Source organism: Rahnella contaminans (genome assembly GCF_011065485.1).
GTDB classification, from domain to species: domain Bacteria; phylum Pseudomonadota; class Gammaproteobacteria; order Enterobacterales; family Enterobacteriaceae; genus Rahnella; species Rahnella contaminans.
The window spans coordinates 1-57,671 of sequence record NZ_JAADJS010000007.1; the positions used below are offsets into that span (position 1 = coordinate 1).

Sequence of the window (57,671 nt, forward strand, 5' to 3'; positions counted from 1 at the left end):
CGTAATAATTCACTAAATGAATTACTGCTTGGTCACTCTAAGACTTGATATTTTTTGCCACCGAAGTGGCTGATATCGTCTTGTGAGTGCCCACACAGATTGTCTGATAAATTGTTAAAGAGCGTACGTTTCGAGAATTAACTCAGCAACGTGGGAGGCAGATAATACTCTTTCTCCCTGAAGAGTCAACCATTTTCTTTTACAAGATGCGGCGTTTTCACCGGGTTGATTCTTCCTGACTGGGCGACTTGCTTCTCGTTAGAGGAGTCGTTGTTCCCGGTCAGTGGAGGCGCATTATAGGGAGTTCTCAGAAGGCCGCAACCCTTAATTTCAAAAAACTTTCCGAATGCTTTCTTTTTGTCCTAAACGTCTATTAAGCCCGCATTAGTGCGATTTTTTAAACGATATCTGCCCAAAATCTTTAGCGAATTTAGCCACCTGTTGCCAGTCAGTGTATTCAACTTCTTTACTCGTATCCGTTTCGCCGCCTGTCATTCGCATAATCAGTTTGATCATCACCTTATCAAACCAGCGATAACGCGGATAACGTAATGCTCCGGCGAAGACACCGCAGATTGCCGGTTCCCACGGTGACGTCAGCAGGAACTTGCGCACATAGGCATTCGTCTGCGGCGTTCTCTTCTCCGGCTTACGGGCTGTCAGGTTCACGCCGAAAAATGCAGAAGGCATTTGATTCAGCGTTTTCGAATGCGTCTTAACGAACTTATCCAGCACAGCATTAAAATGACCGTAGCGAATGGACGCGCCGATCATGACCTGGTCGTAATGCTTTAAATCAACGTGGCCCGCGTGAGCCAGATCGACAACATCACAGTTGCACTTCTCTTTCAGCTCATTTGCTATAAAGGAAGCGATGGCATGAGTCTGGCCGTCACGGCTTGAGTAGAGGATCAACGCTTTCATTCTTATTCCCTTTCAAAAAACTCATTCGCGCCAGAATGTCGGCGTGAACAGCACTAATAATGTGAAGACCTCAAGGCGGCCAAAGAGCATCGTGACAATCAGGATCCATTTCGCCACGGAATTCATTGATGCGAAGTTATCTGCCACGACGCCCAGCCCCGGCCCCAGGTTATTGAGCGTGGCCGTGACTGCGGCAAAAGCAGAGAAGTTATCCACGCCCGTCGCCACTATTGCCAGCATGCTGACAATAAATACCAGCGCGTAAGCCGAGAAGAAACCCCATACTGCTTCAATAATACGTTCCGGTAATGCGCGGTTACCCAGCTTGATGGTGTAAACCGCATTCGGGTGAACCAGTCTTTTCAGTTCCCGCGTGCCTTGTAAATAGAGCAGCAGGATACGGATAACCTTCAGACCGCCGCCGGTCGAACCCGCACAGCCACCAATAAACGCAGAACACAATAATAGAAGAGGCAGGAACAGCGGCCACTTGGAAATGCTGTCGGTGGTATACCCTGCCGTCGTTGCCATCGACACCACCTGGAAGAATGCCTGATTCAGCGTTTCCAGTCCTGAGCCGTAGGTATTATGGATCCACAAAATAAACGTACAGATCACTACCAGCGTAAATTGCACGCCGATGAACATCCGGAATTCCGGGTCACGCCAGTAGACTTTCAGGTTGCGTCCGCTCAGCACAGCAAAGTGGAGGCCATAGTTACAACCGGAGATAAGCAGGAAAACGGCGACAATCGTATTAATGGTGCCACTGTGGAAATAACCGATACTGGCGTCGTGCGTCGAGAAACCACCGATAGCAATGGTTGAAAAGCTATGTCCGATGGCATCGAAAACCGACATCCCCGCGCCCCAGAGTGACAGCGCACAGGCAATCGTCAGCAGCACATAGATAAGCCACAGCGTTTTGGCCGTCTCAGCAATTCGCGGGCGCATTTTGTTATCTTTCAACGGCCCCGGCATTTCGGCACGATACAACTGCATCCCCCCGACGCCCAGTATCGGCAGAATCGCCACCGCCAGCACAATGATCCCCATGCCGCCAAACCATTGCAGCATCTGCCGGTAGAAAAGGATCGCTTTCGGCAGGGAATCCAGTCCGACCAGCGTTGTCGCGCCCGTCGTTGTCAGACCTGAAAAGGATTCGAAGAACGCATCCGTCAGGGAAAGATTGGGTCGCTCGGAGAACAGAAACGGCAATGCCCCGACGCTGCCCAGCACCGTCCAGAACAGCACGACAATCAGGAATCCTTCGCGCGGCTTCAGCTCGCTTTTTTGCTTACGGTTGGGCAGCCAGAGGAATAACCCAATGGCCAGAGCAACAAAGAAGGTCTGACTGAATGCACGCCCCGCACCATCACGGTAAATTAAAGCGACCAGTCCGGGAATAATCATCGTTCCGGAGAAAAGGATGACGAGCACCCCGACGATGCGTGTTATGGCACGAAAATGCATGCTGGTGCGTTCCTCAGCGAATTAACCATAGAAAAATTTAAGAAACCGGACGCAAGATGAGCGCGCCACGGCTGATATCGAAAAGCTGACTGATTGCGGCCTGCGCCTGTGCGGCAGGCAAAGCCAGAACGAGATCGACCGAAGCCCCGTATTCACTGCGTAAAATATGCCCGCCAACCTGCGAGAGCAGCGTTTCCACCAGCTGTAACTGGCTGTAATCACACTGCACCGCGTACTCCGCCAGAGGGACTTTTTGCTGCACCACCAGCAGCTTTAATGCCTGCTGGACGCCGCCACCGTAGGCTTTCACCAGCCCGCCGGTGCCCAGCATAATGCCGCCGTAATAACGCACAACGACGGCGGTTATTTCTCCCACCCCGCTTCCCATCAGCTGGCTGAGGATAGGTTTGCCCGCTGTGCCTGCAGGTTCACCATCATCGGAAAAGCCCAGTTGCTGAGAATCATCCGGCGCGCCAGCCACAAATGCCCAGCAGTGATGACGCGCTGCCGGATGTTGATTTCTGACGTCCTGAACAAAAGCTTTCGCCGCCTCAACGCCTTCCGTTCTTGCCAGCAAGGTGATGAAACGGCTCTTCTTTATTTCTTCGCTGTAACTGACCGGTTCAGCGGGGACGGAATACGGCTGCATCAGGCCAGCTTCAGATCACGGGTCATGTTCTCGATACGATTGTCATGAATGACAATATTGTCTTCGATACGGATCCCGCCAAATGGCTTCATTGCATTAATACGATCCCAGGCAAAGTGCTTACTGAATTGCCCTTCGCGCCACGGCATAAGCAGCGAATCAATGAAATAGAGGCCCGGTTCGATGGTCAGAACCATTCGTGGTTCAATCACACGCGTACAACGCAGATAGGGATATTGCGAAGGCGCGGCCAGATGCGTGCCCTGATCATCTTGCATAAAACCGGCAACATCATGAACCTGCAACCCCAGCGGATGCCCAAGACCATGCGGCAGGAAAGGCCCGGTCAGGTTCTGTTCAACCATCGAGTCTTCGCTGATATCGACCACCAGCTTGTGCGCTTTCAGCAGCTTGGCGATGCGATGGTGCATCTGAACATGATAGTCGGTATAGCGCACACCGGATTTAATCGAATCAATTAACGCCAGTTGTTCGGTGTTCAGATCTTTAACCAATGCGCCAAAATCGCTGTCAGGTTTTCCAGCATAGGTACGCGTCAGGTCAGCGGCATAACCGTTATATTCTGCGCCCGCATCAAGCAGGAAACTGCGCATTTCGGCCGGAGGCTGGTTATCAAGCGTGGTGTAATGCAGCACGGAAGCGTGTTCATTGAGCGCCACGATGTTGTCGTAAGGCACATCAGTGTCGCGGTGACCGGTCGCGGTGAGATACGCGAGATTGATATCAAACTCACTCATCCCCGACAGAAACGCTTCTTTCGCAGCACGGTGACCGCTTACGGCGACTTTCTGCGCTTCACGCATACAGGCCAGCTCGTAATCAGTTTTGTAGGCGCGATGATAATGCAGGTAGTCCAGCACCGTTTTCGGGTTCACGTTCGATGCCGGAACGCCCATGCTGATGGCGCGATCCTGGCTGGAGCCGATATAGCCCACGCGCTTCAGATCCACCGGCAACTGGCCTTTAATATCGTCCGCATTTGCCAGCGGCGTCAGCGAAATTTCTTTGGTCCAGAAACTCTCAGGCAATGGCTCATGGCTGTGCCAGTAATCCACCGGCGAATAGAACCACAGCTTCGGCGCATTAACGCCATCCACCCACAGCCAGCAGTTCGGCACTTTAGTGACCGGCACCCAGGCTTTGAATTGCGGGTTAACTTTGAAGGGATAACTGTGATCATCAAGGAAGGTCGTTATCAGTTCACCGGAGTGAATGAGTAACGCATCAAGCTGAGAACGTTGCAGAATTTCACGGGCACGCGCCTGCAGCGTGGCGATATGTTCTTTATAAAGCGTAGTAAGCGATTCCATCCAACTGTCCTTTTTTCACCGGAAAGACGATGCAGCATCTTACCACAGCCTCACCGTGACCATAGTCCTGGAAGGTTTGTGATCTTGCCTGCAAATAAAACACATCTAATTTGCAAATTATTAACATAAAAACCACACTCGAAAGCATCTGGTCATACCAGATCATCCCAGATGATTCAGGAGAGACACATGCTCTACCAAGGCGAAACATTACATCTGCACTGGCTCGATGGCGGTATTGCTGAGCTGGTGTTTGACGCTCCGGGCTCGGTGAACAAGCTCGATACCCAAACGGTCGCCAGCCTCGGCGAAGCCATTGCGGTACTGGAAAAACAGTCCGAGCTGAAAGGCTTGCTGCTCAGTTCAGCGAAATCCGCTTTCATTGTGGGTGCGGATATCACCGAGTTTTTATCTCTGTTTAACGCACCGGCGGAAAAACTGCACGAGTGGCTGGATTTCGCCAACAGCATTTTCAACCGCCTGGAAGATTTACCGGTCCCGACGCTTTCTGCCATCAGCGGGTATGCGCTGGGCGGAGGCTGCGAATGCGTACTGGCCACCGATTTCCGTATCATTACGGCTGACGCGCGCATCGGTTTGCCGGAAACCAGCTTAGGCATTATGCCGGGCTTTGGCGGCTCGGTGCGCCTTCCGCGCCTGATTGGTACAGACAGCGCGCTGGAAATTATCGCCGCAGGCAAAAATATCAGCGGCAAAGATGCTCTGAAAATCGGGCTGGTGGATGCGGTCGTTGATGCAGAAAAACTGCGCGATGCCGGTATCAGCGTGCTGCAACAGGCCATCGCGGGGAAACTGGAATGGCACAGCCGCCGCGAACCGAAACTTCAGCCTCTGAAACTCAGCAAGGTTGAAGCGGCGATGAGCTTCAGCGTGGCGAAAAGCATGGTCATGCAAAATGCCGGGAAGCATTACCCGGCACCGATGACCGCGGTGAAAACGATCGAAGCTGCTGCGCGCCTTGGCCGTGAAGAAGCACTTAAGCTGGAAACCGCCAGTTTTGTTCCTCTCGCGCAATCTAAAGAAGCACGCGCACTGGTCAGCATTTTCCTTAACGATCAGTTCGTGAAAGGCAAAGCCAAAAAACTGGCACAAGACTGTGAAAAACCTGCGCAGGCTGCCGTTCTCGGCGCGGGGATTATGGGCGGCGGTATCGCTTATCAGTCTGCGCTGAAAGGCGTGCCGGTTGTGATGAAAGATATCAGCGAACAGTCCCTGACGCTTGGCATGAGTGAAGCGGCTAAACTGCTGAATAAACAGCTGGAACGCGGCAAGCTGGACGGCATGAAGATGGCAAAAGTGCTGTCGACCATTCATCCGACGCTGGATTACAGCGGCATCGAACGCGCCAATGTGGTGGTCGAAGCTGTGGTAGAGAATCCAAAAGTGAAAGCGGCGGTACTGGCTGAAGCGGAATCTCTGCTGAGCGCCGACACCGTTCTGGCCTCGAATACCTCAACCATTCCTATCGATCAGCTGGCGTCCTCGCTGAAACGTCCGGAAAACTTCTGCGGTATGCACTTCTTCAATCCGGTTCACCGTATGCCGCTGGTTGAAATCGTACGTGGCGAGAAAACCTCGGACAAAACAATTTCGCGCATCGTCTCTTACGCGCTGGCGATGGGCAAAACACCGATCGTGGTCAACGACTGCCCGGGATTCTTTGTTAACCGCGTGCTGTTCCCGTATTTATCGGGCTTCAGCCTGCTGCTGCGCGACGGTGCCGATTTCCGCCAGATCGACAAAGTGATGGAAAAACAGTTCGGCTGGCCGATGGGCCCGGCTTATTTGCTGGATGTCGTGGGCATCGATACCGCGCACCACGCGCAGGCCGTTATGGCCGCCGGTTTCCCGCAGCGTATGGCACGCAATTACCGTGACGCCGTGGACGTCTTATTTGACAACCGCCGCTTTGGTCAGAAAAACCAACTGGGTTTTTACCGTTACAGCCAGGACAGCAAAGGCAAGCCGCGTAAAGACGTCGACGATCAGGCGATCAGCCTGTTAGCTGAAAACCTGAAACCTGCACATTCCGATTTCTCACCGCAGGACATCATTGCCCGCATGATGATACCGATGATTAACGAAGTCGTTCGATGCCTGGAAGAAGGCATTATCGCCAGCCCGGCAGAAGCCGATATGGCACTGGTTTACGGCCTCGGATTCCCTCCGTTCCACGGTGGCCCGTTCCGTTATCTCGATACCCTCGGCACCGCCGAATATCTGAAAATGACCGAACAGTACGCACATCTGGGGCCGATGTATCAGGCACCAGAAGGGTTACGCGCCAAAGCGCAAACCAATGAAAGTTACTATCCGGTTGCAGCTCCGCTGGAAAATCTCAGCACCGGCAATCAGGCATAAGGACCGAAATCATGGAAAACGTAGTCATTGTTGATGCAGTCCGCACGCCGATGGGTCGTTCGAAAGGCGGCGCATTCCGCCAGGTCAGGGCTGAAGACTTATCGGCACATCTGATGCGCGCCCTGCTGGTACGCAACCCGTCGGTCGATGCCAAATCGATTGATGATATTTACTGGGGCTGCGTACAGCAGACGCTGGAACAGGGCTTCAATATTGCCCGTAACGCGTCGCTGCTGGCGGAGATTCCACATAGCGTTCCTGCGACCACGGTCAACCGTCTGTGCGGTTCTTCCATGCAGGCTCTTCACGACGCGGCCCGCGCTATTATGGTCGGCGACGCACAAGTCAGTCTGATTGGCGGCGTGGAACATATGGGCCACGTCCCGATGAGTCACGGCGTGGATTTCCATCCGGGCCTGAGCAAAACCGTGGCGAAAGCGGCGGGGATGATGGGGCTGACCGCAGAAATGCTGGCGAAGATGCATCAGATCAGCCGTGAAATGCAGGATGAATTTGCCGCACGTTCTCATCAGCGTGCACATGCCGCCACGGTCGCCGGTCATTTCGCCAATGAAATTGTTCCGACCGAAGGCCATAACGCCGAAGGGGTGCTGACCCGTTATGATTTCGACGAGGTCATCCGCCCGGAAACCACGGTCGCCACGCTGGCAGCCCTTCGTCCGGCATTCGATCCGGTGAACGGCACCGTCACGGCGGGGACTTCTTCTGCCCTGTCCGATGGTGCTTCAGCGATGCTGCTGATGAGCGAATCCCATGCCAAATCTTTAGGACTGAAAGCCCGCGCCCGCATCCGTGCAATGGCGGTGGTCGGCTGCGACCCGTCGATTATGGGTTACGGTCCGGTTCCTGCAACGCGTCTGGCGTTGAAACGCGCCGGTTTGAGCGTGCAGGACATCGGCCTGTTCGAACTCAACGAAGCCTTTGCCGCGCAGGCGTTGCCGTGCGTAAAAGACTTGGGGTTGCTCGAAACGATGGAAGAACGCGTCAACCTGAACGGCGGCGCAATCGCGCTCGGACATCCGCTCGGTTGCTCCGGTTCGCGTATTTCCACGACTTTGCTGAACCTGATGGAACGTCGCGATGTGCAGTTTGGCGTCGCCACCATGTGTATCGGTTTAGGTCAGGGTATCGCCACCGTCTTCGAACGCATCTGACGTAAGTCTGTAAAAAAGAAAAAGCGGGCTAAATGCCCGCTTTTTAAATCTTGTTCTTCCCGTTTTAGTTGCCGTTTTCCCGCCTGTCAGGGGCGGGCTTTTTCATCTCTATCTCTAAATCTCAATCAGATGAAAGAGAAGGCATCGCCAAACAGACGGTCTTCCTGCGCACCGCGCTCCGCAACAAAACGTTCACGGGCAATTTTTGCCATTTCAAAACGACCGGCGATATAAATATCGTGCTCAGACAGTGATGAGAAATCTTCCATCACCGCACTCAGCACCGTTCCGCTTCTACCCTGCCAGCCCTCTTCCGGCTGTTCAACCACCGGGATTACTTTCAGGTTAGGATGGTTAATGCTCATCGCTTCCAGCTCGCCGAGATCATACAGATGCTTCAGCTCACGCCCGCCCCAGTAAATGGAGATATCACGGTGCGGTTGCTGCTCAAGTGCGGTAATAAGAATCGAACGGACGTAGGAGAATCCGGTCCCCCCGGCAATCAGCACCAGCGGACGCTCGCCATCTTCGCGCAACCAGGCGTCGCCGTGGGGAATATCCACAGTAATCGCCTGTTCTTTCAGAATGCGATCCATCACTGCCATCGCGTACAAATTCAGCTCAGACGCGCCGATGTGCAGCTCAATGACGTTGTTTTCAGCAGGCGTTGAGGCCAGAGAGAACGGACGCTTATCACGCTCGTCCATCACCACCATCAGATACTGGCCCGCGCGGAAAGTAAAAGGCGCTTCCGGAACCAGCCGGACACGGTAAACCGTATCCGTTATCGCCTCAACCGAGGTCACTTTACAGCTCAATATTGTCATGCGTTCCCTCTGTGGGTCATCAAAGCAAAGCGTAGGACAAAGATTCGATTATTTTTTCGCATCGTCTTTATCATTAAGAATAGCGAGTTCTTCCCAGATGGCGTCGATACGCGCGGTGACTTCCGGATCTTTCACAATCGGACGCCCCCATTCACGCTGCGTTTCACCCGGCCATTTGTTGGTCGCATCCATCCCCATTTTTGAGCCAAGTCCCGAAACCGGAGAGGCAAAATCGAGATAATCGATGGGCGTATTTTCCACCAGTACGGTATCGCGCGCAGGATCCATCCGGGTAGTTATCGCCCAAATCACGTCATTCCAGTCGCGGGCATTCACGTCGTCATCACACACAATCACAAACTTGGTGTACATGAACTGACGCAGGAAGGACCAGACTCCCATCATGACGCGTTTCGCATGACCGGCGTACTGCTTCTTCATGGTAACGACCGCCAGACGGTAGGAGCAACCCTCCGGTGGCAGATAAAAATCAACAATTTCCGGGAATTGTTTCTTCAAAATCGGCACAAACACTTCATTGAGTGCGACGCCCAGCACCGCAGGTTCATCCGGCGGACGGCCTGTGTAGGTGGAGTGATAAATGGCGTCTTTACGCTGCGTTATGTGCGTAATCGTGAAAACAGGGAAACTGTCCACTTCATTATAGTAGCCGGTATGGTCGCCATAAGGGCCTTCGGGCGCCATTTCACCCGGTTCGATATACCCTTCCAGCACGATTTCGGCGCTGGCCGGGACTTCCAGATCGTTGGAAATGCACTTCACAACTTCGGTTTTATTGCCGCGCAGCAAACCTGCGAAAGCATATTCAGACAGCGTGTCCGGCACCGGCGTCACCGCGCCAAGAATGGTGGCCGGATCCGCGCCGAGCGCGACACTCACCGGGAAGCGTTTTCCCGGATTCTGCTGGCACCATTCCTGATAATCCAGCGCGCCACCGCGATGCGATAACCAGCGCATAATCACTTTGTTTTTGCCCAGAACCTGCTGGCGATAAATGCCGAGATTCTGGCGCGGTTTGTTCGGGCCACGGGTTACGGTCAGGCCCCAGGTGATGAGTGGCGCCGCATCTTCCGGCCAACACTGCATCACCGGGATCTTCGTGATATCAACCGCGTCGCCTTCCCAAATCTGCTGCTGACAAGGTGCGGAATGCAGCACTTTGGTCGGCATATTCAGCACCTGTTTAAACTTGGGTGCCTTATCGTATAAATCACGGAAACCCCGCGGAGGCTCAGGCTCTTTCAGAAACGCCAGCAATTCACCCACTTCACGCAGCGCGCTGACGTCTTCTTTCCCCATGCCCATCGCCACACGCTGCGGCGTGCCGAACAAATTGCACAGCACGGGCATGTCATAACCTTTCGGATTTTCAAACAGCAACGCCGGACCACCTGCCCGCAAAGTGCGATCGGCAATTTCGGTCATTTCCAGATAAGGGTCAACAGACTGGCTGATGCGTTTCAGTTGGCCTCTCTTTTCAAGTAACGAGAGGAAGTCACGTAAATCACGGTATTTCATGCTGATTCTGAGTCGCCGGGTTGAAGGAGGGCATTATAGAGCCTCTCCGGTGTTGTTGCTGTCTTTTTGTTATCAGCAGGTAAACACTGATAACGAAAAAGCAGTATAACCGCCAGACTTAAACGCTGCAGGTCTGGCGATGCGGATGTGCCTGAGCAACAGCGTTACTGACAGTTAAAAGGCACCAGCGGCTGTATGGCCTGAGTATCCTGATATTCCTGCGTTTCCTGCCCGTGGCGGAATACTTTGAAACCCTGCCCTTTCGCGCTGAAATAGCTCAGAGTATTGCCGGAAATCTGCAACAGGCTGCCTTCACGCAATGCCAGCACGGACTCCGACGGATTAACCGCACAGAATTCGGCAATACGCTCATCGCGCGTTTCCCCCATATGACCGCTTAAATGCGCATCGATATAGTGCGGGTTAATCTGTACCGGGAAGAGACCCAGAGAAGGCAAAACCACAGAGTTGCGAACCGGCATATCATTGGTGGTGCGAATGCTTGGCGTGGCTACGTTACACCCCGCGCTCCAGCCGATGTAAGGCACATTGCGTTCACGCACTGCACGCTGGATCGGCACAATCAGGCCATTTTCATGCAGCAGCTGGTTGAGCATCCAGGTATTGCCGCCGCTGATCAAAATACATTCTGCGCTGGCAATGGCCTGGGCAGGGCTGGCGTCGTGATGAATGCTGTCTACTTTAATACCCAGCGCTTCCGAAAGCTCTTTCGCACGGGCGTCATAATCACTGCGGATCAGGGCGTAAGGAATCAAAACAGCAGAACAGATGTTTTTCGCCTGCAACATTGCCTGAATACGCTCTTTTGCATAACCCAGTAACTCGGATTCACCTGAGAGTTTACCGTTACTCAGCAAGAACAACTCCATGAGACTTCTCCTGATTAATTTAGGACGAATAGAGGGGATAAGACCGCGCTTTTCTTCGATAATAAAAGATAACGGGCCGACAATCAGCAAGCGTCTGCACTGACTTGCACTGTCTGTATCTCATGAGCGGCTTTTGGTATGCTGCCCCGCTCAACGTTTTAATGTGGGAAACTATGGAATCCTGGTACTTACTCTATTGCAAACGTGGTCAGCTGCTTCGCGCGAAAGAACATCTGGAGCGCCAGGAAGTTAACTGCCTGACACCGATGATCACATTGGAAAAAATGGTGCGCGGACGCCGTACGGCCGTCAGCGAACCTATGTTTCCGAATTATATGTTCATCGAGTTCGACCCTGAGCGGATCCATACCACGACGATCAACGCGACGCGTGGCGTCAGTCACTTCATCCGATTCGGTGCAAAACTGGCGACGGTTCAGCCGGACGTTATCAAACAGCTGATGGAACCGCCTTCGGTTGAATACCGCGACCCCGAGACGCCGTATGAAGGCGACCATGTCGTGATTACCGACGGGATTTTCACCGGTATCGAAGCCATATATACCGAACCCGATGGCGAAGCGCGTTCACTGCTGATGCTGAACCTGATAAACCAGCCGGTCCGTCAGAGCATCGAAAATACGCATTTTCAGAAAATCTGATTTGCGTTCTTTGACGTCCTGATAAAAAAGCACCGGTAGCCGGTGCTTTTTTATTTCAGGGGCATTATTTCAACGCATCAATTTCAACGTACGGGCAGCGAAAAAAGCTTACGCGCATTTTCATCCGTGATATCTGCCAGCCATTGCGGGTCTTCATCCCGCCACATCGCCACCTGATTCACAATATGCGGCAGGAAAGCCGGTTCGTTACGGCGATTCTTCGGCTTATTTTCCATATCACGCGGCAAGAGATAAGGTGCATCAGTTTCCAGCATCAGCCGGTCAGCAGGGATCAGTGGCAGCATTTCGCGCAGTTCCAGCCCGCGACGTTCATCGCACACCCAGCCGGTAATACCAATCGATAACCCGAGAGCCAGATAAAGTTCCAGCTCTTCGCGCGTACCGGTAAAACAGTGGACTACGCCGCCCGGCAAATCCGGTAGCCAGGGTTTGATCAACGCGGCAAACCGCTCTCCGGCATCACGGCAGTGCAAAAATACCGGCAACTGCAACTCTTTCGCCAGCGACAGTTGCGCGGTAAACGCCGCTTCCTGACTGTCTGCCGGAGAAAAGTTACGGTTGAAATCCAGCCCGCATTCGCCGATCGCGACAACCTGTGGCAATGCAGCCAGCTCACGAATACTGCGTTCAATGTCTTCGGTCCAGTCACTCGCCTGATGCGGATGCACGCCCGCCGTCGACCAGCAGAAATCCGGATATTCCATCGCCATCTTCTGCGCTTCAACGCTTTCCTGTGCGGACGTGCCGGTGATCAACATACCGCTCAGACCGGCCGTTCTGGCTCTTTCAACGACCTGCGGACGATCCTTATCAAACTGATTACTGGTGAGGTTAATACCGATTTCAAACATGAAGAGTCCCAAAACAGAAACCGCCCAACAGGGCGGTTTTTTTCATCAAAGAATGTATTACGCAGGCTGATCCGGATCAGCTTCGCTATCGACATCAGAACGACGACGGCCACCTACATAGAACCGGGCAAAGAACACGCCGATCTCAAACAGCAGGTACATCGGAATGGCCAGCAGCGTCTGAGAGAAAACGTCCGGCGGCGTTAACAACATACCGACGACGAAGGCGCCGACTAACACATAAGGGCGCTTTTTCTTCAGATCTTCCGGTGTGGTTACGCCACTCCAGCACAGCAACACGATCGCAATCGGTACTTCAAAGGACACGCCAAACGCCATAAACAGCGCCATCACGAAATCGAGATAGTTGTTGATGTCGGTGGCTATCTGAACGCCAGCGGGCGCGGTTTTGGCAAAGAACGCAAACGCCAACGGGAAGACGACAAAGTACGCAAAAGCCACGCCCAGATAGAATAACGCAGAGCTTGAGAACAGCAGCGGCATCATCAGACGACGTTCATGTTTGTACAGCGCAGGCGCTACAAACGCCCAGACCTGGTACAAAATAAACGGTGCAGAAAGGAATACCGAGACAATCATCGTCAGTTTGATTGGTGTGAAGAACGGCGATGCTACGTCAGTCGCAATCATGCTCGCGCCCATCGGCATCTGTTTGATCAGCGGAGAAGCGACCAACTGGTAGATATCATTGGCAAAATAAACCAGTGCCAGGAACACCACAATAATGCAGATAATGGCATTCAGCAGACGCTTACGCAGCTCAATCAGATGGCTGATAAGTGGTTGAGTATCTTCAACAGCCATGTTTAACGCTCACCTGTTGTTTGAGTTGATGAAACCGGTTTAACCGGTACTACGGGTTCAGCAACAGGGGCATCAGCGGCGACAGGTTTCATTACCGGCGCAGAGGCAACAGAAGGCTCGTCAGCGGTTGATTCCGTTACCGAAGGGTCCGCAGAAGCGGCCAGCGTTTCAGCATGTTCTGCTGCTGCATGCGCCGTCTTATTGGAGGCCAGCGCAGCATCAACGGCACTTTGCGGTGCGGCAACAGGCGCGGAGGCTACTTTCTCAGCCGTGGCCGGAGAAATACCTGCATCATGATGCGCTTCGGCTTCATCCAGAACCGGGTTGTGTATGGTGTTGCCTTCAGCTTTGGCGTTTTCGACAGCTTTCTCCGCAGGGTTCAGCCCTGAGTTGATCGACTGCTTCATAGACTCAGCCGCTTCTTTCAGCTCATCCATAGACGCTTTGATTTCTGGCGTTAAATTCTTCAGTCCAGCTTCTTCAGCTTTTTTCAAGCTGTCCTGCAATTCCTGAAGTTTCAGTTCTTGCGAAAGCTCACTCTGAACAGAAGCCGCCATGGCACGCAGTGTGCGGATCCAGCCTGCTACTGTTCTTACTGCTACAGGTAAACGCTCCGGCCCAAGGACTACCAGGCCAATCACCAATACCAGCAGCAGTTCACTAAATCCAATATCGAACACGGCTTATACCTGCTCTTTGTTTTGGCTCTTGGTTTCATCTGCCTTGGCTGCTGGCTTGCTTTCAACAGACTTAGCGATGAAATCAGCATCAGAAGCAGAAGTGTCAGCATCTTTGTTAGTTTTCTGGCCTTCATCATCGCTCATGGCTTTTTTAAAGCCTTTGATGGAAGCACCCAGATCAGAACCCAGACCGCGCAGTTTCTTAGTACCGAACAGCAGTACCACGAGTACAACGAGAATCAGGATTTTTGTAATACTAATACCACCCATTATTTTCACCTCAAACAGGAAGGAACGACGTTCATTGCCGTTCGCAAACGGCATTCAATTTAACGCAAAGTATTCAGCTGGCGCGCTTCCATCCAATCAACCAGGAAATTGCACCCGCAATCATCAGGCATGCCGGATAAACCTTAACATCGCCCAACAGTAAAAGAGTTCCGCTCAACAGCAGCGTCGCACCAATCCCCAGAAGATAACGAGACTGCCCCTGACGGGAACTCTGGTTATGGATCTGGGAGGAAAGCTTCTCAATGTTGTATTGCAACAACTTATGCTGATGCAGGCTCTGGTAAACCAGATCCGGCAACTCAGGCATTTTCTCCAGCCAGAACGGCGCACGCTCTTTCAATGCACGGATCATTGCCGGCAACCCGACCTGATCGCGCACCCAACTTTCGAGGAAAGGTTTCGCTGTGGTCCACAAATCGAGTTGAGGATAAAGCTGACGTCCGAGACCTTCTACGTACAGCAACGTTTTTTGCAGCAACACGAGCTGAGGCTGAACTTCCATATTAAAACGGCGGGCCGTATTAAACAGATTCAGCAGCACGTTACCAAAAGAAATTTCTGCCAGCGGTTTCTCAAAAATCGGTTCGCAAACCGTACGGATAGCGAATTCGAACTCTTCGACGTTGGTATCGCGGGGAACCCAGCCGGAATCGACATGTAATTCAGCCACTTTACGATAATCACGGTTAAAGAAAGCGATGAAATTCTCCGCAAGATACCGTTTGTCTTCCTTGTTGAGCGAACCCACTATGCCGCAATCGATCCCTATGTAGCAAGGGTCTTCGGGCGTTTCATAGCTCACGAAAATATTGCCCGGATGCATATCGGCATGGAAGAAACTGTCGCGGAAAACCTGAGTGAAGAAAACCTGCACGCCGCGTTCGGCCAGCAGTTTCATATTGGTGCCCTGTTTCTTCAGCGCTTCAATATCAGAAACCGGGATACCGTAAATACGCTCCATCACCATCAGACGTTCGCTACAGTAATCCGGGTAAACCTCAGGCACATACAACATCGGGCTGCCTTCGAAATTACGGCGCAGCTGAATAGCATTCGCCGCTTCACGCAGTAAATTCAGTTCATCGAGCAGCGTTTTTTCATATTCGCGTACCACCTCACGGGGGCGCAAACGGCGACCATCGGGCAACAGAATCGGTAACCAGCCAGCCAGACGTGACATAAGACGGATATCCGCCACGATAGTCGGCAAAATATCCGGACGGATCACTTTCAGAACCACCGGCTTACCGTTTTCTTTCAAAATGGCAGTATGAACCTGAGCAATCGAGGCAGAAGCCAGCGGCGTCTGGTCGAACTCATCAAACCAGGTTTCCACCGGACCACCGAGCGCCACTTCAATTTGCTGACGCGCTTTTGCGCCATCAAAAGGCGGAACGTGGTCCTGAAGCAAAGCAAGCTGATCGGCAATCTGAGGAGGGAAAAGGTCACGGCGCGTTGACATCATCTGCCCGAACTTGATCCATACCGGCCCCAGTTCTTCCAGCGCCATACGCATACGCTCGCCCAACGGCTTTTCTTTATGACGATTAGGCAACCAGAAAAAAAGATAACGACCAATGCGCAGCGGCAGCGTTAAGCGGATTTTAGGGATGAGTTCGTCAAGGCCATAGATCAGAAACATGCGGATGATCAGATATAAACGTCGCATTTCCCTAGGCGTCACGGTTTACCCTCCAGTTTTTCGATACGTCTATCCAGCGCATCCAGTTCCCGCACCAGTGCAGAGACTTCATCGCTAAACCAGACCACTTCCAGCGAACCGGGTGCCATTTTCCACTCTTCGGTCAGGGTTTGCGCTAAATAGCTTTGCTGGTGCTTAAGGCCTTTTTGCAGAAAACGGAAACCGCCCTGAACCGCCTGACTTAATCCCTGAGAGGCAATATCACCGATATAAGGGGCCAGGAATTCTGCGGGCTCGAATTCAGCCATATCCAGCAATGCAGAAAACTGCTGAACCACGGAAATATCACCATCGACCACCAGTTCGCCACTGCGCATCATTGGCGACAACAGCTGGCGATCGCGTAATTTTTGCAGCGATGAAATCCGTGAAGTAACGGTGCAATCGGCCACACCTTCCCATTGTCCGAGCACATCGATTTTTTGCTCGCTGAAAACAAACGTCAGCGGTGCACTCAGTTCCTGTAGTTCAACACGTAAAACTTTGCCTGCCAGACGCGTGCGCGCCGCCTTCATGCTGCGATCTTTGAAAAGCAGAAAATTAAGCGGCGTCTCGATAGCGGCAGTCAGCAACGGCGTTAACAACATCGGCATACTCATATCAGAATTTGAAACCCCGATGCAGCGCAACAATGCCACCGGTCAGATTGTGATACGTCACATTCTCAAAACCTGCATCCGCCATCATGCCTTTCAGGGTTTCCTGATCAGGGTGCATACGGATGGATTCGGCCAGATAGCGATAACTTTCAGCGTCTTGTGCAACCAGTTCGCCAATGCGCGGCAAAATATGAAAAGAGTAGGTGTCGTAAGCTTTGCTCAGCGGTTTCAAAACCGGTTTGGAGAATTCCAGAACCAGCAGACGGCCACCCGGCTTGAGCACGCGGAACATCGAACGCAGCGCTTTTTCTTTTTCAGTCACATTACGCAGACCGAAAGAAATGGTGATGCAGTCGAAATAATTATCAGGGAAAGGCAGAGCTTCAGCGTTGGCCTGAACATAATTAACGTTGCCCACAATGCCGAGATTACGCAGCTTTTCGCGGCCCATCTTCAGCATGGAGTCGTTAATATCTGCCAGCACAACTTCGCCTTTTTCGCCCACCAGACGGGAGAACTTCGCGGTCAGATCGCCGGTGCCACCGGCCAGATCCAGCACACGCTGGCCCTGACGCACACCGCTGCAATCAATGGTGAAACGTTTCCAGATGCGATGAATGCCGAAAGACATCAGGTCATTCATCAAATCATATTTTGCCGCAACGGAATGGAAGACTTCCGCCACCATTTCCTGCTTCTCATCTTTGGCTACTGTACGAAAACCGAAATGGGTGGTTTCCTGCGTCTGCTTTTCCATTATTTATGCCTGCTTTTTCAGTCAAACTCTTGGGGAGAAGTGTACCAGAACCCGTTAGAAAGCCCCATCACCGATGGTGATTCAACATATTGCAAAGATTCACTTATTGAATCAGTCCGACCCAGTGGAAACCTTTGCCAGCTTTAATTATTCACGCGGGTTCAGCGCCTGTTCTTCTTCCGCATCAGAGATATCGGGCAGAGATGCGGTATCTTCTGGTTCATTTTCCGCTTTCGCTATCTCAGCCAGAGAGGGGCTGATAGGCCGTTTAACTTCGACCCCCAGAGCACGGAAACTTTCAACCTGCCCGATAAGATTACCACGGCCTTGCGTGAGTTTATTCATCGCGGAGCGATAACTTCCCTGCGCTTTGTCGAGGCTTTGTCCCATCGACTCCATGTCATCCACGAACAACCGCAGCTTGTCATACAAACGGGCGGCGCGATCGGCAATGCGTTTGGCGTTCTGGCTCTGATGCTCATAGCGCCATAAATTACTGATTGTACGCAAAGCCACCAGCAGCGTTGTCGGGCTGACAAGCATAATATTGTGACGCAGTGCTTCGCTGATTAATTCTGGCTCCCGGTCGATAGCCAGTAAAAAAGCGGGTTCAACGGGGATAAACATCAGGACGTAATCAAGGCTGCGCAAACCGGGAAGCTGCTGATAATCCTTACGACCCAGCAAACGGATATGGCCGCGAACGGACGCGATATGCTCATTCAGCGCCGCTTCACGCTCGCTGTCATCTTCACTGTTGAAGTAACGCTCGTAGGCCACCAGCGTCATCTTCGCGTCGATCACCACGTCTTTATTCTGCGGCAGACGCACCACCACATCGGGCTGCATTCGGCTGTTCGTATCAACCTGAACGCTGACCTGCGTCTGATATTCGTAACCTTCGCGCAGGCCGGACGCTTCCAGCACGCGGCTGAGCACCACTTCGCCCCAGTTCCCCTGCGTTTTATTATCGCCTTTCAGCGCTTTGGTGAGGTTCACCGCTTCACGCGCCATCTCAACGTTCAGCTGTTGCAGGTTACGGATTTCGTGCGCCAGCGTGTGACGTTCACGGGCTTCCTGACCAAAACTGTCCTGCACCTGACGGCGGAAACCATCAAGTTGCTCGCGCAACGGCAGCAGAAGTTTGTCCAGGCTTTGCTTGTTCTGTTCGTCGGCCCGGCGACCATTTTGTTCAAAAATACGGTTGGCCAGATTTTCAAACTGGCTGCTCAGGCGCTGTTCGCTGTTAATCAGCAGGCGCTGTTTGTCTTCTGCCGCCATGCGCGTTTCGTCCAGCCGGGTCGAAACCTCGCGCAACTCGGCTTCCTGAGCGCTGTTAATTTCACGCTGGGCGCGTAATTCCTGGTTCAGCTGCTCGCATTCATTTTGCCAGTGAGCCAGCAATTGCAATTTCTCCTGGCTGGCTGCCGCCGCGCTGTGCAATTTGCGCAGCTCAAGTTCCGCTTCACGCATTTGCTGCTGAACGGCTTGTCGCTCATTTTTGTGCGCGTCATTTTCCGCCTTCATTTGCTCCAGCGAATGCTCCAGCAACCGGCGCTGTGTTTCGTACTCCGCCTGCTGCTGCTGTTGCCGCAAACTGGCGACCAGCCAGCCGACTAACAGGCCGATTAGCCCTGCGCCCAGGGCGTACAAAATACTGATATCCACGCGCATTCCTTCTTAAAATCACTTGCGGTCACGGTAATAGCAGGCTGTATGGATGTCCAGTCTATTTTCAGGGGCATGACGCCTTTGCGAGACGTCTTCCAAAAAGGAATTTCTCCCGCCCGCGCCGCTTGAAGACTTCAGCGATGCAGCGCAGGATTCAGAACCAGCGACTCAGCCATTGGATGCCAAAAGCGCCCGGCGCAAGAATGCCAAATGCCCAGATCAGTGCGGAGGTCACGTTGGCAATCTGGAAATATTTCTTTGGCATGCCACAGATCCCCGCTACCAGCGGCACTACGGCGCGCAACGGACCAAAAAAGCGGCCGATAAACGCGCCCGGCATGCCCCATTTTTCGAAGAATGCATGCCCGCGGATCAGCATTTGCGGATGGCGGGAGAACGGCCAGAAGTTGCCCACTCTGTCCTGAAAATGGTTGCCGACCCAATAAGAAAGCCAGTCGCCGAAGAAAGCACCCGCCGCGGCAGCGGCCCAGATGGGCCAGAAAGGAATACCGGTTTCGCCAATCAGCGCACCCAGCCCTAATAAGATAAACGTCGCAGGAAGCAACAGGGAAAGAAATGCCAGAGACTCACCAAAAGCCAGAAAGAAGACGATGGGCGCAGCCCACACCTGATGTGCGCGAATAAAGGTCGTTGTGTAATCCAGAATGTCGTGAACAGTCAAAAAGCAGTTCCTTTTGTCAGCGGTTTTGTGCCAGCGGCTTTTTATCAGCAGTTTTTTATCAGCAGATAAATAGCCGGATTGATAAATTATTCCAGACACTTTACTAACACGACCTTAACAGATCTGATTATCGGGACAAAAAAATGGGCCGCCAGAGGCAGCCCACAGATGTGATGTGTTTGTTTTAGTATTTTTTAGATCAGGCGACGGGCGGCTTCTACAACGATTTTCACCGCGTGGCTTTCGGTCTTTTTCATCGTTTCCGCGTCAGGAATTTCCTGCTGCGTGCGGTTTACGATAACACCGGCAACCATACCTGCGCGCAGGCCCTGGCTTGCACACATGGTCAGCAGTGTGGCGGATTCCATTTCATAGTTCATCACGCCCATTTCCTGCCATTCTTTCATCGATTCTTTGAAGCGACGAACAACGCGGCCAGAGAAGGTGTCGTAACGTTCCTGACCCGGATAGAAGGTGTCAGAAGACGCGGTTACGCCGATGTGCGTTGCAGCGCCAACAGATTCTGCCGCCGCGACCAGCGCCGTGGTACAGGCGAAATCGGCGACAGCCGGGAATTCCATCGGTGCAAAGTGCAGGCTCGCGCCATCAAGACGAACAGCAGCCGTTGTGACCAGAACATCGCCCACATTGATGTGCGGCTGAATAGCGCCGGTCGTACCTACGCGCAGGAAAGTCCGGATGCCCAGCTGTGCCAGCTCTTCCACCGCGATGGACGTAGACGGGCCGCCGATACCGGTTGAACAAACGATCACAGATTTGCCGTCAAGCTCAGCACGCCATGAGGTAAATTCGCGATGAGAAGCCAGACGCACCGGGTTCTCCATCAGTTTGGCAATTTTCTCCACGCGTTCCGGGTCGCCGGGAACAATCGCCAGCGTGGCACCGTTTAAATCTTTTTTGGCCAGGCCAAGATGGAAAACTTCAGGCTGAGACATAACAAACTCCTCTGTATGTAAGGTCATTTATTGGCAGGAGGAACACCCGGCAACTGTACTGAACATTGTGACGTTATTTCGTGACGGCAGTCACTATGATGTAACAACAAGAATCACGCATACATTTAATTTGTGACATAAATCACAAATTAAATGTATTACGCCGAAATTTTAACCAGACTGATACTTTGCAGGATGAAGTATTTTCCCGAACGGAAAAATAAAAGCAGGCGTTGCCATATCACTAATGAATGACGCCGCCTGCCAGTGAGGCTGATAAAAATTCAAGTCAGGCCGGAACCGCTCCGGCTGCCGCACTACGCGACCAGACGCGATGTTTAGCCATTTCTTTCAGGAACTCTTTCAGCAATTTTCCTTCCGCCTTTTCGCCCTCGATAATCCCGTCCTCCGGTACGTCATCCGTCAGCCCAAGCAGCGGTTTAAAGCGACGGGCGTCTCCGCTCAGCCCGATAACTTTCAAATGTTTATAGGCTTCAAGCACATAATGACGGGAATCGCCGTTCATCAGCAAAGCATCAATGTGGCCGTGAGGCACAATAACAGCGTCCACGGTAATCGACGGCGAACCGGCAAACGTGGCGTCTACTGGCAATGCCGAACCATCATCGGCAATTACATTTCCCAAATGGCTGGCCAGAAGTTTGGGATGAACACCGGCAGCCTGTAACGCCTGCAAGGTTTCCAGCACATCAGCCGCGTTGACGCCTTCGCCCAGCAGCACGGCCACCTGACGCCCTTTTATCGTCCCTTTTCCGCTGGCGTACAAACTCAGTGATGGATCGGCTTCCAGACCATTAACCGGTTTCGGAGGCTTAACCTTTCTTGTCTGCGCGGAAAGTGTGATGCCCAGATTTTTCGCGACGATGGCCGCCAGAGTCTGGTCAACGTGCGCCAGCAAATCCACCACGCGTTCGCGAATATACGGCCGAACCACTTTGGACAACTCAAAGGAGAATGCTCCGGCGATATGATCCTGCTCCACTGGCGTCTGACTCAGCCAGAACAGGCGCGGATGCGCATAGTATTCTGCGAAGGATTCACTTCGCTGCCGAATTTTTTCAGCATCAATACGCTCAGGGTAACTTTCAAATCCGCCTCCGGACGCAGCCGGTGGCGTTTCTCGCGGCCAGTTATTGTTGATGGAATTCGGCTCGTAATTCGCCGGATTGGTATCTACATCCTGCCGGTGCATCCCGTCACGCTGGAAGTTATGGTACGGACAGGTTGGCCGGTTAATCGGGATTTCATGGAAATTCGGCCCGCCCAGACGGCTGATTTGCGTATCGGTGTAAGAGAACAAACGCCCCTGCAACAGCGGATCATTTGTAAAATCAATGCCGGGCACAACATGTCCCGGATGGAAAGCGACCTGCTCGGTTTCCGCGAAATAGTTGTCCGGATTACGGTTGAGCACCATTTTCCCGACAAGCTCCACCGGCACCAGTTTTTCAGGGATCAGCTTGGTCGGGTCGAGCAAATCGAAATCAAACTTGAATTCGTCTTCTTCCGGGATCAGCTGAACGCCCAGTTCATATTCGGGATAATCGCCGGCTTCGATGGCCTCCCACAAATCGCGCCGGTGGAAATCGGCATCTTTCCCCGCCAGTTTCTGTGCCTCGTCCCACAACAGAGAAGCCTTACCCGCCAGCGGTTTCCAGTGAAAACGGACAAACGTCGCTTTCCCTTTGGCATTCACAAAGCGGAAAGTGTGGATCCCGAAACCTTCCATCGTGCGGTAACTGCGCGGAATGCCCCGGTCAGACATCGCCCAAAAAACGTTATGCAGCGTTTCGGGCTGGAGGGAAACATAGTCCCAGAAGGAGTCATGCGCGCTGGCACCTTGCGGAATTTCGTTGTGCGGCTCGGGTTTTACGGCGTGGACAAAATCAGGAAATTTATGGGCATCCTGAATGAAGAAGACCGGCGTGTTATTACCGACCAGATCATAAATCCCTTCATCGGTATAAAACTTGGTGGCCCAGCCGCGAATATCACGAACCGTATCTGCTGACCCTTTCGAGCCCTGCACCGTCGAGAAACGCACAAAGACCGGCGTTATCTTTTTCGGGTCGGAGAGGAAACTGGCTTTCGTTAGCGCTTTCAGGCTGCGGTAAGGCTGGAAATAACCGTGCGCGGCGGCACCGCGCGCATGAACGATACGTTCAGGTATCCGCTCATGGTCAAAATGGGTAATTTTCTCGCGGAGGATGAAATCTTCCAGCAGCGTCGGCCCACGGCTGCCTGCTTTCAGCGAGTTCTGGTCATCAGCAATTTTGGTACCCTGATTGGTTGTCAGCGGCTGCTTCTCGCCATTTTTTCGATGTCGCTCCAGCGCATCGAGTTTGGCGTTGGTGTTCTCCGGGCTTTTGGCACTGCCGGAGGCGGTCGGTTCTTTGCCGGGCGGCGTGGGTTGCGGTGAAGCCTGATAAGCGCTGTCGGATGGCGCGAGATTGCCCAGGCCCGGCTGAGAAGATTGACTGCCTGTGGCAGGGGCTCGGCTTACCGATTTTGACTCACTTTTCTTGGTCGTTTTAGACGGTGATTTCGACATTGAACATGACTCCTCATGAAAGATTCGGACGTTCTATGGTTCTTCCCTGACATATTTCCTGCATAACTTTTAACTATAGAACATCTGTTCTGCCTTGCTGTTCCAGCTTTCCGGCTATAGTTTTAATCCATAGAGCCAGATTTCCGTATGGACACTTGCATGGAGACCACGATGAAAAAAGAAGAAGAATTACTGACACTGAAACAGGCTCCGACCAGCTTTGCCCCTGCCGTGACACCGGTTGCCAGCACGACTATTCATACCGACACCGACGGGCTTCACGCGGGTCAGACGACCATTCCTTCGCAGGGTGAAGATCTTCCCGCCTATCTCGCCCGGCCGGAAAACTTCTCCGGAAAATTACCAATCATTCTCGTGGTCCAGGAGATTTTTGGCGTTCACGAACATATTCAGGATGTCTGCCGCCGGCTGGCAAAACAAGGATATCTGGCTATCGCGCCTGAGCTGTATTTCCGTCAGGGCGATCCACGCAATTACACCGAAATCAGCGAGCTGTTCGAAAAACTGGTCAGCAAAGTGCCGGATCAGCAGGTACTTTCCGATCTCGACCACACCGCGCATTGGGCATCGCAGCACGGCGGGGATATTTCCAAACTCGGGATTACCGGTTTCTGCTGGGGCGGCCGGATCGCCTGGCTGTATGCGGCGCACAACCCTCAACTGAAAGCGGGCGTGGCGTGGTACGGAAAACTGGTCGGCAACAAAACACTGACCAGCCCGACCAACCCGGTTGACCGTGCCGCCGCGCTTGATGCGCCGGTGTTAGGTTTGTACGGTGGTCAGGACACCGGCATTCCGCTGGATACAGTCGAAACTATGCGGCAGGCTATTCGCGCGGCCAATGCGACGGCGGAAATCGTAGTGTATCCGGATGCCGGCCATGCGTTTAATGCAGATTACCGCCCGAGTTATCATGCCGAAGCCGCCACCGATGGCTGGCAGCGTATGCTGGATTTCTTTGCACAGTATGGGGTGAAATAAAAAACACGGTGTGAAGTAGACAATCAAAAGTGAAACAAATAAAAAAACCCGGCCGGGTTCCCTGTCGGGTTTTTTGTTGGCTTTCAGAAGGTTATAACGACAACTTCCCGAAGGCGCCCTGCCAGTCCTGTTCAAATTTCTCGACGGCTGCCTGCACCGCAGGCGCGCTGATGAACTGCTCCGCCACGTCCACCGGCATGGTGACCGACTGACATCCCGCCAGCAAACAAGCCAGCACCTGGCGCGGCGTTTTAAAGCTGGCGGCCAGCACTTTGGCGTGCGGTGCATGAAGCGACAGCAATTGCTGAAGCTCAGTCACCATCGCAATGCCGTCGCCACCCTGCGCGTCCAGCCGGTTAACATACGGCGCGACATATTCTGCCCCGGCCAGTGCCGAAAGCAGCCCCTGACCTGCGCCATACACGGCGGTTCCCAGCGTTGGAATTTTTCGGGTACGCAGGATTTTAATGGCTGCCAGCCCTTCCGCCGTGACCGGAACTTTCACCACCAGCCCAGGAACGCGTGAATGAAGCAATTCGGCTTCTTCAACCATTTGTTCAGCCTGATTTGCCAGCACCTGCGCAAACAGTTTTCCTTCTCCGCCTAAAGCTTCACGCAGCGCGGGCAAAACTTCCCATAATGACGTCCGGGCTTTTGCCACAATGCTCGGATTCGTCGTCACGCCCTGCAACGGCAAAATACGGGATAAACGTTTTACTGCGCTGATATCAGCCGTATCCAGATAAAGTTCCATACCCTCTCCTGTCAGAGTTCAAGTTCTTGTTTGAGCAGTGCTTCTATCTGCGCTGCTGTCGTTGAATTCATCAGCGCGTCGCGAAAACTGTCGTGCATGATTCGTCGCGCCAGCTTTGAGAAAATCCGCATATGCTGGTCGCCCGAAGCATGTTTATTCAGCGTCAGCATGATGACAAACTGTGCTTCTTCCTCGCCCCACTGCACCGGTTCAGGCAACTTCGCGACGCTGATCGTCGATTGTTCGATATGTTCTGATTTGGTATGCGGGATAGCAAAACCGAAACCCAGTCCGGTCGAAAATACGGCTTCACGCGCCCAGACGTCTGCTGCCAGTTTTCGCGGATAGCGACAACGTCCGGCCAGCATCAGGTTATCGACCATGCCTTTAATCACTTCCTCTTTGCTGCGCCAGTCCGCATTGAGCGCTACGCATTCTGTGGTGATCAGCGGTGCATCGTTCACAGCCATACGGAACTGCGCCAGCAAATGTTCAACCTCAAGCGACGTGCGGCACTGCATCGCACGGTTGAGCAACTGACGGCATTCCCGGCTGTCGAGATTTGCCAGACGCGCTTTCGTCACCGGCACCGACGGCGCACTCATGCTGATTTCATCCAGCCCGAGGCCGACAAGCAGCGGCAGTACGGAACCTTTTGCACCCAGTTCGCCGCATAAGCCAATCCATTTCCCGTGGTGATGAACTTCGCGTACGACGTGGTCAAGACCACGCAGGAATGCCGGATTCAGGCTGTTGTAATGACGGGTAACCTTGGTGTTATCCCGGTCGACGGCAAGCAAGTATTGCGTCAGGTCATTGCTGCCGATGCTAAAGAAATCAATCTCTTCACAGCACTGATCGATGATGAACATTACCGACGGCACTTCCAGCATGATCCCCAGCTGAATTTTTTCATCGAACGGGATTTGCTCACTGCGCAGCGACTGTTTGGCTTCCGCCAGTTTCTCTTTCACCCATAAAATCTCTTCCATCGAAGAAATCATCGGGATCATAATTTTCAGCGATCCGTGCGCGGAAGCACGCAGAATTGAACGCATTTGCGTATGGAATAACGGCAGGAATTCCTGATAAATACGCACTGCGCGATAACCGAGGAACGGGTTATTTTCGGCAGGAATATTCAGATAATTGACCGGTTTATCGCCCCCGATATCCATGGTGCGGACGATAATGGTTTTGCCTTTAGCCGCTTCTGTTGCCTGGCAGTAAATGTTGTATAACTCGTCTTCGGAAGGCGCACTGGCGCGATCCATATACAGCATTTCTGTACGGAACAGCCCGACAGCTTCCGCGCCATTGTCAAATGCCGCACAGGCTTCCACCGAGTGGGCAATATTGGCCGCGACTTCAAGACGCACGCCGTCGGCGGTATAACCCGGTTTATCCAGATATTCGCTTTGCTGATTGCGCAGTGCCTGATGCACCGCCTGTTCCTGACGATAATAGCGCCTTACCGGCTCACTGAGCGCACAAGCCACCAGCCCGAGATCGCCGTCAATCTGCACATCCTGCCGCAGATATGCCTGTAATGGCTGCGGATCGACCCCAACCAGCGTGGGAATATTGAAAGACCGCGCGAGGATCACCGTGTGCGATGTGCTGCCACCGCTGCCGAGCAGTAATCCTTTAAGGTGTTGTTTATCCAGTTCGAGAAACTGGCTTGGCGTCAGTTCATCCGCCAGACAAATGCTCGCTTCACTCAGTTTTTGCTGGGATGCAAAACAATCCTCGCCATAGATTTGCTGCAACAGCTGGAAGCTGACATCACGAATGTCCAGTTCGCGTTCACGCAGATAGGCACTGGAAGATTGCGCCAGCTGTTGGCTGAAATGCTGAGCTGTTTCCACGATGCTTTGCGCGCAACTTTTTCCTTCCATGACATGCTTATGCAGCGCGTCACGCAGGCTGTTATCACGTAGCAAAGAACGATGCGCCTCCAGCACCGCGGTCACCGTGCCATTCCCTGCCATCAGCTGAAGTTCGATAGACTTCTCCAGCCCTGTCAGCCCGTGAGAAAGTAAACTCTGTTCTTTATCCGTACCTTGCGTCTCGGGTAAATCCGCCAGCGTCGCCAGATTCACGCGGGCAAGGCTGACCAGTTTCCCCAGCGCGCAGCCTTCACTGACGGAACGGGCGCGAAAGACCAGCGGAGAAAGATTTGCCAGAGATTCAGGAAGAGGTTCCCGCTCCGCCTGATCATCATGTTCAGGCAGGGCTTCATCACACAGCGGAAACTGGTGTTCAATAAAATGCGCCAGCGCGGCACAGGCGGCCTCTTCATCTTCCCCTTCCACGGTGACGTGACATTCATCACCCAGCAAAATATCCGCGCCAATCAGCGACAGAACACTTTTGCCATCGGCTTTGCGGTCAGAACGGACATTGTGCCAGTGAAAAGAAGAATCAAATCCATTGCACAGCGTTTCAATATGGCTGGCCGGACGGGCATGAACACCATTTACCAGTACGCAGGTGAAGCTCAACTTCTTGGTCATTTCTGAATCCTCATCCCAAATTCCGGCGGATAAACCGGCTCATTGCAGGATAAGAGTCGCGCGGGCCAACTTGCTACCAGACAAAAATGACAAACACTGGACAAATGTAATGTCCGTCGCTTTTTGCGAGGCAGCTCACATTGAGTTCTGACGTAAAAACCTCTCCCCGACTCGGGTTATTTGAACCTGCTCGCATTTTTGAACTGAGCTTACAAAAGTCCAGTAAAACACAAATTTGTCCACTATTAGCGCCCCTGACGGCGGCCTATTGTGGTCGTCAATATCCTTTCAGCTTCCGAGGTTTTGCTGAAAAGGACGTTCCGTTATTTTCGCCCGACACCGGAGCCCACCATGAAAGAATTGCTTAATATTCTGAAAAATACCCGTCAGCACCTGATGACCGGCGTATCCCATATGATCCCTTTTGTGGTTGCGGGCGGCATTCTGCTGGCGGTCTCCGTCATGCTTTACGGCAAAGGCGCCGTGCCTGACGCAGCGACCGATCCGAATCTGAAAAAACTGTTTGATATTGGTGTGGCCGGTCTGACGCTGATGGTGCCTTTCCTGGCGGCTTACATCGGTTATTCCATTTCCGACCGCTCTGCGCTCGCGCCCGCAGCCATCGGTGCCTGGGTCGGCGCTTCCTTTGGGGCGGGCTTCTTCGGCGCGATCATCGCCGGTCTTCTCGGGGGGATCATCGTCTTCTATCTGAAGAAGATCCCGGTGCCGAAGATCCTGCGTTCCGTGATGCCGATCTTTGTGATCCCGATTATCGGTACCTTACTGACGGCGGGCATCATGATGTGGGGGCTGGGGGAACCGGTCGGGCTGCTGACTTCCTTGCTGACCCACTGGCTGCAAGGTCTGCAGCAGGGCAGCATTGTCGTGCTCGCCATCATTATGGGGCTGATGCTGGCCTTCGATATGGGCGGCCCGGTCAATAAAGTCGCCTACGCCTTTATGCTGATTTGCGTGGCACAGGGCGTTTATAGCGTCGTGGCAATTGCCGCAGTTGCTATCGCTACACCACCGCTGGGGCTGGGTTTCGCCACGCTGATTGGCCGTAAATACTATTCCACTGAAGAACGGGAAGCCGGAAAAGCCGCCCTGCTGATGGGTTGCGTCGGCGTCACTGAAGGCGCGATCCCTTTCGCCGCCGCCGACCCGCTGCGCGTTATTCCTTCCATCATGATGGGTTCTGCCTGTGCCGCCGTGACCGCCGCACTGGTTGGCGCGCAATGCTATGCCGGCTGGGGCGGGCTGATTGTTCTGCCTGTGGTGCAGGGAAAACTGGGCTACATCGGCGCATTGCTGGTCGGCATGGTGGTGACGGCTCTTTGCGTCAACCTGCTGAAACATCTGGCTGCCAAAAAACAATCCGCTAAAAAACATCCGGAATCCGACCTGGATCTGGATTTCGAAATTAACTGACCTCAGACGTAAAACCAAAGGTGAAGATCATGACCAAAATTATTGCTGTAACTGCCTGCCCTTCCGGCGTTGCCCACACCTATATGGCGGCGGAAGCCATTGAACGCGCGGCGAAAGCCAGAGGCTGGGAATGCAAAGTCGAAACTCAGGGCTCGATAGGCCGGGAAAATGAGCTGACCACGGCCGATGTCGCGGCTGCAGATATCGTGATCCTGACCAAAGATATTGGTATCAAACAGGAAGAACGCTTTAAGGGCAAAGTCACCGTTCGGGTCGCCATCAGCGATGCCGTTAAACGCGCTGATGCCATTATGGAAAAAATCGCGGCACATCTCGCCAAAGCCGCTGTCACGGACTGAAAGTAAGGAGAACAGGATGACTTCCCGCATCGAACGTCTGAAAAATGCGCTTTTCGCTAACCCGCGTGAAATCTCGCTGGAACGGGCTCTGTTATACACCGCAAGTCACCGTACGACTGAAGGCGAGTCCACGCTTTTGCGCCGGGCAAAAGCGACAGCCTGGATCCTTGATCACGTTGAAATTACCCTGCGTGAAGACGAACTGATTGCCGGCAACCGCACCGTCAAACCGCGAGCGGGGATCGTCTCTCCTGAAATGGACCCTTACTGGCTGCTTAAAGAACTGGATACATTTTCCACCCGTCCGCAGGATCGCTTTACGATTTCTGAGCAGGATAAACAGATTTACCGCGAACAGCTTTTCCCTTACTGGGAATCGCGCTCGATGAAAGATTTCATCAACAGTCAGATACCGGAAGACGTCAAAGCGGCTACCAAAACACAGATTTTCAGCATCAACCAGACCGATAAAGGCCAGGGGCACATCATTATTGATTACCCTCGCCTGCTCAGCGGTGGTCTTGATAACTTAATCGCTGAACTTAAACAGCATGTTAACGACGCGCCGGATAATGCGTTTTATCAGGCGGCACTGATTTTGCTCGAGGCTTCGCAGCGGCATATTTTGCGTTATGCGGCGCTGGCAGAGCAGATGGCGCTGGCATGCAGTGATCTGCAAAGAAAGGCTGAACTCGAACGTATTGCCCGCAAATCGCAGCATATTTCCGGCAATAAGCCGCAGGATTTCTATCAGGCCTGTCAGCTGTTCTGGTACATGAATATTATTTTGCAGTACGAATCCAACGCCAGTTCGCTATCGCTCGGACGCTTCGATCAGTACATGTTGCCGTTCTATCAGCATTCCCTTTCACACGGCGAACAGCCGGAGTTTTTGAAAGAGCTGCTGGAAAGCCTGTGGGTGAAATGCAATGACATCGTGCTGTTACGTTCGACGTCGAGCGCCCGGTATTTCGCCGGTTTTCCCACGGGTTATACGATTTTACTCGGCGGTTTAACGGAGACGGGGCGCAGCGCGGTCAACGTGTTGTCATTTCTGTGTCTGGACGCTTATCAGAGCATCTGCCTGCCGCAGCCCAATCTTGGTGTGCGGGTCAACGAACTCATCGACCGTCCGTTCCTGCTGAAAACAGCCGAAACTATCCGTCTCGGCACCGGCATTCCGCAAATCTTCAACGATGAAGTGGTGGTTCCGGCCTTCCTGAACCGCGGCGTGAACCTCGAAGATGCCCGGGATTATGCGGTCGTCGGCTGCGTCGAATTGTCTATCCCAGGGAAAACGTACGGGCTGCATGACATCGCGATGTTCAACCTGCTGAAAGTCATGGAGTTAACGCTGCATGAGAACGAAGGAAATTCTGCGATTAACTATGCTGAGCTGGTGGAACAGATCCGCCAGAAAATCAGCCACTACGTGAAACTGATGGCGCAGGGCAGCAATATCTGCGATATCGGCCACCGCGACTGGGCACCGGTTCCGTTGCTGTCGTCTTTCATTGAAGGTTGCCTGAAAAGCGGGAAAGACATTACTGCTGGTGGCGCGCGCTATAATTTTTCCGGCGTTCAGGGCATCGGCATCGCAAACCTCAGTGACTCACTGCATGCGCTGAAAGGGATGGTGTTTGATCAGCAACTCCTGAGCTTTGATGAACTGCTTGCCTCGCTGAAAGAGAATTTCGCCAGCGAAGAAGGCCGCGCGATCCGCGCCCGCCTGATCAACCGCTTCGAGAAGTACGGCAACGACGTCGATGAAGTGGATTTAATCAGTGCCGATTTGCTGCGCTATTACTGCAAAGAAGTCGAGCAGTACCGCAATCCGCGCGGCGGCCAGTTTACACCAGGCTCCTACACCGTCTCTGCACATGTGCCTTTAGGCGCAGTAGTCGGAGCTACACCGGACGGTCGTTTTGCCGGTGAACAACTGGCCGACGGCGGCCTTTCGCCTATGCTCGGGCAGGATCATCAGGGGCCAACCGCGGTACTGAAATCCGTCAGTAAGCTCGACAATATGCTGCTCTCAAACGGCACTCTGCTGAACGTGAAATTTACGCCATCAACGCTGCAAGGTTTGCAGGGTCTGAATAAGCTGGCTGATTTTCTCGGCGCCTTCACCCGGCTGAAATTACAGCATGTTCAGTTCAACGTGGTGAATGCCGAACAGTTGCGTGAAGCGCAAAAGCGTCCGCAGGATTTCGCCGGATTAGTGGTCAGGGTCGCCGGATACAGCGCGTTCTTTGTCGAACTGTCAAAGGAGATTCAGGATGACATTATCGGTCGCACCGCACACCAGCTCTGACCTGCGGATCCCCATGGTCAACGGAGCTTGTGAAACCGCTGAAAAATCCCCGACGGGGCGCATTTTTAACATTCAGCGATTTTCTCTCAACGACGGTCAGGGGATCCGCACGATGGTTTTCTTCAAAGGTTGCCCGCACCGCTGCCCGTGGTGCGCTAACCCGGAATCCATGTCGCCCCGGATCCAGACCATCAAACGTCAGGCGAAATGCCTGAACTGCCGGACCTGTTTGCAGGATCCGCAGGAATGCCCGAGCGGCGCACTGGAATATGTAGGCGAAGACATTACGCTGCCAGCGCTGATGTCCCGCCTGCTCAAGGATGAAGTTTTTTTCCGATCATCCGGCGGTGGCATCACGCTTTCCGGTGGCGAAGTGCTGATGCAACCGGTTTTTGCCCGCGAGTTGTTGAAGGAATTACAGGGCCTCGGGATCCACACGGCCATTGAAACCGCAGGCGATGTCCCGCGGGATCATTTGCTTTCGGTGGTTGAACACTGCGATCAGGTTTTATTTGATTTCAAAATCATGGAAGCCACGCTGGCCCGCACCCTGCTCAACATGAATCAACCCCGGGTGCTGGAGAATTTTCAGGCGCTGACCCAGCGCGATGTGGAACTGCTTCCGCGCGTTCCCCTGATCCCTGGCTACACGCTGACACAGGAAAATCTGCGTCAGATCCTGGATTTCCTTAAACCCTTCAACTTAAATGAAATCCATCTGTTACCCTTCCACAAATACGGAGAAGCAAAATATCCGTTATTAGGAAAAACCTATTCGATGCACAAAACACTGGTGCCGGATGCCGTCGCACTTGCGCCATTGCGCGCAATGGCTGAAAGCGATGGGTATACCGTGACGATGGGCGGGTAAAATTTCCAGCTACGGGGAACGGCAAATGTCATTAAAACTGGTCGGAGTCACGGCCTGCATCAGCGGTGTCGCTCACACATATATGGCGGCTGAACGCCTGGAAAAGCTGTGTTTGCAGGAAAAATGGCAGGTGAAAGTGGAAACGCAGGGCGCGCTGGGTGTCGAAAACGCGCTCTCGGAAAGCGATATTGCTCAGGCAGATATCGTTTTGCTTATCACGGAGATCCAGCTGGAAAACAGTGACCGTTTTACTCATAGCCGCTGCGTACAGACAGGCATTCACACTTTTTTACGCACGCCGGATAAAGTCATGGCCGCCGTGAAAAAGATCGCCTCATCTCCGCAGGGTACGCGCATCGTTCTCGCATAATAAGGACCGTCAGCGCTTCTACGGCTCCAGACTCTCAAACTGGCTGCGATACTGGCGGCGATATTCGGAAGGGGAACGTTCGGTGCTTTTCTTAAACTGGCGGCAAAAATAGTTGCTGTCGATGTACCCGCAGGCATGGGCGACTTCTTTCACTTTCATGTCATATCCTTTCAGTAGATTTTTTGCCTGCTCCAGCCGGACATAGTTCAGGTATTCGTTCAGCCCAATCCCGCCGCTTTTCTGAAACAAATGTGACAGATAATTCGGTGAAATATAAAACGCCTTGGCGACCGAATCGCGGGTGAGCGGTTCGCGGTAATGCTCTTCGATATGCTGGCGTACCGCGCCGAAGAGCGCCTGGCTGCGTGAGGCGGTATGCGCCGAGGAACTGAATAAATCCTGCGCATGGCTCAGTAACCCTTTCACCAGGAACCGCGCCGTCAGTTGATCCGCCTGGTGCCACGCCAGTTCATTGAGCGCCTGCAACATAAAAGCGCCTACGCGCGGCCCGCGCCTGCCAGTATTGCCTTTTTCACGTGAATCAAACTGTTTGCCGTCCCAGCCGAGCAGGCTGAAACCCAGCTGTTGTTTGCCAAATAACAGGCTCAGGGTGCGAACCGGCGTTTGCCACTGCGGACTATTCCAGCCTTTTGCCGGCACAAATAGCACATCCCCCGCCTGCATGCAGACAACCTGACTCACGCCCTGCTCATTTTCCCATTCCATCATCTGTTCCCCTCCGAGGACGAGTTCCAGACGCGGAAAATCTACCTGATACGCAAGTGCCGGCACCGGATGCAGGGCACCGGCAAAAAAGACCTGCCGGACGCCTTCGGGTTGCTCAATTACCGGAGATAAAACGGAAAAAAGAGGATGCGTCATGTTCGGAATACCTGTCAGCGGAATCACGCCATCATAACTAACCTGCGACGCAGAAAGAAAAGGAAGTCACAAATTTGGGAGGAGTACCGGGAAATCCGGCCTGCCGGTGAAGCGGCGGGCCGGAAACATCAGCTTATACCTGCGGAGGGTGGAGCTTAAGCCTGCGGAGGCTGGCCGTTGGACGCCGACAAACCGCCATCGACCGGCAGGTTTACGCCCGTCACGAAGCGGGCATCATGGCTGGCGAGAAACGCAATCACATCCGCGATTTCTTCCGGCTCCGCACCACGTCCCAGCGGAATTCGTTCGGCAAATTTAGCCAGCAACGGCTTGTTGTCTTTAATTCCGGCCGCCATCTCCGTAAAGGTCAGCGACGGACACACCGCGTTAACACGCACGCCGTCTTTACCGTGGTCCATCGCAATCGAGCGGGTAAAGTTCGTCACGCCGCCTTTCGCTGCGTTATAGAAACTCATTCCCCAGTCGCCGCCGGTACCGGAAACCGAGGAAATGTTGACAATATTTCCCTTACTTTTGATCAATGCAGGCATGAAGAATCGCGTGCAGTAAAAGACGCCGCTCAGATCGATGGCGATAATTTTCTGCCAGTCATCAAGGCTCGCTTCGGTCGCTTTACCCTGCACAACCACGCCTGCGGCGTTAACCAGCACATCAACACGCCCGAATTTGTCTTCGATCACCGCCGCCATCCGCTCCACATCCTGCGCGGAAGAAACATCCGCCAGATGAATGTAATACTGCGTACTGCTTAGCGTTTTGGCGACTTTCTCCAGTTTCTCTTTCGTTCTCCCGACCAGCACGACTATCGCGCCTTCTGAAGAAAAACGCCGTGCGGATGCCGCACCCATACCGGAACCTGCGCCCGTTACTACCACGACTTTGTCTGTAAACCGGTTCATATTTTCTCCCTGTCTGTTGGGTAAAAAGAAAGTTAATCCTGATTTAAGCCTAGCGGAGAAAGGCGCAACGCGTGGAAACTGCCTGAGGCTGAGTGCCGTAATCGCGCTACAGCCGCCGTATGACGGGGGATGAAACAGACGTAACAAAGTGCGAATGTGCACCAAAAAAAGGGGCACCGGAGTGCCCCAAAACGTGTCAGCAACAACACAACGACTCTTTAATTCAGGCTTTCTCAGCGCGCAGACGCTTGGCGGCTTTAACCATGTTTTCCAGCGATTCGCGGGTTTCCGGCCAGCCGCGGGTTTTCAGGCCACAGTCCGGGTTGACCCACAGGCGTTCCGCCGGAATACGATCCGCGGCTTTACGCAGTAAATCCTCAATCCACTCCACGCTTGGCACGTTAGGTGAGTGAATGTCGTAAACGCCCGGCCCGATTTCATTCGGGTACTCGAAGTCTTTAAACGATTCCAGCAAGTCCATATCGGAACGCGAGGTTTCGATGGTGATCACGTCAGCATCCAGCGCGGCAATGGAATCCATGATGTCGTTGAATTCGCAGTAACACATGTGGGTGTGGATCTGCGTGTCATCGCTGGCAATCGCGGCGTTCAGTTTGAACGCATCTACCGCCCAGCGGAGGTAAGCATTCCATTCAGACTGGCGCAGCGGCAGACCTTCGCGCAGTGCCGGTTCGTCAATCTGAATGATACCGATACCGGCTTTTTCCAGATCTTCCACTTCATCACGCAGCGCCAGCGCGATTTGTTTAGCGATGGTTTCGCGGCTGACATCTTCACGCGGGAAGGACCAGCAGAGAATAGTGATCGGGCCGGTCAGCATGCCTTTCACCGGTTTTTCGGTCAGCGACTGCGCATACTTCGCCCACTCCACGGTAATGGCTTGCGGACGGCTGACATCGCCGATAATCACCGGCGGTTTCACGCAACGTGAACCGTAGCTTTGTACCCAGCCGTTTTGCGTGAATACAAAACCGTCCAGATGCTCGCCGAAATATTCCACCATGTCGTTACGTTCAGCTTCACCATGCACCAGCACGTCGATATCCAGACGTTCCTGTTCTTTAATGGCCTGCTTAATATGTTCGCTGATACCGGTGCGGTATTTGGTGTTATCCAGCCGACCTTGTTTAAAGTCCAGACGCAGGCCGCGAATTTCAGTGGTTTGCGGGAATGAGCCGATGGTGGTGGTCGGCCAGGCAGGCAGGTTGAAACGGGCACGCTGCGCTTTAGCACGTTCGGTATAAACGTGCTGACGCTCGATATCTGTGGCCGTAATCGCCGCCACGCGTTGACCGACTGCCGGATTATTCACGCGGGCGGATTCACGGCGGGCACGGATGGGCGCGCTGTATTCGGCCAGTTTCAGCTGCGCTTCCGCAGTCGGATGGTTCAGCGCAGACGTCAACAGTGACAGCTCGGCACATTTTTGCAGGGCGAAGGCGAACCAGCTTTTCACTTCTTCATCCAGACGGCTTTCGACGCTTAAATCAATCGGACTGTGCAGCAGGGAACAAGAGCTGCCGATCCAGACGTTGCGCCCTGCCACCAGAGGTTTCAGACGGTCAAACCAGGTGCTCAGATCAGCACGCCAGACGTTACGGCCATTGATCACCCCCAGAGAAATCAGCCAGTTTTTTGGCAGTTTACTGATGACGGCTTGCAAATCATCGCGACCAGCGACGGCATCAATGTGTAACCCCTGAACCGGCAGCTGACGGATAGTGTCGAGATTATGTCCGACGCTGTCGAAATAGGTGGTCAGCAGCAGTTTGGTTTTGCTCTGTTCCAGTGCGGTATAAGCCGGTTTGTACGCGTCCAGCCATTCCTGCGGTAATTCCAGCACCAGCGCCGGTTCGTCAATCTGCACCCACTCAACATCGCGTTTTGCCAGTTCAGCCAGCACCTGCTGATAAACAGGCAGAATGTCGTTGAGCAGGGAAAGGCGGTCAAACTGTTCGCCTTTGACTTTGCCGAGCCACAGATAGGTCAGCGGGCCCAGCAGAACAGGTTTCACTTTGTGGCCGAGCGCCAGCGCTTCGTCCACTTCTTCCAGCAGTTGTGTCCAGGTCAGTTTAAATTTCTGCCCTTTCACAAACTCCGGCACCATGTAGTGATAGTTGGTGTTAAACCATTTGGTCATTTCCGCTGCCGCCGCCGGTTTACCGGTCGGTGCGCGGCCACGGCCAAGGCGGAATAAGGTATCGAGATCCACAGAGCCGTCGTCATTCTGATGACGTGCCGGCACGTTGCCCAGCAGGAGGCTGGTGGTCAGTACGTGATCGTACCAGGCGAAATCGCCCACCGGCACTAAATCCACGCCTGCTTCAGCTTGTTGCTTCCAGTGACGGGCGCGGAGTTCACGTCCGGTTGCCAGCAGTGCTTCCTGAGTGGAATTGCCTGCCCAGTAGCTTTCTTGTGCTTTTTTAAGTTCACGACGCAGACCAACGCGTGGAAAACCCAGAGTGTGATTCAGTATCGTCATCTTTTTAGTTCCTGTTTAGCCATCCAGATGTTTACACATCCATAATCCGCAGGTACTGTATAATCCACAAGCGCAAATTATTCATGACACAGTGAAGGACTCTCATGATCGAACTGAAACACCTGCGAACGTTGCAAGCACTGCGCAACACCGGGTCACTGGCCGCCGCCGCCTCGCAGCTTCATCAGACACAATCGGCCCTGTCGCACCAGTTCAGCGACCTTGAGCAACGGCTGGGTTTCAGGTTGTTCGTGCGGAAAAGTCAGCCTTTACGCTTTACGCCGCAGGGCGAAATCATGCTGAATCTGGCAGAACAGGTGCTGCCGCAAATCCAGCAGGCGTTGCAGGCGTGCAATGAGCCGCACCAGACTTCACTGCGCATCGCGATTGAGTGCCACAGCTGTATTCAGTGGCTGACGCCCGCGCTGGATAACTTCCACCAGAACTGGCCGCATGTGGTGATGGATTTCAAATCCGGCGTGACGTTTGACCCGCAACCGGCGCTGCAACAGGGCGAGCTGGATATCGTGCTGACCTCCGATATTCTGCCGCGCAGCGGTTTGCACTACTCCCCGATGTTCGATTACGAAGTCCGTCTGGTGCTGGCACCGGATCATCCGCTGGCGGCTAAAACCGTGATTTCGCCGGAAGATTTGAGTACTGAAACCCTGATGATTTATCCGGTTCAGCGTCAGCGTCTGGATATCTGGCGGCATTTTCTGCAACCGGCAGGGGTCAGCCCGTCGCTGAAAAGCGTCGATAACACATTGTTATTAATCCAGATGGTGTCGGCGAGAATGGGGATTGCGGCGTTACCGCACTGGGTCGTAGAAAGTTTTGAGCGCCAGGGCCTCGTCGTAACGAAGACCCTGGGCGAAGGTTTATGGAGCCGTCTGTTCGCCGCCGTGCGCGACGGCGAACAGCGTCAGCCGGTGACCGAAGCGTTTATTCGTTCGGCGCGCCAGCACGCGTGCGATCATCTGCCGTTTGTTCGCGACGCGGCACGACCCAACGCCGGTGTACCCACAGTGAGGACATAATCACTGCTGCGCCAATAATAAAGCTCGGCCAGTGCGGCTGCTGTTGCCAGATTGCCAGATTCACCAGCAGCCCCGCCGGGACGTGGAAGTTGTTCATAATTCCCAGCGTTCCCGCATCAACCTGCGTCGCACCGTAGTTCCACATGAAATACCCCAGCCCTGAAGCACCAATGCCCAGCCACACCAGAATCCCCCATTGCAGGTTCGTGGTCGGTAATTTTTGCGGATTGCCCCACAGGAACCAGGCCACCACCGCGCACAACAGTGCCCCAAGATAGAACCAGGAAAACGCCGTATGCTGCGGCATCGGACGGGTTTCCATCAGGCGTTTATAGCCCACCTGCCCGATGGCAAAACAGATGTTCGCCGCCTGCACCAGCAGCAAACCAATGATGAAATGTTCGCTGATGTGGTCGTAACGAATAATCGCCGCGCCCGCGACCGCCAGCAGGGCGCTCAGCGCATAACCGATACGGATTTTGCGGCCACTGATCAGGTCATAAATCAGTGTGACGTACAGCGGCGTCATCACCGTAAATAGCAGGAATTCCGGCACCGAAAGGTACAGATACGCTTCGAAGCTGATGAGATACATGATGCCAAGCTGCATCGCGCCCACCGCCATGTACAACAAAATGGTGGTGAGCTGATGACCTTTCCAGCGCAGGAACGGCAGGAAAACCAGCGCCGCCAGTCCTAAACGGACTAATACGGAAAACACGCTGTCAACCTGTCCGGCCAGATAGACGCCGATCAGGCTGAACGAAAAGGCCCACAAAATGGTGGTGATAATGAGTAAAGGCACGGCAGTTGAGCCCTAAAATGATAAAGATGGATGATTGTAGCGGAATGAAGGAAACCGCGAAGCGTGAAGGTGGTTTACATCTGTTCAATTATAGAGCAAATGAGAGCGACAGCACGCTTTGAGGGAAACGTGCGCTCAAAGGACACGTTCACGGCTGCGATGGCATACACTTAACGGATGACTGAAAACGGAGGATGAACTGATGAAATGTTTATATGGAATGCTCGCCGCGCTGCCGCTGCTGTTTGCTGTTCAGACCACCAGTGCAGTCGAAAAAGTGCCGAACCCTGACGATCCGCTGCTGAACAATCCGTCGCAACAACGCATGCAACAACAACAGCAGAACAATCAGCAGATGCAGAAACGTCAGCAGGAGCAGGATATGCGTAACAGTCAGCAGCAACAGCAGCTGAAGCTGAAATCGCAGATCCAGAGCAATCAGCAACGTTTACAGATCCAGCAGAATAACCAGACGCTGGGTCAGAAGCTGAATCAGACGCCGTAATCCCCCTTCAGGCGCGGTGTTCACTGCGCCTGATCCGCGTTACCCGCTTAAACGAAATCCGGCCCGATCACATCAATCTTATCGGTACAAATACAGTCCACGCCCCAGCCCAGTAATTCACGGGCGCGCGCCGGATTATTCACGGTATACACCAGAATATGCAGACCGGCGGCTTTGATTGCTTTCACGCGTTCTTCATTAAGCAGTTTGTGATTGAGATGCAGAGACGCACATTCCAGTTCGTCGGTCAGTGCTTTCCAGTTTTCGTGCCACGAGTCGATCAGCAGACCGCGCGGAAGCTCGGGGGCGGCTTTTTTCGCAGCAACCAGTGCGTCAAATTCGAACGAAGAAAGCAGCGGCGGCACGGCCTGGTTTTTCCACAATTCACGGGCGGCCAGCGCGACGTCGGTTCCGGTTTTTTCATCCAGCCCGGTGGTCGGTTTGATTTCGATATTCGCCATCATGTTGTGGCGCGCACAACGTTCGGCGACCTGCGAGAGCAGCGGGAGTTTTTCTCCTTTGAACTCTGCGCCATACCAGTCGCCGGCGTCGAGCCGTTCGAGTTTTTCCCACGGCAATTCACCTGCCACACCCCAGCCATTGCTGGTGCGGTTCAGGGTATCGTCGTGCAACAGGAAGATTTCCCCGCCCTGCGCGAGTTTGGCGTCAAATTCGATCATCGTGTGGCCGTATTTCGCGCCCACGTCGATAGCGGCCAGCGTGTTTTCCGGTGCCAGAGCACCGCCGCCGCGGTGCGCCACAATGCGAGGATAAGGCCAGGCTTTCATGTTCATTCCATCCGTAGTCCGGTGTGAGTATCGAAAAAGTGTAACGCTTTCGCCGGGAAAACCAAGCGCAACAGCGAACCGGCTGTCGGGAACACTTCATGCGATAAACGCACCACAACGCCGCTGCCCGCCAGTTTGCCATGCGCCAGATTATCCGCACCCAGCAGTTCCAGCGTATTGAGCACCATCGGAATACCGTTTTGTGTGTCATCAGTCAGATGAATATGTTCAGGGCGAATACCGACCGTCAGCTCACGACCGCCCCACTCAGGGCGCGCCACCGGCAGCGGCAGTTCAAACCCGCCTTCCATCACCAGCGACGTGCCGTCCGTGGTGAGCTGGCCAGGTAACAGGTTCATGGCCGGAGAGCCGATAAAGCTGGCGACAAACAGGCTGGCCGGACGGCGATAGACTTCCGACGGCGTGCCGATTTGTTCGGCAATACCTTTGTTCATCACGATCACACGTTCGGCCAGGGTCATGGCTTCCACCTGATCGTGGGTGACGTACAGGCTGGTGGTGCGCAGACGACGATGTAATTGTTGTAGTTCAAGGCGCATCTGGACGCGCAGTTTAGCGTCGAGGTTAGAAAGCGGTTCGTCGAACAGGAATACCGCCGGTTCCCGCACGATGGCACGCCCCATTGCCACACGCTGACGCTGGCCGCCGGAAAGCTCACGCGGTTTTCGTTTGAGCAACGGCCCCAGTTCCAGAATGCGCGCCGCTTCCTCAACGCGATCGTTGATTTGCGCTTTGCCGAAGCCGCGGATTTTCAGGCCATACGCCATGTTGTCGTACACGCTCATGTGCGGATACAGCGCATAGTTCTGGAAGACCATTGCAATACCGCGATCTTTCGGCTCCAGTTCAGTGACGCGCTGGTCATTAATGTAGATATCACCGGAGGTCGTGCGCTCAAGCCCGGCCACCATGCGCAGCAGAGTCGATTTTCCGCAGCCGGAAGGCCCTACCATCACGATGAACTCGCCGTCGGCCACGTCCAGATCGATGCTCTGGATGATCTGGTTTTTGCCGTCGTAGGATTTGGTCACTGCCTGTAATTTCAAATTTGCCATTTCAGTTACTTCTCACTGTCTACCAGGCCGCGCACAAACCAGCGCTGCATCAGGAGCACCACCGCCAGCGGTGGCAATAAGGTCAGGATCATGGCCGCCATCACCTGATTCCATTGGGTCGAGCCGTCGCCAGAGGAAATCATGCTTTTGATCCCCGCCACCGCCGTGCCCATCGAGGCATCGCTGGTGATCAGGATCGGCCACAGGTACTGGTTCCAGCCATAAATAAAGGTGATGACGAACAGCGCCGCCAGATTGGTTTTCGACAGCGGCAGCACGATGCCCCAGAAAAAGCGCATCGCGCCTGCGCCGTCGATACGTGCGGCTTCCAGCAATTCATCCGGCAAGGTCATAAAGAACTGGCGAAACAGGAAAGTCGCGGTCGCCGAGGCCATCAGCGGCAACGTCAGGCCGGTGTAGCTGTCGAGCATATGCAGATTAGCGATGACCTGAACGGTCGGGAAAATACGCACTTCCACCGGCAACATCAGCGTCATGAAAATCAGCCAGAAGAACAGGTTACGCAGCGGAAAACGAAAATAGACAATCGCGTAAGCCGAAAGCATCGACACCGAAATCTTACCGATGGTGATCACCATCGCCATGATGAAGCTGTTGATCAGCATCCGTCCGAATGCCGGACTGCTGTTCCCTGCCCCCTGCGTCCAGATGGTGGTGATGTTTTCCCATAAATGGGTGCCCGGGATCAGCGTCATTGGCACATCGAAAATCTGTTTGTTATCCAGCGAGGCCGCCACAAACGCGACGTACAGCGGGAATAAAATCACCAGCACGCCAAGCAGCAGCATAATGTGGCTGAAGATATCCAGCCCTCTGCGGTTCTCAATCATTGGTAACGCACCTTACGCTCGACAAAGCGGAACTGAATGAACGTCAGGCCGCAAACCAGCAGCATCAGAATGACGGACTGCGCGGCGGAGCTGGACAAGTCCAGGCCGGAGAAACCTTCGCGATACACTTTATAAATCAGCGTGGTCGTCGCCTGTACCGGGCCACCGGCTGTCGCGGCATCAATCACCGGGAAGGTATCAAAGAAGGCGTACACCAGATTGACCACCAGCAGGAAGAAGCTCACCGGTGAAATCAGCGGTAATACGAGATTGAAGAAGCGACGTACCGGGCCTGCGCCATCGATAGCCGCCGCTTCTACCAGAGATTTTGGGATCGACTGCAACGCCGCCAGGAAGAACAGGAAGTTGTAGCTGACCTGCTTCCAGACCGACGCCAGCACCACCAGGAACATCGCCTGACCGCTGTTTTGCGCGTGGTTCCAGTTGTAGCCTATCGAGCCCAGGAAATGAGTAATCAGGCCCAGACCGGGGCTGAACAGAAACATCCACAAAACGGCGGCAACGGCTGGCGCCACGGCGTAAGGCAGGATCATCAGCGTCTGATAAATCCGGCTGCCGCGTACCACGTGATCGACCAGCGCCGCGAAAAACAGCGAAACGGCCAGTCCGATGAATGCCACCATAAAGCTGAATTTCAGCGTGGTATAAAAAGAGTCGAGATAGTACGGGTCCTGAAACAGCTGTGTGAAGTTAGTCAGACCGGCGAAGGTGCTGGATAAGCCGAAAGGATCCAGTGTCTGTACCGAATACCACAGCGCCTGACCGGCAGGCCACAGGAAAAATATCGCGGTGATCAACAGCTGCGGCAACACCAGCGCGTACGGCAACCAGCTGCAACCAAAACCGGGACGGTGTGAACTCATGATGGTTTACTCGTTAATGCGATGACGGGTTTGGCTCCTCCCCCTGCAAAGGGGGAGGCTGTTTTGCTCCCTCCCCTTCGCGGGGGGAGGTGCAAGAAAATTATTTGGCAGAAGCTTCGAAGCGACGCAGCAGCAGATTCCCGCGCTGTACTGCGGTATCCAGTGCTTCTTTGGCGCTTTTCTTACCGCTCCAGACGCTTTCCAGTTCTTCATCAACGATGGTACGGATCTGCGGCATGTTGCCCAGACGCAGACCTTTGGTGAACGGTAATGGCGGCTTGTTCAGCATCTGGCGGGTGGCAACGTCAGAACCCGGATTCTTCTCGTAGAAGCCTTCTTTTTTGGTCAGCTCATACGCCGCAGTCGTCACCGGCAGATAACCGGTTTTCTGGTGCCATTCGGCAGCGATTTCCGGCGTGGTCAGGAATTGCAGGAATTCGGCGACGCCTTTGTAAGTGTCTTTGTCTTTGCCGTTCATCACCCACAGGCTTGCGCCGCCGATGATGGCGTTTTGTGGTGCGCCTTTGATGTCTGCGTCGTAAGGCATCATGCCCACGCCGTAGTTGAATTTGGAATACTGACGGATGTCGGCCAGTGAACCGGAAGATGCGGTAGTCATCGCGCAGTCGCCGTTATAGAACTTGGCGGTGGATTCGTCTTTACGACCAAAATAGGTGAAATCACCTTTTTTGTTCATGTCTTCGAGCATCTGAATGTGTTTGATTTGCTCTGGTTTATTGAATTCCAGAACCGCATCGGTGCCGTCGAAGCCGTTGTTTTTGGTAGCGATTGGCAGACCGTGCCACGCGCTGAAGTTCTCAATCTGGATCCAGCCCTGCCAGCCGCTGGCGTAGCCACACTTCATGCCGGCTTCACGCAGTTTTTCGGTGTACGCGGCCATATCCTGCCAGGTTTTCGGCGGCTGATCCGGGTTCAGACCGGCTTTCTTAAACGCATCTTTGTTGTAATACAGCACCGGCGTGGAGCTGTTGAAAGGCTGGGATAACAGACGGCCTTTGGAATCGGAGTAATAACCGGAAACGGTCGGCACGAACTGGGAAACGTCTTCTTTGATGCCTGCATCACTGAACACTTCGTAGACCGGTTTGATGGCTTTGCTGGCCATCATGGTCGCGGTGCCTACTTCGTAAACCTGCAAGATAGCCGGAGCATTGCCGGTGCGATATGCCGCGATACCGGCCGCCAGGCTTTCGTCGTATTTGCCTTTATAGACAGGCACGATTTTGACATCAGGGTGTGTCTGGTTAAAACGGTCGGCCAGCGAGTTCACTTCTTTGCCTAATTCGCCGTCCATTGAGTGCCAGAAAGGAATTTCTGTCACAGCGAAGGCATTGGCGCTGAAAGCCAGCGTCAGCGCGGTGCCGATGACCGTTTTTTTGAGGTTGATGAACATGCCTGTCTCCTGAATTCTGCTGGTGTAAAAGGGGCAGAGATAAATGGGGTATTGAGAAACGTTTTTATGCGGAGGTAACATGACACGGCTAAATTACAGATAAATAACAGTTAAATGACATTAACGTTACAGCAGCATGAAGTGCAGGTGACGAACAGATGGCAAAAAAGAAGGCGCATCGGGTGAACGATGCGCCTTATAAAGAAGGGAAATCCGGGGGTTTTACAGCGCGCGTTTCAGGCGGGCAACCGCCTCCTGCATCTGCTCTTCGGTCGCGGTGGCGAACGACAGACGGAAGGTCGAGTGATCCGGGTTATCGGCATAGAAGAATTCGCCCGGCACAAACACCACGCCCTGCTCCAGCGTCTTTTTCATCCACTCAGCGCAGTTACGCGGCTCGCGGAAACGTGCCCACAGGAACATGCCGCCTTTCGGATATTCAAACGTCAGCACGTCGCCCAGTTCGCGTTCCAGCAGTTCGGCCATGACCTGGCATTTCTTTTTATACGCGGCACGAATGGTTTCGATCTGCTTCGGCAGACGGCCAAGACCGAGATAATATTCCGCAATGCTCTGCGACAACGCGCTGGCGTGCAAATCTGCCGCCTGTTTGATGATGGCGACCTTATGCAACAGCCAGTCAGGCATAATCACCCAGCCCAGACGCAAACCCGGCGCCAGAATTTTAGAGAACGTCGAGGTGTAGATAATGTTATCCGCGTGACCGAACAGGGCTTTCGACAGCTCAAACAGCGTCGGCTGGCGTTCTTCGGTGAAACGCAGTTCGCCGTACGGATCATCTTCTACAATCAGGAATTCGTGCTGTGCCGCCAGTTTCACCAGCTGCTCACGGCGCACACGGCTCAGGGTCACGCCGCTCGGGTTACCGAACGTGGGCACCAGATACACGCCTTTAATCTTTTGTGTTTTCAGCAGTTCCGCCAGCTCATCGACAATCATGCCGTCGCCGTCTGAACCGACGGAGAGGATTTGGGCTTCGGCCAGTTCCAGAGTCTGCAATGCGGCCAGATAGGTCGGGCGCTCCACCACGAAAATATCATCCGGGTTCACCACGGCGCGCATCACCAGATCCAGCGCCTGCTGGGATCCGGCGGTCACTACGATATCTTCAGGCTGCGCGACCACGCCACGTTCCTGACAAAGAGAAGCAATACGCTCACGCAGCGTATAACTGCCTTCTGTCAGGCCATACTGGAATGCGTGCTCCGGCTGTTCTGTTATCGCCAGCTGTGTGGCTTCACGCAGGCCGTCGAAATCAAAAAGCGCTGAAGAAGGAATACCACCCGCCAGTGAAATAACGCCTTCCATTTTGCTGTGTTTCAGCAATTCCCGGATGGCCGAACTTTTAAGCCTGACCATACGGGCGGCGAGTAAACCTTCTGTGTTCATGACATGTTCCTGATGATGTGCAAAGTTATAAGAATGTAAGAGATGTTAATTTATCCACAAAATAAAAACCGCAAAGCGCTTGCCGTGCGGTTTAGTAGATTTATCACAGATTTTTGAAATCAGAAGCCAATTTATGCGCCGAGATAGGCCGCACGCACAGCTTCGTTGGCCAGCAATGCCGCGCCGGTATCTTCCAGCACCACATGACCGTTCTCCAGCACATAACCGCGATCGGCGAGTTTCAGCGCCTGATTGGCGTTTTGCTCGACCAGGAAGATGGTCATCCCTTCTTCGCGCAGTTGCTGGATAGTGTCAAAAATCTGCTGGATGATGATCGGCGCCAGCCCCAGCGACGGCTCGTCGAGCAGCAGTAAACGCGGCTGGCTCATCAGCGCACGGCCAATCGCCAGCATCTGTTGTTCACCACCGGACATAGTGCCTGAACGCTGAACACGACGCTCTTTCAGACGCGGGAACAGTGTAAACACGCGCTCCAGACGGGCATGAAACTGGTCGCGTGTGGCGAAAAATCCGCCCATCGCCAGATTCTCTTCCACGGTCATGCGCGAAAACACACGGCGGCCTTCCGGCACTATTGCGATATCGCCGCGCATGATTTTGGCGGTCTGCCACTGCGTGATGTCCTGCCCTTCAAAAATGATCGAGCCGTGCGACGCCCGCGGTTCGCCACATAAACTGCCGAGCAGCGTGGTTTTACCCGCGCCGTTCGCGCCGATCAGCGTGACGATTTCCCCTTTGTTAATGCTCAGGCTGACTTCATGCAGCGCCTGAATTTTGCCGTAATGGGCGGATACCTGATTAAATGACAACATCTTGTTCTGTCCCTTAGCCTTCGCCCATTAACCTTCGCCTAAATAGGCGCGGATCACGTCAGGATTGTTACGAATTTCAGCCGGAGTGCCCTGCGCCAGCGGCGTGCCCTGATTCACCACGTAGATGCGGTCGGAAATGCCCATCACCAGCTTCATGTCGTGCTCAATCAGCAGCACCGACACGTTGTGCTGGTTACGCAGTTCGGCAATCAGCTGATTCAGCTCTTCGGTTTCGCGCGGATTCAGACCGGCAGCCGGTTCGTCGAGCATCAGGATTTCCGGGCGCGTCACCATACAGCGGACGATTTCCAGACGGCGCTGCTGACCGTAAGCCAGATTCCCCGCCTGACGGTTCGCCAGTTCGAGCAATCCGACACGTTCCAGCCAGTCGGCAGCGCGATCGAGCGCTTCCGCTTCGGCGCGACGAAATCCCGGCGTTTTGAACAGCCCCGCCAGCACACCGCTTTTCAGGTGCTGATGCTGGGCAACCAGCAGGTTTTCAATCACCGTCATTTCACGGAACAGACGCACGTGCTGGAAGGTTCGCACCACACCCATGCGGGCAATTTTCTGCCCGGGCAATCCTTCCAGATGCTGGTCACGCAGTTTAATGGTGCCGCCGCTCGGTTTGTAGAAACCGGTCAGACAGTTAAATACCGTGGTTTTACCGGCACCGTTCGGGCCAATCAGCGACACAATTTCGCCCTGATTGAGGTTCAGCGCCACGTTGTTGACCGCCAGCAGGCCGCCAAAACGCATCATCAAACCTTCAACGGCTAACAGAGGTTGCGTGCTCATGCCTGTTCCCCCTGATCGGCGATTTGTTTTTTAGACAATTTGAGTTTCAGCTGCGGACGTTTCATCGGCAGCAAGCCCTGCGGACGCCAGATCATCATCAGCACCATTAACGCACCGAGCAGTAACATGCTGTATTCATTGAGGTCACGCATCAGCTCGCGGGAAACTACCAGCAGAATGGCCGCCAGAATGACGGCAAACTGTGAGCCCATGCCGCCGAGCACCACGATAGCCAGCACAAAGGCGGACTCCGCAAAGGTGAAGGATTCCGGGCTGACAAAGCCCTGACGCGCGGCGAACAGCGTACCGGCGAAACCGGCAAACGCGGCGCTGATAGTGAATGCCGTCAGTTTGATCCGGGTCGGATTCAGCCCGAGCGAGCGGCAGGCAATTTCATCTTCACGCAATGCTTCCCACGCACGGCCCAGCGGCATGCGCAGCAGCCGGTTGATGATGAACAATGTCGCAATCACCAGCAACAACGCCACCATGTACAGGAAGATGATGCGGTCACTCGGGTCGTAGGTGACGTGAAAGAAGTTGCTGAAGGTATCCCAGCCACCGTCGCGTGGCGTGCGGCTGAATTCCAGCCCGAACAGCGTCGGTTTGGGGATCTGGCTGATGCCGTTTGGCCCGCCCGTCAGTTCGGTATTGTTAAGCAGCAGGATACGCACGATCTCTCCGAAGCCGAGCGTCACAATCGCCAGATAATCGCCCCGCAGCCGCAGCACCGGGAACCCGAGCAGGAAACCAAACGCCGCCGACACCAGACCGGCCAGCGGTAACGCTTCCCAGAAACCGATGCCGTAATAGTGATTGAGCAGCGCATAGGTGTAAGCGCCGATGGCGTAAAAACCGCCGTAACCCAGCACCAGCAGACCGGACAACCCGACCACTACGTTCAGACCGAGGCCGAGCATAATGTAGATAAGCGTCAGCGTGGCGATATCCACCGTACCGCGTGAAACGATAAACGGCCAGGCGATGGCGGCAATAATCAGCACCAGCGCCAGCAGCTTTTGTTTCGGCGTCGAGCCGTCAAAGCTCGGCAGTATCCAGCCCGGACCGGACACTTTTTTCAGGCCACTGCTGACCATTGGACGGAACAGCTGAAACACGAAAACGATGGCACAACCGATGGCAATCCACGTCCAGCGCACTTCACCGGCACCGTTCACCACCAGCTTTGTGCCATCGAGGCTCAGCTGTAATCCCATGATGAATGCAGCCAGTACCAGCAGGACGAAAGCGGAGACCAGCGCATTTAACAGATTCAGGCGCTTCATACTTTCTCAACCTCCGGACGTCCGAGAATACCGGTCGGCAGCACCAGTAACACCACGATCAGCAATGCGAAGGACACCACGTCTTTGTACTCGGTGCTCAGATACGCCGAGGTCAGCGCTTCGGCCACGCCTAAAATCAGGCCGCCAATCATCGCGCCAGGAATACTGCCGATACCGCCGAGAACCGCTGCGGTAAAGGCTTTCATCCCGGCCATAAAGCCAATGTACGGGTTAATCACGCCATAGAATTGCCCCAGCAGAACGCCCGCCACTGCCGCCATTAATGCGCCAATAACGAAAGTCAGCGAGATCACGCGGTCAGTGCTGATCCCCAGCAGGCTGGCCATTTTGAGATCTTCCGCACAGGCACGGCAGGCACGCCCCATACGTGAATAACGGATGAACAGCGTCAGCGCCAGCATGGCCACAAAGGTCACGATCCAGATAATCAGTTGCATGGTGCTGATTGTCGCGGCGAAACCATTCGCCTCGCCCAGTTTCCACTGGCCGGTCACCAGGCTCGGTAAAGCAAGGTCGCGCGAGCCCTGAGTCAGGCTGACGTAGTTTTGCAGAAAAATTGACATCCCGATGGCAGAAATCAGTGCAATCAGACGCTTGGAGTTACGCACCGGCTTATATGCCACGCGTTCAATGCTCCAGCCGTAGGCACTGGAAATCACAATCGCGGCGATAAAACCGGCACCGATCAGCAACCAGCTGGCGTCGATACCCATCATCATCAAAGCGGCGATTACGATAAAAGAGACATAACTGCCGATCATATACACCTCGCCGTGTGCGAAGTTGATCATGCCGATAATGCCGTAAACCATGGTGTAACCAATGGCGATCAGCGCATAAGTACTGCCCAACGTCACGCCGTTGAACATCTGCTGAATGAAATAGAGGAACTGCTCTGACATACCCTATCCTTATTAATCAAGGGTTTGATAACTTGTGCTGAGACTGCAACCCGGCGCCTTTTATAACGCCAGACGCCGGGCAGAGTAATGCGCTGTTCTGAAACATAATGCCCAAAATCATTCGTGTTGCCTCAAGGCGGCAACTGAATGAATCCCCGGGAGCTTACACAGGTAAGTGACCGGGGTGAATGAAGGCGGCCAACGCAGAGGCGGCGCGAAGGATGCCGGGCATTTATTTGATAGGGGTAGACGTGCCGTCCTTATGCCACTCGAAAATACCGAATTCGAATCCTTTCAGGTCACCTTTTTCATCCCAGCTCAGGGGGCCCATGACGGTGTCCACGGAAGCTGATTTCAGATTTTTAGCGATGTCAGCCGGTTCCATGCTGCCGCTGCGTTCCATACCGGTAGTCAGCGCCTGTAATGCGGCGTAAGTCGTCCAGACGAACGGACCGGTTGGATCCAGTTTTTTGGCTTTCAGGGCATCCACGATTGGCTGGTTAGCCGGAACCTGGTCATAACGTTTTGGCAGCGTCACCAGCATACCTTCAGAGGCATCACCGGCGATGTTAGACAGTGAGGAGTTACCCACGCCTTCCGGACCCATAAATTTGGCGTTCAGACCGGCTTGTTTAGACTGGCGCAGGATCTGCCCCATCTCCGGGTAGTAACCGCCGAAGTAGACGAAATCGACGTTTTCTTTCTTCAGACGCGCAACCAGCGTAGAGAAGTCTTTATCGCCGGCGGTCACACCTTCAAACAGAACGACGTTGCCGCCGCCTTTTTTCAGCGCGTCCTGTACGGAACGGGCCAGGCCTTCGCCGTACTGTTGTTTATCATGCACAACAGCAATGCGTTCTGGTTTGATGGTGTCGAGGATGTATTTGGCTGCGGTCGGACCCTGGTCAGAATCCAGACCGGTGGTGCGCATTACCATTTTATAACCACGGGTGGTGAGGTCTGCGTTGGTTGCAGCTGGCGTGATCATCAGAACGCCTTCGTCTTCATAAATGTCAGAAGCAGGCTGTGTTGAGGATGAACACAGGTGGCCAATCACGTAACGGATACCGTCGTTGATCACTTTGTTGGCAACGGCGACCGCTTGTTTCGGATCACACGCGTCGTCATATTCGACGCCAACCAATTTATCGCCCTTCACGCCGCCTTTGGCATTAATGTCTGCGATCGCTTGTTTAGCCCCTGTAAACTCCATATCACCATACTGGGCGACCGGACCTGACATAGCACCAACGATGGCGACTTTGATATCTTTCGCGAATGCCGCCTGACTCATTGCTAATGCAATACACCCTGCCAGCCAGATCTTACCCTTTGTTACTTTCATCCGATTACCCCGTTTGATGTGTGTTGTGGTTTGCTCTTTGCCTGCCTGTTCAAAACATCATCACTTAAGAAATTTAGTATAAGTAATAATGAGTTACCGGCTTATTTCGCCTTATTTTCGAATAAGACTTTATAATTCATATCATTAAACAGGAATTTTCTTCTGCAAATCAAATGGCACAGTCAGAAATATGAGGTGTAAACAGAATTTTATTTGGATGGAAAATCGGTTCTCTTTTAAACAATCAGCCGTTAACGCTGGCATTATTGATTAAAGCCAACATTTATCGCTTATACAGGGATCGCTGAAAAAGTTTTCAACCTGTTACTGTACAAAAAAAGTTACGCCCGATTTTCAGACGGATCCGCTACACTAAACGCCTCTTTTTTCTGACCATCCACATCATGAAATTAACCATCCAAAAACTCACTTCGCTCAGCACGCAGGATCTCATCGATCTGGCAAAAGTCTGGCCTGAGCAAACGGAAAGTGACTGGCAAGGCAGCCTGAGCGAACACCACGCGCTGTTCGCCGCCGTGTTTAACGAGCGCATTCTTGGCGCGGTGAAAGTCCGGCTGAACGGCGACCACGGCGAGCTCAGGGATCTGCGGGTTCGCGAAGTGACGCGGCGTCGCGGCGTCGGGCTGTATCTGATGGAAGATATGCAGGCGCAACTGCCGCAGGTCAAAAGCTGGGAAATGCCGTCCGATGGCGAAGCCGTGACCGACGCCTTTATGCAGGCCTGCGGTTTTTCCCTGACAGGGAATATCTGGAAGAAGCCCTAATCCGCGCTGAATTTCAGGCATAAAAAAAGCGACCCGAAGGTCGCTTTTTGTTTTCAGAAAGCTGTCGTATCAGGCTTCAATCGCCAGACGCAGTTTCTTCATCGCGTTCTTTTCAAGCTGACGAACACGTTCTGCTGAAACACCGTATTTATCGGCCAGTTCCTGCAGAGTCGATTTGTTATCGTCATCTAACCAGCGGGCACGGATGATATCCTGGCTGCGTTCGTCCAGACCTTCCAGCGCGTAGCTCAGTTTGTCTGTCGCATCGCGATCCCAGTTATCTTCTTCGATGCTTTCTGCAAAGTCAGAGCTTTTATCTTGCAGATACAGCATCGGTGCCATCGCGGCGCCGTCGCGTGGTTCGTCGTCCGGTGTCGGGTCGAACGTCATGTCCTGTGCGGCCATGCGCGATTCCATTTCCAGCACATCTTTGCTGGTCACACCCAGTTCGCGGGCAACGTGCTCCACTTCGTCGTGGCTGAACCAACCCAGACGTTGTTTGTTTTTACGCAGGTTAAAGAACAGCTTACGCTGTGCTTTCGTCGTCGCGACTTTCACGATGCGCCAGTTACGCAGCACGTATTCGTGAATTTCTGCTTTAATCCAATGCACCGCAAAGGACACCAGACGTACACCGACTTCCGGATTAAAACGGCGAACCGCTTTCATCAGGCCGATGTTACCTTCCTGGATAAGGTCTGCCTGTGGCAAACCGTAGCCTGAATAGTTGCGGGCAATATGAGCAACAAAGCGCAGGTGAGACAGGATCAGCTCTTTCGCTGCGTCCAGGTCACCGTCGTAATGCAGCCGCTCAGCCAGTGCCCGTTCTTCCTCTGCGGTAAGCATAGGATAAGTATTGGCTGCCCGAACATAGGCTTCCAGGCTACCTTGGGGTACTAATGCTAAAGTGCGCATTTCGTTAGTCATTCAAAAGCCTCTCATGTATGACGTTGTGCAGGTTTTATACCACGTTGCTGCGGGATGATACCGCTACGCTGTGTGCCATCTGGCGACCACAGAAGCAACGCCGAGCCCTTAATATCCGCTGCTATTCGACCCCGAATTTTACATAAAGTTCACGGCCGGATTCAACAGTCTGACGACTGTATGTGACAGACTGACTATTGGATAGTGAATTTGTGCCATTGCGGAGAAAGCAGGGAAATGATGTGGCGGAAAGGCCGAAAACAGCTTCCCCCTGAGACACAATTACTGAGCAGCAGGGGGACATTATAGCAAATTCTCGCTACTGTGGTGTAAATCGCCGTAAATGTTGAACGGTCGCCAGCCACGCCGCAATCCAGCCAATCATTGCGGACACGATCAACAGCAACAGACTTTCGTCCCAGCCCAAACCGTGCAGATCAAAGGTCGTGCCGAACACTTGCGCGACTTGCGTCACCACGCTCTCAAGGCGCAGTACCAGCACTTCCGACAGGATCAGCGACAACAACGCGCCGGTAAAACCGAGCATCGCGCCACCGTTCAGGAACGGCCTTAAAATGAAGCCATCGGTCGCACCAATCAGCTTCATAACGTTGATGGTATCGCGACGGCTGAAGATACTCAGTCGCACACTGTTACCAATGACCAGGAAGACAGCAATCACCATCAGCACGCCAATCATCGCGGCAATTTGCCCCACCAGACCGGTCAGCGCCGCAAGGCGGGCAAACCAGCTGTCATCCATACGCACTTCATCCACACCGTGAACCGCCGCAACGCGATCGCGCAGGGTGTTCAGCGTGGCGGAGTCCTGGAAATTCATTTTTGGCGTGATGATAGCCACGGCAGGCAGCGGATTCTGTTCGAGCATATCCATTGCGCCGCCAAAGCCTGACCAGTTGCGGAATTCACCCATCGCTTCCTCACGGGAGAGATAATTGACTTTATCCACGCCCGCTTCAGTTTTGAGGGTTTTCACCACGTTTTCTGCGGCGTCATCATCCAGTGCTTTATCGAGATAAACGGTCAGCTGCGGCGTCGGATACCACTGTTCAGCCGCAGTACTGACGTTCTTCCATACCAGATAACAGACACTCGGCAGCGTCAGGGAAATCGCGATGACCATCACCGTGAGCAATGTCGCCAGCGGCTGACGCAGCATGTCAGCCAGCGCGTTCATCCACGCATAGCGCCACTGTTCGCGCCAGCCACCCTGCAATGCTTTACTTTTCGCAGCGCGTGCGCTTTTTGCGGTTTTCGCCGGGTTAGGACTGTTCGCCATTAGTACACCCCTCCCGACGACATACGCCCCTGACTCAGCGTCAGCGTGCGATAATTTCGACGGGCAATCAGACCCACATCATGCGTCGCCATCAGAACGGTGACGCCCACGCGGTTAAATTCTTCGAATAGACGCAAAATGCCTTCCGACAATTCGCCGTCGAGGTTACCGGTCGGTTCATCCGCCAGCAGCACCGCAGGCTTGTTCACGACGGCGCGGGCAATGCCCACGCGCTGTTGTTCACCACCGGATAACTGAATCGGCAGGTTTTTGGCTTTATCCAGCAACCCGACTTTATCCAGCGCCGCCGAAACGCGACGGCGGATATCTTCACTGCTGGCGCCGGAGATAATCAGCGGCATTGCCACATTGTCATACACAGTGCGATCCATCAGCAGATGGTGATCCTGAAAGATCATGCCGATCTGACGACGCAGGAACGGCACTTCGCTGGATTTAAGACGGCTGATGTCATGGCCGCCAAACAAAATGTGTCCGGCACTCGGGCGCTCAATGCCACAAATCAGCTTGAGCAGGGTACTTTTACCCGCGCCAGAGTGTCCGGTCAGAAATGCCATTTCCGCTTGCTGGATGTGAAAATTGACGCCCTGAAGCGCCTGTCGTCCGCCCAGATAAGCTTTACTGACCTGTTCAAAGCGAATCATCCGTATTAATCCTCTCGGGCAAAAAGTGCCTCAATAAAATCGTCTGCCTTAAACGGCCTCAAATCTTCGATACCTTCGCCGACACCGATATAACGTATCGGGATACTGAACTGATCGGCGATGGCGAATATCACGCCGCCTTTTGCGGTGCCGTCCAGTTTAGTCAACGTAATGCCGGTTAGCCCGACCGCTTCGTTAAACAATTTTGCCTGACTGACGGCATTCTGGCCGGTACTGGCGTCGAGCGTCAGCATCACTTCATGCGGCGCATCTTCGTCGAGCTTTTTCATCACACGAACTATTTTCTTCAGCTCTTCCATCAGGTGCGCTTTGTTCTGCAAACGCCCGGCGGTATCGGCGATCAACACGTCGATATTACGGGCCTTCGCCGCCTGAATCGCATCGAAGATAACAGACGCGGAATCGGCACCGGTATGCTGGGCAATCACCGGGATCTTGTTGCGCTGGCCCCAGACCTGCAACTGTTCAACAGCCGCCGCACGGAAGGTATCACCCGCTGCCAGCATCACAGATTTGCCCTGTGCTTCAAACTGGCGCGCCATCTTACCGATGGTGGTCGTTTTACCGACGCCGTTCACGCCAACCATCAGAATGACATACGGGGTTTTTCCGCTGACATCCAGTGGCTCGTCAACTTTCGCCAGAATTTCGGACATTTCTTCCTTCAGCTTGCCGTAGAGTGCATCGGCGTCTTTCAGCTGCTTGCGCGAAGCGTGCTCGGTCAGCGAAGTGATGATTTTACGCGTGGTTTCAACACCAACGTCGGCGATCAGCAGTTGTTCTTCCAGTTCTTCAAACAGATCGTCGTCGATTTTTTTACCGCGGAACAACCCGACAAAACCGGAGCCGAGATTCTGCTTAGTTTTGACCAGACTGCGTTTCAGGCGGGCAAAGAAACCTTCTTTGGTCGGACGTTCCTGCTCAGTTTCACCGGCAGGCAGCACAACGATAGGATCGAGCGCAACGGGCAGCGGCGCGTCTTCAACAGGTTCTTCTTCAGCAACGTGATCTTCCACCACCAGGCTGTCGTCAACGGCGTCGAGAGAATCTTCGCGGGCGTCTTCTGCAATCTCAGCGGCTGACTCAACGAATTCGTCTTCAACAACCTGTTCTTCAACCAGCACCGGTTCTTCGGCGACGGTTTCTTCAATGACCGGTTCTTCGGTGACGACTTCTGCAACCACAGGCGTTTCAGCAACGGGCTGCGCAGCGACCTGTTCGGTGATGTGAACAATTTCTTCGGCCAGTTCCGCCGCCGCCTGTTCGTGAGATTCTTCAGGTGCCGGTGGCGCTTCCTGTGCAGGCGTATCGCTCCGTAGCGCTTCGGCAACCGGCGGCTCTACGCGTGTTTCTTCCTTCTGCTGCTCTTCTTCCTGACGGCCACGGCCAAACCAGGAGAAGAAACCGCGTTTTTTATCTTTTGCCATTTTACAACTTCACTCCTCGCCGCTAATGATTGGCGAACGGATTATTAATCGGGTTATGGTCGGGCAGTCTATCACTTTCCCCTTCCGGCAACACGCCCGCGTAGTGAATTCCGGTGGTTTTTCAATCGACAATGTTAAACATTTGCCCAATGCCCGCACACCGGTAGAATAGCCCTCCAAACGATATGCAACGAAGCCCGACGGCTTTGGATTACACAAGCGAACTATGGCAAAGAAACCCAACACTCCAGCCGCAGGCCAGATCCGAATTATTGGCGGTCTCTGGCGCGGACGCAAACTTCCGGTTCCACATAGTCCGGGACTGCGCCCGACCACCGATCGCGTGCGCGAAACGCTGTTTAACTGGCTCGCGCCGGTTTTGCAGGGCGCACATTGTCTGGACTGTTTTGCAGGCAGCGGCGCACTCGGTCTGGAAGCGTTATCGCGCTACGCCGCCAGCGCCACCCTGCTGGAGTTTGAGCGCCCGGTTGCGCAACAGTTAGAGAAAAACCTGGCGCTGCTAAACGCCAAAGATGCGCAAGTCCTTAACGTCAATACATTGAACTGGCTGGCAAAAGCCGGGAATGCCTTTGATGTGGTTTTCCTCGATCCGCCTTTCCGTAAAGGTATTCTGCAAGACACGCTGAATCTGCTGGAGCAAAATAACTGGCTGGCAGACGAAGCCTGGATTTATGTCGAAACAGAAGCCGAACACGACACTCTGGATGTGCCTGCCAGCTGGCGTTTACATCGTGAGAAAGTCGCCGGACAAGTTGCTTATCGCCTTTACCATCGCGATGTGACGCCTGAAACCGGCTCACCAGAACAGGAGCTGTAAGATGTTGATCAATATTGGTCGGTTGTTGATGTTGTGTATTTGGGCGTTTCTGGCGTTTAACCTGATTCACCCTTTCCCGAAACCGATCAAGTATTTTTTAGATGTGGCGATTGTGTTCATGTTTTTCATGCACGGCTTGCAGGTGATGTTGCTCAAAGCCACGCAGGGCAAGGAAAAGGACACCATTGGTGGCTGGCTGCAAACCCGTATTTTCCTGTTCGGCGTGTTTGAATTGCTGGCCTGGCAGAAAAAACAGCCTCCGTTGCCCACCAAGAAGTAATCCCCGCTTTACGGCGCGTAGTGCGCCGTAAAAAGCCCCTCTGCGGCTGCTATTCTTCAACTCTGCCTGAACAGACGGCCTGATAAGGT

General features: G+C 53.7%; 53 protein-coding genes. 14 read left to right on the top strand and 39 right to left on the bottom strand.

Annotated elements, in window-relative coordinates; genetic code table 11:
• Positions 1-384 precede the first annotated feature (384 nt).
• The 4 genes from hemG to pepQ are packed head-to-tail and all read right to left on the bottom strand — an operon-like array spanning position 385 to position 4,377.
• Positions 385-924, bottom strand: coding sequence for a menaquinone-dependent protoporphyrinogen IX dehydrogenase (hemG, locus tag GW579_RS21780; protein WP_152324837.1), 540 nt, complete (start codon positions 922-924; stop codon positions 385-387).
• A 21-nt stretch (positions 925-945) separates the two neighbouring features.
• Positions 946-2,397: a Trk system potassium transporter TrkH gene (gene trkH / locus GW579_RS21785; RefSeq protein WP_101079360.1), complete on the bottom strand. Its 1,452-nt coding sequence runs from the start codon at positions 2,395-2,397 to the stop codon at positions 946-948.
• A gap of 37 nt (positions 2,398-2,434) precedes the next feature.
• Positions 2,435-3,046 carry an IMPACT family protein gene (locus GW579_RS21790; protein WP_165061803.1) on the bottom strand — a complete coding sequence of 204 codons (612 nt, stop codon included), beginning with the start codon at positions 3,044-3,046 and terminating at the stop codon, positions 2,435-2,437.
• On the bottom strand, positions 3,046-4,377 hold the full coding sequence (pepQ, locus tag GW579_RS21795; RefSeq protein WP_165061805.1) for a Xaa-Pro dipeptidase: 1,332 nt from the start codon (positions 4,375-4,377) through the stop codon (positions 3,046-3,048). Before pepQ ends, GW579_RS21790 begins: the two co-directional genes overlap by 1 nt.
• Before the next feature lie 189 nt (positions 4,378-4,566).
• Here pepQ and fadB point away from each other — a divergent pair, with 189 nt between their 5' ends.
• Together fadB and fadA are read left to right on the top strand one after the other, a co-directional pair.
• A complete protein-coding gene (gene fadB, locus GW579_RS21800; RefSeq protein ID WP_165061807.1) occupies positions 4,567-6,759 on the top strand; it encodes a fatty acid oxidation complex subunit alpha FadB in 2,193 nt (730 codons plus the stop codon).
• Between the two features lie 11 nt (positions 6,760-6,770).
• Positions 6,771-7,934: an acetyl-CoA C-acyltransferase FadA gene (gene fadA, locus GW579_RS21805; protein WP_152324833.1), complete on the top strand. Its 1,164-nt coding sequence runs from the start codon at positions 6,771-6,773 to the stop codon at positions 7,932-7,934.
• Between the two features lie 125 nt (positions 7,935-8,059).
• Here fadA and fre read toward each other — a convergent pair whose 3' ends face one another.
• The 3 genes from fre to pepE all read right to left on the bottom strand — a co-directional run bounded on the left by fre (position 8,060) and on the right by pepE (position 11,190).
• Positions 8,060-8,761, bottom strand: a complete 702-nt coding sequence (gene fre, locus GW579_RS21810; protein WP_165061809.1) for an NAD(P)H-flavin reductase — start codon at positions 8,759-8,761, stop codon at positions 8,060-8,062.
• Positions 8,762-8,809: 48 nt separating this feature from the next.
• On the bottom strand, positions 8,810-10,300 hold the full coding sequence (ubiD, locus tag GW579_RS21815) for a 4-hydroxy-3-polyprenylbenzoate decarboxylase (RefSeq protein ID WP_165061812.1): 1,491 nt from the start codon (positions 10,298-10,300) through the stop codon (positions 8,810-8,812).
• Positions 10,301-10,464: 164 nt separating this feature from the next.
• The gene (gene pepE / locus GW579_RS21820) at positions 10,465-11,190 is read right to left on the bottom strand and encodes a dipeptidase PepE (RefSeq protein ID WP_165061815.1); all 726 of its coding nucleotides are present in this window, start codon (positions 11,188-11,190) and stop codon (positions 10,465-10,467) included.
• Positions 11,191-11,363: 173 nt separating this feature from the next.
• On the opposite strand from pepE, the gene rfaH reads away from it, so the two are divergent.
• Positions 11,364-11,852, top strand: coding sequence for a transcription/translation regulatory transformer protein RfaH (rfaH, locus tag GW579_RS21825; RefSeq protein ID WP_193333097.1), 489 nt, complete (start codon positions 11,364-11,366; stop codon positions 11,850-11,852).
• Positions 11,853-11,935: 83 nt separating this feature from the next.
• Here the strand turns inward: rfaH and tatD are convergent, their stop codons facing one another.
• The 11 genes from tatD to katE form a co-directional block, all read right to left on the bottom strand.
• Positions 11,936-12,724, bottom strand: a complete 789-nt coding sequence (gene tatD, locus GW579_RS21830) for a 3'-5' ssDNA/RNA exonuclease TatD (protein ID WP_152324828.1) — start codon at positions 12,722-12,724, stop codon at positions 11,936-11,938.
• A 57-nt stretch (positions 12,725-12,781) separates the two neighbouring features.
• Entirely contained in the window at positions 12,782-13,549 is a 768-nt protein-coding gene (gene tatC, locus GW579_RS21835; RefSeq protein ID WP_165061818.1) for a Sec-independent protein translocase subunit TatC, read from the bottom strand.
• A gap of 2 nt (positions 13,550-13,551) precedes the next feature.
• Complete coding sequence (tatB, locus tag GW579_RS21840; protein ID WP_165061820.1) at positions 13,552-14,229, bottom strand: Sec-independent protein translocase protein TatB; 678 nt, start codon at positions 14,227-14,229, stop codon at positions 13,552-13,554.
• Positions 14,230-14,232: 3 nt separating this feature from the next.
• A complete protein-coding gene (gene tatA, locus GW579_RS21845) occupies positions 14,233-14,499 on the bottom strand; it encodes a Sec-independent protein translocase subunit TatA (RefSeq protein ID WP_101079372.1) in 267 nt (88 codons plus the stop codon).
• 73 nt (positions 14,500-14,572) lie between these two features.
• Positions 14,573-16,204, bottom strand: coding sequence for a ubiquinone biosynthesis regulatory protein kinase UbiB (gene ubiB / locus GW579_RS21850; protein ID WP_152324824.1), 1,632 nt, complete (start codon positions 16,202-16,204; stop codon positions 14,573-14,575).
• Entirely contained in the window at positions 16,201-16,809 is a 609-nt protein-coding gene (ubiJ, locus tag GW579_RS21855) for a ubiquinone biosynthesis protein UbiJ (protein ID WP_165061961.1), read from the bottom strand. Before ubiJ ends, ubiB begins: the two co-directional genes overlap by 4 nt.
• A 13-nt stretch (positions 16,810-16,822) precedes the next feature.
• The gene (ubiE, locus tag GW579_RS21860; RefSeq protein ID WP_101079375.1) at positions 16,823-17,578 is read right to left on the bottom strand and encodes a bifunctional demethylmenaquinone methyltransferase/2-methoxy-6-polyprenyl-1,4-benzoquinol methylase UbiE; all 756 of its coding nucleotides are present in this window, start codon (positions 17,576-17,578) and stop codon (positions 16,823-16,825) included.
• A gap of 147 nt (positions 17,579-17,725) precedes the next feature.
• Entirely contained in the window at positions 17,726-19,246 is a 1,521-nt protein-coding gene (rmuC, locus tag GW579_RS21865; protein WP_165061822.1) for a DNA recombination protein RmuC, read from the bottom strand.
• Positions 19,247-19,403: 157 nt separating this feature from the next.
• Complete coding sequence (locus GW579_RS21870) at positions 19,404-19,931, bottom strand: DedA family protein (protein ID WP_152324822.1); 528 nt, start codon at positions 19,929-19,931, stop codon at positions 19,404-19,406.
• Positions 19,932-20,125: 194 nt separating this feature from the next.
• Positions 20,126-20,887 carry a uridine phosphorylase gene (gene udp, locus GW579_RS21875; protein WP_101079380.1) on the bottom strand — a complete coding sequence of 254 codons (762 nt, stop codon included), beginning with the start codon at positions 20,885-20,887 and terminating at the stop codon, positions 20,126-20,128.
• Between the two features lie 289 nt (positions 20,888-21,176).
• A complete protein-coding gene (gene katE / locus GW579_RS21880) occupies positions 21,177-23,459 on the bottom strand; it encodes a catalase HPII (protein ID WP_165061824.1) in 2,283 nt (760 codons plus the stop codon).
• A gap of 171 nt (positions 23,460-23,630) precedes the next feature.
• Between katE and GW579_RS21885 the strand changes: the two genes are divergently transcribed.
• A complete protein-coding gene (locus tag GW579_RS21885) occupies positions 23,631-24,461 on the top strand; it encodes a dienelactone hydrolase family protein (RefSeq protein ID WP_165061825.1) in 831 nt (276 codons plus the stop codon).
• A 91-nt stretch (positions 24,462-24,552) separates the two neighbouring features.
• Here GW579_RS21885 and fsa read toward each other — a convergent pair whose 3' ends face one another.
• Positions 24,553-25,215 (bottom strand): fructose-6-phosphate aldolase, encoded by a 663-nt coding sequence (gene fsa, locus GW579_RS21890; RefSeq protein WP_165061827.1) that lies wholly within the window; start codon positions 25,213-25,215, stop codon positions 24,553-24,555.
• 11 nt (positions 25,216-25,226) lie between these two features.
• Positions 25,227-27,731 carry a phosphoenolpyruvate--protein phosphotransferase gene (gene ptsP, locus GW579_RS21895; RefSeq protein WP_165061829.1) on the bottom strand — a complete coding sequence of 835 codons (2,505 nt, stop codon included), beginning with the start codon at positions 27,729-27,731 and terminating at the stop codon, positions 25,227-25,229.
• A 351-nt stretch (positions 27,732-28,082) separates the two neighbouring features.
• Here ptsP and GW579_RS21900 point away from each other — a divergent pair, with 351 nt between their 5' ends.
• From GW579_RS21900 to GW579_RS21920, 5 genes are read left to right on the top strand one after another with little or no spacing between them, the layout of a single operon-like run.
• Positions 28,083-29,162: a PTS fructose transporter subunit EIIC gene (locus tag GW579_RS21900; RefSeq protein ID WP_165061831.1), complete on the top strand. Its 1,080-nt coding sequence runs from the start codon at positions 28,083-28,085 to the stop codon at positions 29,160-29,162.
• 29 nt (positions 29,163-29,191) lie between these two features.
• Positions 29,192-29,521, top strand: a complete 330-nt coding sequence (locus GW579_RS21905; protein ID WP_152324816.1) for a PTS fructose-like transporter subunit IIB — start codon at positions 29,192-29,194, stop codon at positions 29,519-29,521.
• 16 nt (positions 29,522-29,537) lie between these two features.
• A complete protein-coding gene (locus GW579_RS21910) occupies positions 29,538-31,835 on the top strand; it encodes a formate C-acetyltransferase (RefSeq protein WP_165061833.1) in 2,298 nt (765 codons plus the stop codon).
• A complete protein-coding gene (locus tag GW579_RS21915; protein WP_152324814.1) occupies positions 31,801-32,706 on the top strand; it encodes a [formate-C-acetyltransferase]-activating enzyme in 906 nt (301 codons plus the stop codon). Before GW579_RS21910 ends, GW579_RS21915 begins: the two co-directional genes overlap by 35 nt.
• Positions 32,707-32,731: 25 nt before the next feature.
• A complete protein-coding gene (locus tag GW579_RS21920; RefSeq protein ID WP_152324813.1) occupies positions 32,732-33,076 on the top strand; it encodes a PTS fructose-like transporter subunit IIB in 345 nt (114 codons plus the stop codon).
• Between the two features lie 18 nt (positions 33,077-33,094).
• Here GW579_RS21920 and GW579_RS21925 read toward each other — a convergent pair whose 3' ends face one another.
• The 3 genes from GW579_RS21925 to metE form a co-directional block, all read right to left on the bottom strand.
• Entirely contained in the window at positions 33,095-33,958 is an 864-nt protein-coding gene (locus GW579_RS21925) for an AraC family transcriptional regulator (RefSeq protein WP_165061835.1), read from the bottom strand.
• Between the two features lie 155 nt (positions 33,959-34,113).
• Positions 34,114-34,878 carry a meso-2,3-butanediol dehydrogenase gene (gene budC / locus GW579_RS21930; protein ID WP_152324811.1) on the bottom strand — a complete coding sequence of 255 codons (765 nt, stop codon included), beginning with the start codon at positions 34,876-34,878 and terminating at the stop codon, positions 34,114-34,116.
• 223 nt (positions 34,879-35,101) lie between these two features.
• Positions 35,102-37,381, bottom strand: coding sequence for a 5-methyltetrahydropteroyltriglutamate--homocysteine S-methyltransferase (metE, locus tag GW579_RS21935; protein WP_165061838.1), 2,280 nt, complete (start codon positions 37,379-37,381; stop codon positions 35,102-35,104).
• A 104-nt stretch (positions 37,382-37,485) separates the two neighbouring features.
• Here metE and metR point away from each other — a divergent pair, with 104 nt between their 5' ends.
• Entirely contained in the window at positions 37,486-38,421 is a 936-nt protein-coding gene (gene metR, locus GW579_RS21940; protein ID WP_165061841.1) for an HTH-type transcriptional regulator MetR, read from the top strand.
• Here the strand turns inward: metR and GW579_RS21945 are convergent.
• Positions 38,327-39,226, bottom strand: a complete 900-nt coding sequence (locus GW579_RS21945) for a carboxylate/amino acid/amine transporter (RefSeq protein WP_152324808.1) — start codon at positions 39,224-39,226, stop codon at positions 38,327-38,329. The two genes, metR and GW579_RS21945, sit on opposite strands and share 95 nt — an antisense overlap.
• 202 nt (positions 39,227-39,428) lie before the next feature.
• Here GW579_RS21945 and GW579_RS21950 point away from each other — a divergent pair, with 202 nt between their 5' ends.
• Entirely contained in the window at positions 39,429-39,731 is a 303-nt protein-coding gene (locus tag GW579_RS21950; RefSeq protein WP_152324807.1) for a DUF2756 domain-containing protein, read from the top strand.
• Positions 39,732-39,778: 47 nt separating this feature from the next.
• Here GW579_RS21950 and ugpQ read toward each other — a convergent pair whose 3' ends face one another.
• The 11 genes from ugpQ to GW579_RS22005 all read right to left on the bottom strand — a co-directional run bounded on the left by ugpQ (position 39,779) and on the right by GW579_RS22005 (position 51,339).
• Positions 39,779-40,519, bottom strand: a complete 741-nt coding sequence (gene ugpQ / locus GW579_RS21955) for a glycerophosphodiester phosphodiesterase (protein WP_165061844.1) — start codon at positions 40,517-40,519, stop codon at positions 39,779-39,781.
• Between the two features lie 2 nt (positions 40,520-40,521).
• A complete protein-coding gene (locus GW579_RS21960; protein WP_120134718.1) occupies positions 40,522-41,595 on the bottom strand; it encodes a sn-glycerol-3-phosphate import ATP-binding protein UgpC in 1,074 nt (357 codons plus the stop codon).
• 5 nt (positions 41,596-41,600) lie between these two features.
• Entirely contained in the window at positions 41,601-42,446 is an 846-nt protein-coding gene (ugpE, locus tag GW579_RS21965) for a sn-glycerol-3-phosphate ABC transporter permease UgpE (RefSeq protein ID WP_165061846.1), read from the bottom strand.
• Entirely contained in the window at positions 42,443-43,330 is an 888-nt protein-coding gene (ugpA, locus tag GW579_RS21970) for a sn-glycerol-3-phosphate ABC transporter permease UgpA (RefSeq protein ID WP_152324804.1), read from the bottom strand. The genes ugpE and ugpA overlap by 4 nt, the downstream gene beginning before the upstream one ends.
• 100 nt (positions 43,331-43,430) lie before the next feature.
• Entirely contained in the window at positions 43,431-44,744 is a 1,314-nt protein-coding gene (gene ugpB / locus GW579_RS21975) for a sn-glycerol-3-phosphate ABC transporter substrate-binding protein UgpB (RefSeq protein WP_165061849.1), read from the bottom strand.
• A 222-nt stretch (positions 44,745-44,966) separates the two neighbouring features.
• Positions 44,967-46,154 (bottom strand): aminotransferase-like domain-containing protein, encoded by a 1,188-nt coding sequence (locus tag GW579_RS21980; protein ID WP_152324802.1) that lies wholly within the window; start codon positions 46,152-46,154, stop codon positions 44,967-44,969.
• A 131-nt stretch (positions 46,155-46,285) separates the two neighbouring features.
• The gene (gene livF / locus GW579_RS21985) at positions 46,286-46,987 is read right to left on the bottom strand and encodes a high-affinity branched-chain amino acid ABC transporter ATP-binding protein LivF (RefSeq protein WP_165061852.1); all 702 of its coding nucleotides are present in this window, start codon (positions 46,985-46,987) and stop codon (positions 46,286-46,288) included.
• 27 nt (positions 46,988-47,014) lie between these two features.
• Positions 47,015-47,785: a high-affinity branched-chain amino acid ABC transporter ATP-binding protein LivG gene (gene livG, locus GW579_RS21990; RefSeq protein ID WP_165061854.1), complete on the bottom strand. Its 771-nt coding sequence runs from the start codon at positions 47,783-47,785 to the stop codon at positions 47,015-47,017.
• Positions 47,782-49,071, bottom strand: coding sequence for a high-affinity branched-chain amino acid ABC transporter permease LivM (locus GW579_RS21995; protein WP_165061857.1), 1,290 nt, complete (start codon positions 49,069-49,071; stop codon positions 47,782-47,784). Before GW579_RS21995 ends, livG begins: the two co-directional genes overlap by 4 nt.
• Positions 49,068-49,994 (bottom strand): high-affinity branched-chain amino acid ABC transporter permease LivH, encoded by a 927-nt coding sequence (gene livH / locus GW579_RS22000; RefSeq protein WP_095924234.1) that lies wholly within the window; start codon positions 49,992-49,994, stop codon positions 49,068-49,070. The genes GW579_RS21995 and livH overlap by 4 nt, the downstream gene beginning before the upstream one ends.
• Before the next feature lie 232 nt (positions 49,995-50,226).
• Positions 50,227-51,339: a branched-chain amino acid ABC transporter substrate-binding protein gene (locus tag GW579_RS22005; protein ID WP_165061860.1), complete on the bottom strand. Its 1,113-nt coding sequence runs from the start codon at positions 51,337-51,339 to the stop codon at positions 50,227-50,229.
• A 404-nt stretch (positions 51,340-51,743) separates the two neighbouring features.
• Between GW579_RS22005 and panM the strand changes: the two genes are divergently transcribed.
• Positions 51,744-52,124, top strand: coding sequence for an aspartate 1-decarboxylase autocleavage activator PanM (gene panM / locus GW579_RS22010; protein WP_165061863.1), 381 nt, complete (start codon positions 51,744-51,746; stop codon positions 52,122-52,124).
• A 69-nt stretch (positions 52,125-52,193) separates the two neighbouring features.
• Here the strand turns inward: panM and rpoH are convergent, their stop codons facing one another.
• The 4 genes from rpoH to ftsY all read right to left on the bottom strand — a co-directional run bounded on the left by rpoH (position 52,194) and on the right by ftsY (position 56,464).
• Positions 52,194-53,051 (bottom strand): RNA polymerase sigma factor RpoH, encoded by an 858-nt coding sequence (gene rpoH / locus GW579_RS22015; RefSeq protein WP_152324796.1) that lies wholly within the window; start codon positions 53,049-53,051, stop codon positions 52,194-52,196.
• A gap of 319 nt (positions 53,052-53,370) precedes the next feature.
• Positions 53,371-54,351, bottom strand: a complete 981-nt coding sequence (ftsX, locus tag GW579_RS22020; RefSeq protein ID WP_112290540.1) for a permease-like cell division protein FtsX — start codon at positions 54,349-54,351, stop codon at positions 53,371-53,373.
• Positions 54,351-55,016 (bottom strand): cell division ATP-binding protein FtsE, encoded by a 666-nt coding sequence (gene ftsE, locus GW579_RS22025; RefSeq protein WP_152324795.1) that lies wholly within the window; start codon positions 55,014-55,016, stop codon positions 54,351-54,353. The genes ftsX and ftsE overlap by 1 nt, the downstream gene beginning before the upstream one ends.
• 5 nt (positions 55,017-55,021) lie before the next feature.
• Entirely contained in the window at positions 55,022-56,464 is a 1,443-nt protein-coding gene (ftsY, locus tag GW579_RS22030; protein WP_165061866.1) for a signal recognition particle-docking protein FtsY, read from the bottom strand.
• 226 nt (positions 56,465-56,690) lie between these two features.
• Between ftsY and rsmD the strand changes: the two genes are divergently transcribed.
• Both rsmD and GW579_RS22040 read left to right on the top strand, forming a co-directional pair.
• Entirely contained in the window at positions 56,691-57,302 is a 612-nt protein-coding gene (gene rsmD, locus GW579_RS22035) for a 16S rRNA (guanine(966)-N(2))-methyltransferase (RefSeq protein ID WP_165061869.1), read from the top strand.
• A gap of 1 nt (position 57,303) precedes the next feature.
• A complete protein-coding gene (locus GW579_RS22040; protein WP_152324792.1) occupies positions 57,304-57,582 on the top strand; it encodes a DUF1145 family protein in 279 nt (92 codons plus the stop codon).
• Positions 57,583-57,671: the final 89 nt, after the last annotated feature.

Bases quoted from the DNA above. Each gene is read 5' to 3' on its own strand.
- hemG (WP_152324837.1), bottom strand. From the start codon at position 924: ATGAAAGCGTTGATCCTCTACTCAAGCCGTGACGGCCAGACTCATGCC.
- trkH (WP_101079360.1), bottom strand. From the start codon at position 2,397: ATGCATTTTCGTGCCATAACACGCATCGTCGGGGTGCTCGTCATCCTT.
- GW579_RS21790 (WP_165061803.1), bottom strand. From the start codon at position 3,046: ATGCAGCCGTATTCCGTCCCCGCTGAACCGGTCAGTTACAGCGAAGAA.
- pepQ (WP_165061805.1), bottom strand. From the start codon at position 4,377: ATGGAATCGCTTACTACGCTTTATAAAGAACATATCGCCACGCTGCAG.
- fadB (WP_165061807.1), top strand. From the start codon at position 4,567: ATGCTCTACCAAGGCGAAACATTACATCTGCACTGGCTCGATGGCGGT.
- fadA (WP_152324833.1), top strand. From the start codon at position 6,771: ATGGAAAACGTAGTCATTGTTGATGCAGTCCGCACGCCGATGGGTCGT.
- fre (WP_165061809.1), bottom strand. From the start codon at position 8,761: ATGACAATATTGAGCTGTAAAGTGACCTCGGTTGAGGCGATAACGGAT.
- ubiD (WP_165061812.1), bottom strand. From the start codon at position 10,300: ATGAAATACCGTGATTTACGTGACTTCCTCTCGTTACTTGAAAAGAGA.
- pepE (WP_165061815.1), bottom strand. From the start codon at position 11,190: ATGGAGTTGTTCTTGCTGAGTAACGGTAAACTCTCAGGTGAATCCGAG.
- rfaH (WP_193333097.1), top strand. From the start codon at position 11,364: ATGGAATCCTGGTACTTACTCTATTGCAAACGTGGTCAGCTGCTTCGC.
- tatD (WP_152324828.1), bottom strand. From the start codon at position 12,724: ATGTTTGAAATCGGTATTAACCTCACCAGTAATCAGTTTGATAAGGAT.
- tatC (WP_165061818.1), bottom strand. From the start codon at position 13,549: ATGGCTGTTGAAGATACTCAACCACTTATCAGCCATCTGATTGAGCTG.
- tatA (WP_101079372.1), bottom strand. From the start codon at position 14,499: ATGGGTGGTATTAGTATTACAAAAATCCTGATTCTCGTTGTACTCGTG.
- ubiJ (WP_165061961.1), bottom strand. From the start codon at position 16,809: ATGTTGTTAACGCCGTTGCTGACTGCCGCTATCGAGACGCCGCTTAAT.
- ubiE (WP_101079375.1), bottom strand. From the start codon at position 17,578: ATGGAAAAGCAGACGCAGGAAACCACCCATTTCGGTTTTCGTACAGTA.
- udp (WP_101079380.1), bottom strand. From the start codon at position 20,887: ATGTCTCAGCCTGAAGTTTTCCATCTTGGCCTGGCCAAAAAAGATTTA.
- katE (WP_165061824.1), bottom strand. From the start codon at position 23,459: ATGTCGAAATCACCGTCTAAAACGACCAAGAAAAGTGAGTCAAAATCG.
- GW579_RS21885 (WP_165061825.1), top strand. From the start codon at position 23,631: ATGAAAAAAGAAGAAGAATTACTGACACTGAAACAGGCTCCGACCAGC.
- fsa (WP_165061827.1), bottom strand. From the start codon at position 25,215: ATGGAACTTTATCTGGATACGGCTGATATCAGCGCAGTAAAACGTTTA.
- ptsP (WP_165061829.1), bottom strand. From the start codon at position 27,731: ATGACCAAGAAGTTGAGCTTCACCTGCGTACTGGTAAATGGTGTTCAT.
- GW579_RS21900 (WP_165061831.1), top strand. From the start codon at position 28,083: ATGAAAGAATTGCTTAATATTCTGAAAAATACCCGTCAGCACCTGATG.
- GW579_RS21905 (WP_152324816.1), top strand. From the start codon at position 29,192: ATGACCAAAATTATTGCTGTAACTGCCTGCCCTTCCGGCGTTGCCCAC.
- GW579_RS21910 (WP_165061833.1), top strand. From the start codon at position 29,538: ATGACTTCCCGCATCGAACGTCTGAAAAATGCGCTTTTCGCTAACCCG.
- GW579_RS21915 (WP_152324814.1), top strand. From the start codon at position 31,801: ATGACATTATCGGTCGCACCGCACACCAGCTCTGACCTGCGGATCCCC.
- GW579_RS21920 (WP_152324813.1), top strand. From the start codon at position 32,732: ATGTCATTAAAACTGGTCGGAGTCACGGCCTGCATCAGCGGTGTCGCT.
- GW579_RS21925 (WP_165061835.1), bottom strand. From the start codon at position 33,958: ATGACGCATCCTCTTTTTTCCGTTTTATCTCCGGTAATTGAGCAACCC.
- budC (WP_152324811.1), bottom strand. From the start codon at position 34,878: ATGAACCGGTTTACAGACAAAGTCGTGGTAGTAACGGGCGCAGGTTCC.
- metE (WP_165061838.1), bottom strand. From the start codon at position 37,381: ATGACGATACTGAATCACACTCTGGGTTTTCCACGCGTTGGTCTGCGT.
- metR (WP_165061841.1), top strand. From the start codon at position 37,486: ATGATCGAACTGAAACACCTGCGAACGTTGCAAGCACTGCGCAACACC.
- GW579_RS21950 (WP_152324807.1), top strand. From the start codon at position 39,429: ATGAAATGTTTATATGGAATGCTCGCCGCGCTGCCGCTGCTGTTTGCT.
- ugpQ (WP_165061844.1), bottom strand. From the start codon at position 40,519: ATGAAAGCCTGGCCTTATCCTCGCATTGTGGCGCACCGCGGCGGCGGT.
- GW579_RS21960 (WP_120134718.1), bottom strand. From the start codon at position 41,595: ATGGCAAATTTGAAATTACAGGCAGTGACCAAATCCTACGACGGCAAA.
- ugpE (WP_165061846.1), bottom strand. From the start codon at position 42,446: ATGATTGAGAACCGCAGAGGGCTGGATATCTTCAGCCACATTATGCTG.
- ugpA (WP_152324804.1), bottom strand. From the start codon at position 43,330: ATGAGTTCACACCGTCCCGGTTTTGGTTGCAGCTGGTTGCCGTACGCG.
- ugpB (WP_165061849.1), bottom strand. From the start codon at position 44,744: ATGTTCATCAACCTCAAAAAAACGGTCATCGGCACCGCGCTGACGCTG.
- GW579_RS21980 (WP_152324802.1), bottom strand. From the start codon at position 46,154: ATGAACACAGAAGGTTTACTCGCCGCCCGTATGGTCAGGCTTAAAAGT.
- livF (WP_165061852.1), bottom strand. From the start codon at position 46,987: ATGTTGTCATTTAATCAGGTATCCGCCCATTACGGCAAAATTCAGGCG.
- livG (WP_165061854.1), bottom strand. From the start codon at position 47,785: ATGAGCACGCAACCTCTGTTAGCCGTTGAAGGTTTGATGATGCGTTTT.
- GW579_RS21995 (WP_165061857.1), bottom strand. From the start codon at position 49,071: ATGAAGCGCCTGAATCTGTTAAATGCGCTGGTCTCCGCTTTCGTCCTG.
- livH (WP_095924234.1), bottom strand. From the start codon at position 49,994: ATGTCAGAGCAGTTCCTCTATTTCATTCAGCAGATGTTCAACGGCGTG.
- GW579_RS22005 (WP_165061860.1), bottom strand. From the start codon at position 51,339: ATGAAAGTAACAAAGGGTAAGATCTGGCTGGCAGGGTGTATTGCATTA.
- panM (WP_165061863.1), top strand. From the start codon at position 51,744: ATGAAATTAACCATCCAAAAACTCACTTCGCTCAGCACGCAGGATCTC.
- rpoH (WP_152324796.1), bottom strand. From the start codon at position 53,051: ATGACTAACGAAATGCGCACTTTAGCATTAGTACCCCAAGGTAGCCTG.
- ftsX (WP_112290540.1), bottom strand. From the start codon at position 54,351: ATGGCGAACAGTCCTAACCCGGCGAAAACCGCAAAAAGCGCACGCGCT.
- ftsE (WP_152324795.1), bottom strand. From the start codon at position 55,016: ATGATTCGCTTTGAACAGGTCAGTAAAGCTTATCTGGGCGGACGACAG.
- ftsY (WP_165061866.1), bottom strand. From the start codon at position 56,464: ATGGCAAAAGATAAAAAACGCGGTTTCTTCTCCTGGTTTGGCCGTGGC.
- rsmD (WP_165061869.1), top strand. From the start codon at position 56,691: ATGGCAAAGAAACCCAACACTCCAGCCGCAGGCCAGATCCGAATTATT.
- GW579_RS22040 (WP_152324792.1), top strand. From the start codon at position 57,304: ATGTTGATCAATATTGGTCGGTTGTTGATGTTGTGTATTTGGGCGTTT.